The organism is uncultured Paraglaciecola sp. (assembly GCF_963977085.1).
Taxonomy (GTDB): Bacteria; Pseudomonadota; Gammaproteobacteria; order Enterobacterales; family Alteromonadaceae; genus Paraglaciecola.
Map to the genome: position 1 here is coordinate 1 of NZ_CAXBNC010000014.1, position 57,671 is coordinate 57,671.

The window sequence follows — 57,671 nt, forward strand, 5'->3', positions numbered from 1 at the left end:
GGACACCGCCCTTTCACGGCGGTAACAGGGGTTCGAATCCCCTTGGGGACGCCAAATATCAAAGCCGCTTAAGTAATTAAGCGGCTTTTTTATTGCTTTGAAAATACTGATAACCCAAGGGGGAGGCGGTAAAAACACAAGAGTGGAGTAATCTTTATGACTTTCATAACTGCCATCTTTTTGCATAATTGCAATTAATGGCTTATACCAATTACATCAAAGCACGCGGTCAATTAGGCAAAATATTTTTAAAAACAAATGTTTGACGCTGCTATGTTTAGTTGAAGGTTGTATTAATTTTGGTCAAGCTATAATTTATATTGCCGATATTTCTACTTGTTACATTACTGTTGTAAGGGGCTTTATTCGTGACAATTAATGATCTTTCCATCCGCGCTAAATTTGCCATTCCTTTGTTATCTATCACCTTAATGTTAATCCTAGTCAGTATACTGAGTCTTTGGTCTAATAATAAACTGACTCAAAATGTCGATAGATTGTCAGATACCTTCCTTAATTCCATTGAAGACGCGTTAAATGCGGATCGGGATTTATACCAAGCGTTAACTGCTAGCCAAAACTATTTGCTTAAAGTAAGCCTTGGAAATCAAGATGCCAGTGGTGAAATAGACAGTTTTAATGAAAATGCAAAACAAGCGCTTGACCGTATGAATAGTGCCAGAGCACTTTTAAAGGACTACCCAGAAGTTGAGCAGTCTATTGCATCCTTTGAAGCTCACTACAAAGCTTGGCTCTCAGAAGCGCAAAAGGTCTTTACTTTGGCAGATGCAGGTAACATAAAAGAAGCGGTGGAGTACGGCAGTAATCAAGTATTAGAAGATTTTGAATTGCTCAGAACCGATTACGATTTAATGGGCAGCAAAGCTAAAGCTGTCGCCGATAGGTTGACCTTAGAAGCCAAAGAGTCGAGCAGTTTTAAACAAACTATTTTATTGATACTAATTCTGTTTTCTTTGATTGTATGCGTAGTCAGTGTGGTGGTTGGCCCTAGACTCGTGACTACGCGAGTATTCGAACTAAATGATGTTATAAAAACTATAAGTGATGGGGAAGGGGATTTACGCTCGCGATTAAATACTAAAGGTAAAGATGAGTTGGCAACACTTGCACAGACCTTTAATGGACTTATGTCTAATTTACAAACCTTAATTATCGCCATTAAAAAGGATGCTGTGACACTTGATAACGTTGTGGACGATTTAAATGGTTCGACTAAAAAAAATCAAACAATTTCAGAAGACCAGTCTATAAATTTGCATCAAATTTCAGATGCAATGACACAAATGGGGCAAGCTATTCATGAAATTGCCCGCAATGCTCAAGTTGCTCAAAGTGAAACAGAAACAGTGAAACACAACACCGCCATGTCTACAGAAATTGTAGGCGAGACGGCTGTCAATATTAATCGATTATCTGACGCCATACTTTCTGCGAAAGAAGTCATTGGAAAACTCGCTACTGAGTCTAATCAAATCGTTCAAGTACTGGATGTTATTCGTTCTATTGCAGATCAAACAAATCTGTTAGCCCTCAATGCAGCGATAGAAGCTGCAAGAGCGGGAGAATATGGTCGTGGTTTTGCTGTGGTGGCAGATGAAGTTAGAACTTTGGCCAGTCGAACACAAAAATCTACTGAAGATATTCAAAAAATGATTGGTGGCTTGGAGCACGGTGTGGAAGAGGCTGTGAATGCTATTACTACTGGTTCGAGTCAAGTGGAAGATGTAGTAAACATGTCGCAACGACTAAATGACTCACTAAAATTGGTAAACGATTCGGTCACTGAAACTACTGGCATCATTATTCAGATAGCAGCGGCTACCGAAGAGCAAAGTGAAGTAGTCGATGATATTAATCGAACCATTGCATTACTCAATGGACTGTCTAACGAGAGTAATGAAGTCATTGTACAAACTAACACTGTTACCACTAATATTTCTCATTTAGCTAAAGATTTAAATGGCAATGTGGGACGTTTTAAAGTTTAAGCGAGTGCTAAAACATTAATAGCACTCCGTTTACGTAAAAATATGAACTATGTATTGTCACGAAGCGTTTTTGTTTGGCTATGACAATATACAATATCACTCATCGTCATCTGATTGTATTGCTTCAATATTTATAATGTTGGAGCGATTTAGGGTAATTTTAAAGCGTTGGCTTTGTTGTTGATTTTGGTTATCAGTGTGCATTAAAACAAGGTTGATTTGGTAACGACGTTCAACCGCTTGTTTGGTTATTTTACTGTTGTCGAGTGAATATAATCGGCCTTCCCCTTTTTTTAAGAAACGAATAAAGGGGGTTAAATTAAAATAAATAGTTTGTTGAATTTCATCGTAGCCGGGTAAGAAACTTTTAACGTTAACTTTAGTATCGCTACGAAAATGCAGTAATTGTGCTGCTTGCTTGTTTTGTTGTCGTCGAGTTTGCAGCAACTTATCTACTTGTTTGGGTAAATCTTTATTGCGAATGTATTCAAGCCAGATAGTTTGACTTGCGACCCGTGTTTTATTAATGCTATGACTGTAAATTATTTTCCATTTCGGCAGTCCTTTTTGAATCCACCGCCAAATGATACGGGTTATATCGTCCTTAAATATTTCCCTTAATCCGTAAATAACCCCCAACATACCAACCAATGCAATAGTGACTTCTGTAAAGTTAGTACGAGCGTTTAACACTAGCGCCATCACAAAAGTCATAATTAAGGCTGTAACGGTTCCACGCACTGCACGGTTTAAACTGGTATTAAGGTTTTTAAAGTCTTTTTGAAATACCACTCCATATTCAATTAGTCGCTGTAGTAATCGCATTTTATTGGTGATGCGATTTGGGTCCTCTAAGGTGACGTGTGAATTATAATGGTTCTCGTGGCGGTATTCATTTTCGCTACGGCAAAAGGCCAATAGAAAGTTTCTCTCACTGGTAAATTCACTACTTTTTGGGGCTCTCGATAGCAGTTTTAAAAATGATTGTTCTACTTGCCAACTGAGGTAGTTATCGGCATTTTCAAAATATGCCTTTAGCTTTTGATCGGGAGGTGTATACCTTCTAAGCTTTTTTAGTAATCCAGAAATTTGCTCTGCTATCTCTATAGCTTGGGGATAAAAATCCTCACTCTCTTTAAGCTTAAGGGTTTGTTTTATATCGGTATCTAAGGCAATACGAATTTGATAGGAAAACAGATTGAGGTTTAAGCGGTAATCACTTTGTTCTCCTTTTTGTTGGCTAATAAAACGACTTCGTACTAAAGGTAAATGCAGTTGATCTGAATAGTAAGCACTGCGGCTTTGTATACTGCTATGAAAATAGTGTTCTTCTGTTAAGGTTTTAGAGCTAATACCCATTTCATCCGGTAACGAAAAATATAGGTCGAACCTTTGCTGATCACTAGGCAATAACTGGTAACTGACTTTTAAAGAAAGATTTTCATCTTGGGTGAGTTTAATTTTATTCACTAATACTAGGTTCTCCTTGTTAGTTATTTTACTAAGTCTAGGGCGAATAATTATGCCTTAATTTTACCTTACAAAGGCGTTTCATTTAAATAAACCTTGCCTAAAGATAGTAAACTCGATTTAAACGGTTTTGGTCAACAGTATTTTTTGCAGCGAGTCCTAACGTATTTTTTAAAATTGCATGCTATAAAAGAACTTGGCGATCATCTATTCAAAAGCAAAGGGAAGTAACTATGAGTCGAGTCACAGGAATTGGCGGTATTTTTATCAAAGCACAGCATCCAGAAAAATTGCAGCAATGGTATAAGCAACATCTTGGAATAGACGTTCAGGTATGGGGCGGCACGTCATTTCGCTGGGTAGATAGTGCTGGCAACCCCACCGCTGGGACGACAGCTTGGATGATAGGTGATGGAGGCAATTTTGCACCAAGTGAAGCGCCCTTTATGGTCAACTATAGAGTATCCGATTTGTTAGTTCTGTTGGAAACACTGCGCGCTGAGCAATGCGAGGTGCTGGAGAAAACAGAAGAATCAGAATATGGAAAATTTGGTTGGGTTATGGACCCTGAAGGAAACAAGGTTGAATTATGGGAACCCCCTGCTGAAGAATAAAATTTTGGATTACCCTGAGGTCAATTTACTGAGCCAAAGGCGAATAAAACGTTGCTGTAGTCAGGCTATAGAACAAGTATAATTACTTATAGGTATATTTATTGGTTCTTTTTGAGTCTTGATTTACCAATGAAAATATAAGGTTTTACTGAGCTCTTTTGGAATAAATGAAAAACTTCAAAAATTAGTATACAAGACTTTTTGACACTTCTTGTCGCAGCTATAACTAAATAGGATAATGCCAGTATGCAATATCAACGACACGGTTTATCTATCGGAATTGAAAGAACAGGCAGTGAGTTTTTTCTTTCATTAAAAGCCCAAGGCACCTTAACTCACAAAGATTATGAAATTATTACTCCGTTAATTGATTCTGCATTGTCTGAAGTTAAGGAGCCAAAAGTGAAAGCCCTTATTGATGGCACTGAGTTGCAAGGGTGGGACGTCAGGGCAGCCTGGGATGATTTTAAAATAGGCTTAAAGCACGGTAATGAGTTTACAAAAGTGGCCATTTATGGGAATAAAAAGTGGCAAGAGTTGGCTGCGAAGGTCGGTAGTTGGTTTATTTCTGGCGACATTCAATATTTTGATAATGAAGTAGATGCAATTGCTTGGCTCAAAGCATAATTTTATATAAACATGGCATAATCGCCAAAATATAGTCACATCCCCCAGTGCATGCATCAATTAACTTGTGTGTACTACTAATTTAGCCTCTAACCTTAGTCAGGACACAAAACAATAAATGATAGATTATATAGCTGTTTTTATTACTTTTTTTGCTGTTATCGATCCCATAGGCACTATACCTGTGTTCTTAGCGGTAACAGATAAATATGAACCGAAAATAAAACGTCGTGTTGCCTTATTAGCAACAATTGTTTCGGCGTTTATCTTGGTGTTTTTTATTGCCGCTGGCGAGATATTATTGCGGGCTTTATCTATCCCACTTCCTGCATTTCAAATATCTGGAGGCATAGTGTTATTTCTATTTGCACTCAATATGATCTTTGGTGAAAGTAAACCTGAAGAAGAAATAAAATTGCTATCACAATCTCATAAAGAAACGGCAATTTTTCCATTAGCTGTCCCTTCAATTGCAAGCCCTGGGGCAATGTTAGCAGCGGTATTATTGACAAAAAACGCAGTGTTTACTGTGTGGGAGCAAATGCAAACGGGCTTAGTTGTGTTGTCGGTTTTGTTACTGACTTATGTATTGATGTTACTTTCTGGTTTTATCGTGCGTTTTATTGGCAGTAGCGGTGCCAGTGTAATCAGTCGGGTAATGGGGCTGATCCTTACATCTATCGCCACAACCAATATTTTATCTGGGTTTCATGATTATAACGTTTTATTGAAATCTTAAAGGCCTAAACAAACCTAACATTTGTAGGGGCGTTTAGGATGCCTTGGGTAGATGATACAAAATGGGTGTGAAGTATTGAGTAGTGTGATATTTAACTACTCAGTACTTCAGCAACCCAAAGTGAATACCCTCGTTTAACTGTTATAAAAACGACAATAACTCAGGGTCTAGTTGCATCAATGTTTTTGGATCAGCCATCATAGTTTTCGCTAATGATTTGGTTCTTGGCAATAAACGTTCAAAATAAAACTCAGCAGTTTTAATTTTAGCTCGATAGAAGTCGCGGTTTTCAACTTCACCGGCTAATTTTTCGTAAGCAGTTTGTGCCATTTGTGCCCAGAAATAACCCATAATGATATAACCAGAGTACATCAAATAATCCACTGAGGCTGAACCCACAAAATCTCTGTCATTTTTAGCTTTAAGGGCTAAACGCATAGTATATTGCTGCCAGTTGGCAACGTTTTTACTTAATGCCCATACATACTTATTCATTTGACGTTTGTGAGGGTTTTTAGAGATCATACTTTTATCTTTGCAGAAAACTAATATCTCTTTGCTGAACGCTTTTAACGATTTTCCACGGGTTAGTAATACTTTACGGCCCAATAAATCTAGTGCTTGAATCCCTGTTGTGCCTTCATACAAGGTTGATATACGCACATCGCGAACAATCTGCTCCATGCCCCATTCTTTGATGTAACCATGGCCTCCAAACACTTGCATTCCATGACTGGCACTTTCACAACCTAATTCTGTTAAAAAGGCTTTAAGAATGGGAGTGATGAAACCCAATCTATCATCTGCATTTTTACGTGCTTCTTCAGTTTTGGCCATCTCGATTTCATCAGCAATTTTAGCCGTGTAATACACCATGGCACGTCCGCCCTCGGCGATGGCTTTTTGAGTCATCAACATTTTGCGAACATCAGGATGTACAATGATAGGATCTGCAACTTTATCCGGGAATTTTTTACCGCTTAAGGCACGCATAGATAAACGGTCTTTGGCATATAATAGTGAGTTTTGATAAGCCAATTCCGACGCGCAGACACCTTGTAAGGCCGTTCCTACACGAGCAGTGTTCATAAAGGTAAACATACATTCTAAACCTTTATTTTCAGGGCCTATCAACACACCTTTAGCGTTATCAAAGTTTAACACTGCAGTAGATGAGGCTTTGATCCCCATTTTATCTTCAATGGCGCCACAAGTGACATTATTAGGCTCGCCTAAGTTTCCTTGAGCGTCGACTTGGATTTTTGGCACAATAAACAATGAAATACCACGCGTGCCTTCAGGCGCGCCAGGGAGGCGGGCTAAAACGATATGAATGATGTTCTCTGTTAAGTCGTGTTCTCCAGCAGAAATAAATATTTTTGTCCCTACTATGTCGTAAGTTCCATCGTCATTGGCAATGGCTTTGGTTTTTACTTGACCTAAATCTGTTCCACATTGAGGTTCAGTTAAACACATGGTGCCAGTCCATGTACCTTCGGTTAAACGAGTCAGGAATAATTCCTTTTGTTCATCTGTGCCGTGAGTCTGAATGGTGTTCATCGCACCATGACTTAAGCCAGGATACATAGCCCATGACCAGTTTGCTGTGCCCATCATCTCTTGTTTGGCCATGCCTAAAGATGGGGGTAAACCTTGACCACCATGTTCAACGGGATGAGATAGACTTTGCCATCCACCTTCGACATATTTGTTATACGCCTCTTTAAATCCTTTAGGTGTAGTGACAACACCATTGTCAAATTTACAGCCTTCTTTATCGCCACTTTGGTTTAAAGGTAATAGTTCGTTTTCACAAAACTTTGCACACTCTTGCAATATTGCATCTATTAGATCCGGTGTTGCTTCAGCGAATTCAGGGTATTTTTCATAATGAGAGTAATACTTAAATACATCTTCAATTAGAAACTTTATGTCCATAACAGGTGCTTTGTATTGCAACATTTGTCGAACTCCAAAAAAGGTAGGGTGGTAAAAATCTGTTTGCAGTATAACAGAAACTTTACTGGTCTTACCACTAGTGGGAAAATACTTTATTCAGTATTATTCTCCGATTGGTTTGTTGATTTTAGCGCATAGAGTTTGATGACTTCTGTTCGCTATCAGAGTGCTGTAGTCATGGGGGCGAGTCTAAAGTTGATTTACTTTAGGAGTTATAAAGCTGTCTGGCTGATGATTAACTTACAGACAGCTCTGGTTCTTCAACGTATTATGGGTAAACAATAGACTTTGATTTTACGCGATAAAATAGTTCATTATGAGTAACCTTAGCCCCAACGAAATTCAGTCACCTTGTGTCAGAAATTGCTGTTTAGATGACAAAGATATGTGTTTAGGGTGCTTTAGAGTAATAGATGAAATTTTAGTTTGGGGGCAAGCCGATAATAAACAAAAAGGCGAAATATTGGTGCTATGTGAAAGCCGTAAAAAAGAACATAAAAATCGCTACCCTTTTTAGTTTTCTTTTCGATTGAGGTGATTTTTAATTATCTTTTTTTGCTAAAATACTCAGCCTTACTTCCCACTGATATAAAACCCCGCAATGCATATTACTTTAGCCCCGATGGAAGGGGTAGTTGATCACCTAATGCGCGACATGTTGACCCAAATAGGTGGCTTTGACTTGTGCGTGACTGAATTTGTACGAATTGTTGATCAATTAATGCCCAAACGGGTGTTTTTTCGAATATGTCCTGAATTAAACAATCAAGGTTTTACCCCTAACGGTGTGCCAGTCAAAATCCAGTTGTTAGGTCAACATGGAGATTGGTTAGCGGAAAATGCGTTTCGCGCTGTTGAGTTAGGCTCTCACGGTGTGGATCTTAACTTTGGTTGTCCTGCTAAAACAGTTAACAAAAGTAAGGGGGGAGCGGTGTTACTGCGCGAGCCGGAAACGATTTATCAAATTGTCAGTGCGGTGCGTAATGCTGTACCTAAAGATCAGCCGGTGAGTGCCAAAATGCGTTTGGGTTTTGAAGATACTTCGTTGGCGATAGCCAATGCTCAGGCTATTGCTGATGCAGGCGCTGATTCCTTAGTGATTCATGCTCGCACTAAAGTCGATGGTTATAAGCCTCCTGCTTATTGGGAATGGATTGCAAAGATAAAGCAGCATATTGATATTCCTATTGTCGCTAACGGGGAAATCTGGAATGGTCATGATGCACACCATTGCCAACAGCAATCACAGTGTGAAAATGTCATGTTAGGTAGAGGTGCGTTAGCTATGCCTAATCTGGCTCAAGTTATAAAAAACACCGCAGAACCTATGCCATGGGAACAAGTTAAAGCACTACTGGTGCGATATTCAGGTTATGAACTCTTTGGTGATAAAGGTAAATATTACCCTAATCGAGTGAAACAATGGTTAGGTTATTTGAGCCGTCAATACCCACAAGCTGAAGCATTGTTTATGCGTATTCGTGCATTAAAAAGTGCCAACGACATATTGTTACAAATCCAATCCTAGTAAAATTCTTGAATTCTTATTAGGATTAATTACCAAAAACAAAGGTTGCTGTTTAAATACCTCATTGCGGCAGAATATCAGGGAAAAATATGAAACTTTTAGATTATAGGCCTCAGCTAATGTTAATAGCTGTTATTGCAAGTCTATTGGCCTTACAAGGTTGTTCTGACTCTGGAGCAGATAAAGAAAAAGAACCGGCCTTTCAAATTAATACCAATCCTTTTCCAAGCACCTACAAACCCATTGCCAATAACAGTGTTTTAATTATTAATGCGACAGTATTAGATGGAATTGGAGGCATTTTTAAAGACAGTTCCGTATTGATGCAAGATGGAAAAATTGTCGCTGTTGGCAATGATTTGTCCTTATTAGATGAGGGGGTGACTGTTGATGCAAAAGGTAAATGGGTTACCCCAGGCATTATTGATGTGCATAGTCACTTAGGTGTTTATCCTGCCCCAGGTGGCACTGCACATTCTGACGGAAACGAAGCGACTAATCCCGTGACAGCAGAAGTCTGGGCAGAGCATTCAATCTGGCCTCAAGATGCAGGTTTCCAACGGGCCTTAGCTGGTGGTGTCACTGTTATGCAAATTTTACCGGGCTCAGCCAATTTAGTTGGTGGGCGAGGTGTGACAGTCAAAAACTTGCCGGGCTCAACTGTGCAAGATATGAAGTTTCCTGATGCTCCCTATGGTATGAAAATGGCCTGCGGTGAAAACCCTAAAAGGGTATACGGCAAAAAAGGCGGTCCTTCTACACGTATGGGGAATGTGGCCGGTTACAGACAGGCTTGGGCCGATGCCCAACACTATCAGCGTACCTGGGACAAATACTATGCTGACCACGAGGCGGGTAAGAACGACGCTAAGGTACCGAAACGAGATCTCAAACTTGAAACCCTAGCGTTAGCATTAAAAGGAGAAATCCTTGTGCATATGCATTGTTATCGAGCTGATGACATGGCGACTATGCTAGATGTAATGAAAGAGTTTAATTACAAAATAGCGGCATTTCATCATGCAGTTGAGTCTTACAAAATTGCAGATCAACTCGCAGAGTCTGGCGTATGTTCCGCAATGTGGGCAGATTGGTGGGGGTTTAAATTAGAGGCCTATGATGGCATTCAAGAAAATATTCCTATGGTCCATGCCGCTAAAGCTTGTGCAATAGTACATTCTGACAGTGATTTGGGTATTCAAAGGTTAAATCAAGAAGCCGCAAAAGCTTGGGCCAACGGACGCCGAGCAGGAATTGATATTAGACAGGCAGATGCTTGGCAATGGTTATCAGCCAATCCAGCTAAGTCTTTGGGGATATTTGAGCAAACAGGCTCTTTGGAAAAAGGTAAAAATGCTGATGTGGTGATTTGGTCGGCGGATCCATTTTCTACCTATGCTCAAGCGGAGCATGTCTATTTAGACGGAGCACTAATTTATAACCGCAATGATCCTGCAACATGGCCTGTGAGTGATTTTGAATTAGGACAACCAGGTGAAGGAGACAGCAAATGATTAAATTAATTAAATATGTATTGTTTGCATGTACTTTGATGGCACTTGTGGTTGAAGCCAAAGACATTGCTATTGTGGGTGCTAAGGTGCATACCATGGCGTCGCAAGGAACACTCGACAACGCTACTGTTCTGATAAAAGACGGCAAAATTCAAAGTGTAATCAAAGATCAACTAGATCTTTCAGGGTACGAAATTATTAACGCCAATGGCAAAGTGGTAACGCCTGGGTTAATTGGCGCAAGCACGGCTTTGGGTTTAGTTGATGTGGGTTTTTCTGCCGGTACTAATGACAGTCATTCAAGTTTGACCAGTATCTCTAAGACTGGTGCGGCTTTTGATGTGTCTTATGCTATCAACCCTGACTCATCATTAATGGCGATTACGCGGATTGAAGGGGTGACTTCTGCTGCGACTTCTATGGGACGTACTGGACAGTTGTTTAATGGTCAAGGTGCCTTGATTACTTTAGGTGAGAGCAACGCTCCTGTAATGCAATCTCGGGCATTTATCAGCACTAGTGTTGGTAATGGTGGTGCTGACACTGTAGGTGGCTCTCGCAGTGTACTCTGGGTTAGCTTAGAAAAAGTACTGGCTGAAGCCAAGTTTGCTATTGGAAAGCTACTCACCCCCAGTACTGAATGGCACGGTGAATTGAGTCGCGCCGATATCGCTGCATTAATTCCTGTGGTTAAAGGCGAAATCCCACTTCTTGTTGATGCGCGCAGAGCGGCTGATATTCGTCAGGTTATTGCACTTAAACAACGACAACCACAACTCAAAATTGTGATCACCTATGCAACTGAAGGTTGGCGAGTGGCTCAGGAATTAGCAGATAATAATATTCCTGTGATCCTCGATCCTGAAGCTAATCTGCCGTTTGGTTTTGATCAATTGGGTTCAACCTTAAAAAATGCCGGCCGCTTAGCAGAGGCGGGAGTCAAAGTAAGTATTGGCATGGAAACCCACAATATTCGCTTAGCAAGACAACATGCAGGTAATGCCGTTGCTAATGGACTTAGTTGGGAACAAGGTCTTGCGGCCTTAACTATCAATGTGGCTAGGTTATATGGTATCGATGATAAGGTGGGTAGTCTCGAGGCAGGAAAACTAGCTGATGTGGTGATTTGGTCTGGCGATCCTCTTGAAATCACTGAAGCGGCTGAACTGGTACTGATAGCGGGAGCGCCAATTAGTATGCAGTCAAGGCAAAGTAAACTCAGAGATCGTTACTTAAAGCTACAAACAGCTAAACCAATGCAATATGTACGTCCTTAATTCTCAGTTTAAAAAGACAATAAAAAACCGAGCTAATAACTCGGTTTTTTTATCTTTATGAGATTTCACACACTCACATCGACGACTGTACCAACTCGTTGATCTGGACTCGGGGCGTCTGGCTGACTTTCTTGCGGTGCTGATGTTTCTAGCACTGCTTGTTGTTCAGCTCTATTGACCTGCTGCACTGAGCCTGTTTGAGTCGGTGTAATTTGCGCCAATGAACCTGCGCCTGATGAACCAATTTCCATACCGTACTCCTGTTCTTAAAAGAATGAATTTTAAGGGGATACTGAACTGATATTCTAGTTGTTTATTTTTTATTCTGCTAGGGGAGAATAATCTCACCTAAGGTCTTCTGCATGTCTTTGGCTATTATAACTTGTGCCTCCGCGTTTGGATGAATGCCATCTCTTTGCATTAAGCTTTTATCTAACGCAATGTTTTCTAAGAAAAAAGGCAGTAAAGTTACTTCATATTCCGTTGCTAAATCTGAATAGGTATTGGTAAACATACTGGTGTATCGTTTGCCATAATTAGCGGGAATTTGCATTTGCTGCAAAATGACTCTTACAGCACTTTTTTGCGATAATTGAATGATTTTTTCCAGATTTTTGCGCATTTTATTCACTGGATGGCCTTGTAAACCATCATTACCACCGAGCTCAACAAATATATGAGTTGGTTTATGTTGTGCTAATAATCTGGGCAATCTAGCAAGGGCACCATCCGTTGTTTCACCACTAATGGCACCATTAATTACTTTGATATCTTGATCTTGCCACGCATCTTGTAACAAACTTACCCAGCCTTGCTCTTGCTTTAGACCATAGGCAGCACTTAGGCTGTCACCTAGAATAAGTAATTTTGTTTCTTCGGCCCGCAACTGATCTGAAATCAGTAGTAAAGGTATAAAGATAAACAAGGTATAAATTTTATTTCGCAACGAATTGGTATTAAGAAACAACACTATGACTCCAACTACTATGATTAAGACAAACGGTATTAGCAAAACAGTTACTACGACTCAAGGTCAATTACAGATCCTCAAGCCAATTAGCTTCGAAGTCAAGGCGGGTGAGTCGGTTGCCATAGTCGGAGCGTCGGGTTCCGGTAAATCTACCTTACTTAGCTTGTTGGCCGGTTTGGATGAGGTGAGTGAAGGAGAGATATACCTTGATGGACAAGCTATGCAAAACATGGATGAAGAGCAGCGCGCCCAGCTTAGGGGCGCTAAAGTAGGCTTTATTTTTCAAAGCTTTATGCTGGTTCAAAGTTTAACGGCATTGGAAAATATTATGTTACCAGCTGAAATTGCTGGCCACGATGATGCGAAAAAAAGAGCCTTGAATATCTTAGAATTAGTGGGCCTTGAGCATAGAGCAAGTCACTATCCTAATCAGTTATCTGGTGGTGAACAACAACGAGTTGCCATAGCCCGCGCATTTATTTCGCAACCTAAAATTTTGTTTGCGGATGAACCCACAGGTAATTTAGATGCTGCTAACAGTGACAAAATTGAAAAATTATTATTTGAATTAAACCAAAATTCTCATACTACTTTGGTATTGGTGACTCACGACTCAGAGCTGGCAGGTAAATGCCAGCGTCAATTACATATGCAAGCGGGTGAGTTGACTGAGGTTTTTGCAAACTCTGCAACCGAGCAAGTCGCTCAAAAAGTAGGGTAGCGTTATGACCAATCATACTTTGAGTTTAGCTTGGCGACTATTTCGCCATGAAACTAAACGTGGTGAGTTAACGATAATTTTACTGGCCATTATTTTATCAGTTGCGTCAGTATTATCACTCTCCTTGTTCAGTGAACGACTTAAAACCGCATTAACCGAAAAAAGTGCCGAGTTCATTGCTGCCGACAGAGTGCTTGATTCAAACAAGCCAGTAGAGATTGAGTGGATAGAGAAAGCTCAGCAGATGGGTTTAAACACCGCCCACCAAACCTACGCTCGTTCCATGGTATTTGCTAACGATCAAATGGACTTAGTTGACCTAAGAGCGGCCGATAAAGGGTACCCACTTAAAGGTGTTGTCAAAGTTGCTGATGAGCCTTTTTCACAAGGTATTGCCATTGCCCAATTACCGGTATCTGGCGAGGCGTGGATTGAATCGCAGTTATTCCAGACTTTAGCCATTAAAATAGGTGACAGTATTGAAGTCGGAGACAAAATATTTAAAGTCAGCAAAGTATTAACCGAAGTGCCTGATGCAGGATTTAGTGTTTTTGGAGGTGATCCTAAAGTATTGATTTCAAAAGCCGATCTAGCTGCAACTAAGGTTGAAGGCCCTGGTAGTAGAATTAACTATAGCTATTTTTTTACTGGTGAAAGTGGGGTTTTAGATGACTATTATGATTGGCTCGAACCTCAACTCGACAGAGAGCTGCACGATTGGGATTCTATTGAAGATGATGAATCTGGTATTGGCCGAGCTGTGGGTAGGGCAGGACAATACTTTTTGTTGGCCAGTTTATTAGCCATTGTTTTAGCAGCTGTGTCAATTGCGGTGGCTGCGCAGCGCTACAGTATGCGGCATTATGATCCCGTTGCTATTATGAAAACCTTAGGTGCGCCTAAAAAAATGGTGCAGCAAATCTACCTTTTACAGATCCTTTTTATTACTACCCTAGGTCTTTTCATTGGGGTGATTTTGGGTTTTTTGATACAACAATTGGTTGTATCAGCTATTGCCGATAAAGTGGATGTGTCTATAGATGTGTGGCATTGGAGGCCACTAATTATTGCCATCTTTACAGGGACTGTGTGTGCAGTATTGTTTTCTTTATACCCATTAATGAAATTATTTTCAGTCTCTCCTTTGCGGGTTTTACGTCGAGACTTAGGTGCAAACTTAAGTTCGAGATTGATCCAATTTGTGGCGTCGGGCGGCGCGATATTTTTGTTGATGTGGGCCTACAGCCAAAATCTCAAAGTCAGTGCAATTTTGTTTGTCTCTGGGATACTTTTAGTCGTCAGTTTGTTGGGTGTTACTTATGGGTTAATTTGGGTAGGGCGTAAGCTGGGTCAAGGAAAAATGGGGGCATGGCAATTAGCGTGGGCAAGAATTCATCGCCGCGCTATGGACAACAGTGTGCAACTGATCAGTTTTGCGGTCACAATTATGCTGTTGTTGATTGTTTTGGTGATGCGCAACGACATGGTACAACAATGGCAAAACCAGTTGCCACAGGGGACTCCTAACTACTTCTTAGTGAATATTAGCCAAGCGCAACAACCCAATCTTCAGCAGCATTTTGCCAGCAACCAAGTTGTGATAGAGAAGTTTTACCCTGTTGTGCGTGGCAGATTTGTAGCTGTAAACGATGAAAAAGTCCGTACTGCAGTGTCTAAAGAAGACCCAGATGAACAAAACCGTGGCCGCGATGGATTAGGCAGAGAAGCCAATTTAACCTGGAGTAACACCCTGCAACAAGGCACCGAAGTGGTTGAAGGGAAATGGTTAGGTACAAATGATGATAATGACACTGCAGACGAGAGACCCTACGAAGTGTCAATCGAAGAAGGTATTGCAGAGCGCATGGATTTAAGTTTGGGCGATAAGTTAACCTTTAATATTGGCAGTGAAATCGTAGATCTTAAGGTGACCAGCATCAGGAATGTTAACTGGCAATCTATGCAGCCCAATTTTTTCTTTGTCATTGAACCTCGTGCGTTAAAGAGTTTTATTCCCACTTATATTTCGAGCTTTAATTTGCCAACTGAGCGCAAAGCCGACATCACGCAATTAATGAAACCTTTTGCAAATGTCACCTTGATAGATGTGGATGCGCGAATTAATCAACTGCGCAACATCGTTGATCAAGTTTCGTTGGCTGTTGAGTTTATCTTGATATTAGTGTTAGCTGCTGGCGCGCTAGTACTGATTGCACAAGTACAGGCCAGTATGGACGAACGTCAACAAGAACTGGCTATACTGCGTACCCTTGGTGCAAAAGGCAGACTGATAAGAGCGAGCGTGGTCTTTGAGTTTATCATCATTGGGGTGGTGGCAGGTGCAATGGCCGCCGCGGCCACTGAGTTCAGCTTGTATATGTTGCAAACCCAAATATTTCAAATGCCTGCGAGTTGGCATTTAGAGTATTGGGTGATAGCGCCTTTAGCTGGCGCCATAGTGGTAGGCATTCTTGGTGCGTTGGGGTGTTGGCGCTTATTATCACTCAACACCAGCCACCTATTGCGCCAGATGGTGTAGATAGATTTAAAAAGAAAGGAAAAAAGTTGATACCTCAGGGTATCAACTTTTTTAGACTGGCATCTAAAGCATAAAAATTTTATTTTCGAAAACAATCAAAGGCTTGAGCTATATTCGGATAGATAAATTTGTAACCACTTTCTTGTAGGCGTTTGGGTACAACTCTTTGGCCATATAACACTAAATCAGCCATTTCTCCCATCATCATTCTAAGTACAAAGCTAGGCACTCTAAAAAGACAGGGGCGTGACAGCGCCGAGGCAAGTTCACGGCTAAATTCTTGATTGGTAACAGGGTTGGGAGAGGTGAAGTTATATACTCCTTCACAACTTTTATTGGCAATTAAATGGGCGATACCTTGCAGCATATCTTCAAGGTGTATCCATGACATGTATTGCTTTCCATCACCAATTGGCCCGCCCAAGCCTAGTTTAAATGGCAACAGCATTTTCTGTAATGCGCCACCTCTTTTGGTGATCACCACCCCTGTACGTAGGATACACACTCGGGTTTTATCTGATTGAGCCTGCATAGCTAAAAACTCCCAACGCTCACAGAGTTGATGGCTAAATTCATCGTGAGCAGACGAAAAGTTTTCATCAATGATTTGATCTTGTTGGCGGCCATAAAACCCTATAGCAGAACCACTTATTAACAACTTAGGTGGGTTGTCTCCAGCATTAATCAAAGCGACTATTTTTTCAGTGATTGACCAGCGACTGTGTTCAATTTTTTGTTTTTGTTCATCAGTCCATTTTTTGGCGGCAATAGGCTCACCGGCTAAATTAATCACAACATCATAGTCATCGAGGTTGCTCAGGTGTGACAGGGTCGATAAAAAGTGAATTTTATGTCCTAGTATTTGTTCTGCCATGGCTACATTTCGGGTGTATACCGCTATATTACTTGGACGAAGTATGGGGATTAGGTTTGAACCAATTAGGCCTGAACCTCCGGTGATGAGTATTTTCATATGTCCCCTGATTACAACTAGGTTTTACTGCATGATAAACATAAAGAAACTGAGTCTGCGAACCGTAAAGCGTGGGGTTTATCCACTTCTACTTCAGCATAGTTCACTCTGGGATGTTCTGCCGCAATGTTGAGAACATCAGCAGTGAGCTTCTCAAGTAACGAAAATCGATTGTTTTCTACCAGCTTAATAATTCTTTTGGTTATGGTCTTGTAATTGAGGGCATCGTCCATTTCATCGGAGTCTGTTGCCTGATCAGCTTGGTAGTGTATTTTTACGTTTATGACTACATCTTGCATATTGACAATTTCGTCTTCGTTTATTCCAATATAAGTGCGCAAACGTAAATTTTTAATCCTGATGGTGGCTGGGTTGAGCTTCATACTTGTCCTAACGTGATTCTTTTGACTATGCGCTATAAAATACCATACAGATCTGATAGTTTTCTCACAAGATATTCATTTAGATACTTCCTATGCAAATTAAATCTCAAAGGTCCGTTAAGATACTACTGATTATGGCGTCCATCGTTATCATACTAGCAGGAGTCAAAGCTGCCAGTGCCATTGTTGTGCCATTTTTATTGTCTGTGTTTATTGCAATGGCCTGTAGCCCCATTATTACTTGGGCTAATCAACATAAATTGCCCAGAGCCATAGCCGTTGTATTTGTAATACTGATTATAGTGATTTTTGGATTGATTTTGGCTGGGTTAGTTGGGCAGTCGATGAATGAATTTAGTCAAAACCTACCCAAATACAGAGAGCAACTTGTGGGCGAGTTTGCTTGGGTAATTGGGCAACTTGATAACTTTAATATCAGTGTTGATAAACAAGCTTTGTTGTCATATTTAGATCCTGGTGCAGCCATGAATATGGCGACTAATGTCTTGTCTAGTTTAGGTGGCGTATTAACCAATTTTTTACTGATTTTACTGATCGTTGTTTTTATGTTGTTCGAAGCGGAATCAGTGCCACGGAAAATCCATATTGCACTGGATGATCCCAGTATGAAGATACAACAAATCGACAAATTTTTAGTGTCAGTTAAAAATTACTTAGTGATAAAAACATTAGTGAGTTTAGGAACCGGCCTAGTCATCGGAGTGTGGCTATATGTGTTAGGCGTCGACCACTTTTTACTATGGGCAGTATTGGCTTTTTTACTAAACTACATCCCCAATATTGGTTCAATTATTGCCGCTGTTCCAGCTGTTTTGTTAGCCTTCGTGCAACTTGGCCCTGCGACTGCCGGTTTTACTGCTTTGGGTTTTGTTGTATCCAATATGGTAATGGGCAACGTTGTCGAGCCTCGTTATATGGGGCGTGGTTTAGGTTTATCTACTTTGGTCGTATTTCTGTCTTTGATTTTCTGGGGATGGCTGTTAGGCACTGTAGGTATGCTGTTGTCAGTGCCCCTTACTATGATAGTCAAAATAGCATTAGAGTCGAGTCCAGACACTCGTTGGGTGGCTTTACTGCTAGCAAGTGACGATGATGATGCAATGGTAGAAGGTAAAGTTTTACTAGAAGAGCAGAAATAGCAACGCGTTTAACCTTTGATTATGTACCTAACAAACGACCCGATGTTTGCTAGGTACAATTTGCGTTAATCTCTAAACGCTTCACGCCAGTCTTGGTTTTCAGGTCCAACGAGCACTATTTTTTTGAATGTTGCGAGTCCGGTATTGTGGGCACCTCTGCGTATTTTGACTTCCAGTACATAATGGGCACTTCTACTGTTTGCTGAAGGTCGTTGGTTGATTGTATAACTACCACCTATTTCGATACTGCGTACGCTCCATAGTGGGTTTAATCGTTTACCTGCGAATAGGTGAAATCGGGCATAACTATTGATCACTCCTACCTCAGTAATCTCCCAAAAATTACTATTAATTAAAGTACCTAACTGCATGTTGATACCTGCACTATAGCGAGATGTATTGGGTACTTGTTGTAGTCTGTTTTGTTGATTTCGATAATAACTGACTCCCCATACATCATTGCCGTCTTTCCTACCTGTGGCACCTTCTGGATAAAATTCAAAGCCTTGTCTCATGGCCTCTGCCCAAGCCATAATTCCGGGCACCTCAAACTCTATCAATTTGATGTTTTTTGTGGGTAATTTTACAATCGGTTTTTCAATCTTTGTTGGCTGTTCGGTATTGATGGTAATGGGTCTCTGAGGCTTAACTACCGCATTGGCAGTCCCTAAAATGAACAAAATAAGGTAACTAGTCCAAGCAACTTTTAAAGTGTTTCTCATTACATGTCCTCCTGTTGTGAGCTGGTTGCAGGCGCTTCATACTTGAGCCATTGACTCAATGCTAATTTGTTACCTTTTTCGTCAAAGGCCGATATTCGCCATTGGCTAGGTGAGTTCATCATTGACTCGGAGATCCAAGGAGGTGGATCATAATGTGCGTCACGTCCATCAATTAAGGCACTAAAGGTCTGTTGTCCCTGAGTGTTAATTTCTAACTTGTAGGTTTTCGCATGGCTATATTTAAGCCAATTCAAGCGCAGGCTTATTTGACTATTAGGCGCTAGAACAGGTTGAAATAGGGTTATGGATTTATCTAAACCTGCATGTATTCTGGCCTGCAATACGTCATCATCGGTTGCTACATAATAACGCAGTATCGGCATGGCAAAGCCTGATACGCCACCACTGATACTCACTCCCACGCCTGTATCTGAATTACCTTCTGTATCTCTTGTCGCTTCTATCCGTAATAATATTTGGTACGCGCCTATGCCTTGATTAGGGAGCAATTGAGGATCGGGTCCTTTTAACGTCATTTTGCCCGTTGGCGGAAGAAATACATCAAATCGCTGTAACAAGGTATAACGTTTTTGTAAGCCTCGTTGCTCTACAGGTAAGTTGGCTTCAGGGAGTAGATCCATTTCATTGGGTTCAAGGTCGCCTGGCAATACTATTTCCCAACGTCCTTTTAAGCGCCCCGTGCCGTTGAATAAAATGTCTGTCTGAATCGCGGGCATTGTTTGTCCTTGAGCGACTAAATGTACTGAAGGTTTTCCTTGTTCGCTAATAAAATATGGATGTACTTGAGTAAGCGCAAAAGGCACTCGTGCACCTCCATTACTCATGCGGCAAGTAACCGCTATGTACTGTGTTGCACCATTTGATTCGAATTTACGCACATAGAAAAATGACGAGTTATCGCCAGCTCGTGCACTTTGCATGGCTCGCCTAGCAACAGACGCGGGAATGGTCATCACGTCTGTAAAATTTTGCCCCCACAAGTCATTGTTCTCTATATTAGGAAACCCTAAGCTTGGTCTAGCTTGGGTCAGTGCTTTAGGTAGTTGACCAAAAAAAGTGCCCGCCACACAAGGATTGGTTGCAGTAACCGTATTTGCGGCCACATTGATTTGGCCACACCAAAATGCGTCTTGAGATGTTTGCCCTGCGGTGCCTCTAAAGGTTAAAAATACCGAGGTGACGCCTGTAGCATTAACGTTTACGCCACTGGGATTGACAGAATTGACTGCATAAGTTTTATTGACTAGCAGTAACGTTAACAAAATTAAATATTGAGTTTTCATCCTGATACTCCTAAAAAGTTAGACTGATGCCAGAGGTAATATTCCAGTCTTGGGCGAAGGTGTTAAATGCAAAAATATTGTCTTGGGATTCGTTGCGTTGTTTGGCGTATCGTAAATACCATTGGCCTGGGACTTCACGGCCATAAAGGTTGTACGACCATTGGTGATCCAGCCCTATATTTATAGTCAGGGCATTGGAGGTACTTAATCCAAAATTGTCATAGTCTTTATTTAGACTGCTCCCTAGGTTAATTCTCCAATCGGACGACAAACTATAATTCATCACTAGTGCAGCATTATTATTGTAAAAAACGGTATTGTTTTCCTGATCGAAATTACGTGCTCGTCCCAAATCTAAATTGAGCATTAGCGATGCAAACATTTGAAAACTTTGATTAATACTATGATTAACCCTAGATAAGTCTGCTTCTTGCCGACCAATCTGGCGGTTGTCTTGATGAGAATAAGAAAGGTTGTAACCCAAAGTATAAGTATCCAAGGACCAATTTGCCGACAACTCTAATATCTCAGTGACTTGATCTGGCAAATGGCTATCAGCATTAAAATCCGATAATTCTGTCGCAGGCATATTGATTGCCATTTGATGTACTTTTTGCAAATTAACATTGAGACTGGGCAGGTAGTGGTTGAGCTCAAACGTTTCGGATAGAAAGGCATTAGCAAGCTCTATGTTGTAATTCAGGGAATGACTTTTAGTATTTGATGTTAAAATTGAAGGAATACGGTCAATATTGTTTTCGGTTTCAGTAAACGCATATTGCCATTGACCGGATACTAACTCCCCCCTTAATCCAAGGCGCGCAACCTTTTGGTCGGCAGAAGGTCCTGCAGCAATCACTCGATACAAGGCATCCGTTTTATCTAGTCCTACATTTAGGCTTGCGGTGAAAAACCGTGTCCCTTGTTCATTTTGAGTGAGCAAATCGAGTTCTAAATTGACCTGATAAGCTTGGTCTGTTGATTGCTCTACCGCTACTAGTTCAAATTCATCCCCCGATAACAAAGCCTTGTCAATTGGATTGGTAAAACGGCTACTGGCAAATACGCCATCAAAACGAACTCTGCCTTCCCATAATTGACTGATAATACGTAATCCCCAGCCCTGATTTTTTTCTACATCTGACACTTGCCCCACAGCAAAATCATCTATGGCTTGCACTTGAGCATCGACGTAAGACATTTCTATTCTTAATTTACCCGGCTCATTAGGAAACATTTCTGCACCCAAAGTACTGGCAGCAATACGATGTTGACTGTTCTGTTGACCAAAAAAGTTATTCCATCCAACAATGGCACTACCGTTTTGCTGCGTGAAAGCAATGTCGAATATTGAGTTAAATTGATAACCCAAATGAACGCCTCGATTGGATAAATTATCCACCAGTAAAGGATTTGAACCAAAACCAGTATGACCAACACTGAAGCTAGCTTTGCCTTTTTCAACGGACACTAAATAATCACTTAAATCGATTTTGTCAGCTTGCTCACCACGTTCATAAAATCGCAACGCATTTTCTTGTTTAGTTGTGCCGACAATATTGGCTTGGGAGTGAATGCTTAAATCTTTACGAGTGTGCTGTGAATCAACACTTAGCTGCATATTTCCAACATAAAAACGGTTTTGTTCAGGTTTAAAGGCATCTCCCTTATAGTCGGTATCTAGTTGTGCATCCACGGCAACAGAGCCATTTACAGTCCAATTCGCGGTTTCAAATCCAGAGCTTGTTAATACCTTAATTTCTTGATTGTGAATTTCTTGCCACTGGCCAGAATTAACTTTATAAACGATTAAAGTGTTGATACCACTAGGTACATCAAAACCATGGCCTTGATAACTAAATTGGCTAGTCCCAGTTTGTTTAAATCGGCTAGTTACATCGTTGTTATTCAATAAAAAACGAAACTGTTTAGTCGATACACTCGTTTCAATCTTGACTACTAAAGCTTGTTTTGCAGAGTTCCACTCTTGACCAAAACTGGCTGCTGGGTACAAAGCGATAGTCGACGAGATGTAAATAGAAGCTTTTAAATACTTCATAATGACTCTCCCTGTAAATAAGCAGGTTGCTTTTCGTTTGTAAACAACCTGCTTGCTTGGGTATAAATGACTAACGAGTAACTCTTGTACTAGGTGCCTTCGAATCTGCAGGAACGTTTTTGTAACATCGATCAGTACCATTTCTAACTTCTAATCCATATCCTGTAGAGCACGCTAGGGGGACTGAATTGGTATTAGTGACGGGGCCCAATTTGAACGTGCCTACACACTTATCTGCTTTACCTTCATGATCGGTTTTTAAGAAGTGACCAACGGATTTTTTGAGGATAGAGATATAGACACTGGCGCATTTATTAGGCAATTTATAAATTTTGCTCGCGGCTTTAAAACACCTAGCACTGTCATTGCCATTTGTTTCAAATGAATAACCATTTTGACATTTATAAAAGGATGCCGAATGGCTAGGGGGGCTGTAGCTCAATAGAAACATTCCTGTGACTAAAGCGAGTGTAATCAATGATGTGATTTTCATAACTTTCTCCAAAATATTATGTTTGATTGATGTAACTAGCGGGTATTGCCGTTAGCTAATATCAGTATCAATAAAATAGTGTGAGAAGCTTGAGAGAACTTTGAAAGACTTTGAAACTCTTATAAAACAATAGGTTAGATAAGGTTAATTTTCCTTTGTATACAAATTTGCATAATCCTTGATGCTACTTGTTCCTAGGTTTAAGTCTTTTTGAAAGGCATTAATATAAGTTTGGTGTCCTGCGTTCCATTGTTTACCTAAACGTATTTTTAATTTTTCTGCCATATTGACTGCTTGTTGAAAATCACCTGTTGCGTGAGCATAACTTGCAGGGATCATGGCAAAAGCGGGTCTGGGATCAAACCAATCGTATTTGTTGCGTTCATCTATATAGATTTTGGCTTTAGAAAATTGCTGCAAATTCAAATAAGTAATTGCTATATACGCCGACACTATTGAGCGAGGATAAGTAAATTGCTCTACTGATCTCTGGTACACTGCCAATCCAATTTTTTCAGCTTCCGCTAAGTTTTGCTCTTTTAAAGCAGCCAATACTAAATCTGCTTGGGCAATCAACTCACCTTCCGTATCCCCTAGCTCCTGGTAAAGTGTGACTACTTCATTGAGTTCACGTTTGGCAATGGCATAACGTTTACTAGAAATTTTGATACCCGCCGACATGTGTTTTGCATAAACCAAATAGTTTCTAGCGCCCAACTGTCGAAAAATATCTGCCGATTTTTGATAATAGTGGCTCGCCAATTCATAATCTGTATTGCCAACCCAAATAGTATTGCCTAAGTTCAGCAAAGCTTGTGCTTCACGGAGTTTAAATCCATGTTGTTGAAAGGTATCTAAAGCAATTTGTAAATGTCCCAAGGCTTTACTAATGTCGCCTATTGCTTGATAGCTAGTGCCAATATTCATATGGGTTGAACCAAACAAATCTTTATCTTGGGTTTGCTCTACTGCCTCTAAAAAACCATTGGCTATATCGATTGACTGTTCTAGATTGCCTTGACTGTAGGCAATGTTCGATAATACATTCTGTAAAAAAATAGTCTGTCGGATATCTAATGCTTGCTGCATTAATTCTTGGATACCATGTTCGGCCTGTTTTAATTTGCCTTCACGATACAAAATTTCAATCTGGTATATTTTTGCCCAAGTAAATGAGGGTTCACGCTTTATCGCTAAGTCTAGATAATCCTTAGCACTTTGAAATTCACCGTGGTAAACACGACTCACTCCAATTGCGTAATCCTGATTCGCCATGTGGTTATTCGTATAAGTGTGGCTTAGCATCAATCGCTCTGGGCTTTGCGGCATTAACATTTGTAATAAATGCTCAAGTAACATATTTGATGCTTCTAAGATATCTTCACTAATAAAACTAAAATTAGTCCCTTTATTATCTCTATAAATAAGTTGATAACTTAAACTCGGCCGCTTGTCTTGTGACAAGTTTAGATTCATTAACAATAGTTGCTTGCATCCCAATGCGGGGCATACTTGTGCGAATATAGTGTCGGGATCATATTGAAATTGAACGCTTTCTAAGTTACTCAAAGTGGAATTCATATTAGCCACTTTAATTTTTGGAAAACGTTGCAACTCTTCGATAACCATAGTCATCACACCGTATTCAACCCAAGAGTCTTGATCATCGCCCGTTTGCACATGCACGGGTAATACGGTTAATAAATCTGTTGTGGTTACGCTTGGTGCAATAGATTCATCTTTAGATTGTTTTGAAAAGTAGAACCAAAGTACCGAAAAACAAATAATACACAACAAAGTAATGGTGAGAGCTGTAGTTTTTTTTCTAGTTGGGGTTGTCTTAAATGGGGAAGTAACACTAGACGATTTAGTCATTACGGGGATTGTTGGCAATTCAATTTGTTCTATTTTTACATTTGAATTGATTTTAAAGCCTTTACCCCTAAGAGTTTGAATAATTTCTTGGTCCGAAACATGTTGAGCCAACAAATGTCGAGTATCAGACACAAGACGAGACAAAGACCATTCGCTTACTACTAAGTCTTTCCACAATTCATCAAGTAAATGGTATTTTTCGACTACTTGATGATCCGCCAAAATGAGTTTTTCAAGAAATTGGAAAGATTTTTCTGGAAGATCAATAACCAATCCCTGGTAAGACAATACCTGCTTGAGGGGATCAAGTGAAAATCCACAAAATTGGTAAATATAAGGTTTAGTATCCATGCCACCCTCTTAAAAAACTGTTTAAATATTGATGTCTTGCTGGATAAATATCAATCACTAATTAAAAAAGGGCAGTTTTTACAACCGATTTATTATCAGCGAGAAAACTAACTAGCGTATTGGTATCATTTTAAAGGCAGGATAAATTGGGGAGATTTCGTTTTTTTACGAGCCGTTATTTTCTGAAACCGTTTTATGATGACCTATTTTATGTGGCTTTCGAGCGAGGCAAAGTGCGACCTATTAACTTATCAATAGTAGTGCTTATTTAAAGATTGATGATCAGTTATTTTCACTATTTTAGAGTCTTTTGACACAAACCCGATTTACCAAAGACTAACTATTTAGGTTCACAATAAAAATGCCTCAAATAGGCATGAGGCAGTTCATGCAACAAGAATTTGAACAGGTAGTAGCAAATAATCAGGGGCGAATAAAATATATCGCTTCTCGTTATTCCCAGCAACATGATTTTGAAGATTTATATCAAGAAATCTTAATGCAACTGTGGCGCAGCTTTACTACTTTTAAAGGCCACTCATCCCGAGAAACTTGGCTATATCAGGTGGCATTAAATACTGCCTCAAGCTTTGTGACTAAAACCATCAAACACAAAGAACTACAAAAAGTGTTGGCTGAAATTGTGAAACCTGACTCAGCCGCAGTGCAGGAAAATTGTCAGGCAGAAATCCTTAATAAATTTATGCATACCTTATCGGATACCGATTCGAGTATTTTGATGATGTATTTAGATGGCTTAAGTTCTGATCAAATCGCAACAGTGGTTGGTATTAGTGATAATGCCGTGAGACTTAGGATTAAACGTATTAAGGCAACATTTGAGAATGAATTTATAGGTGAAAAGTCATGAAGTTTGATGATCTAAAAACTAATTGGAAAGCCGAGATTGAATCCGATAAGAGTGCTCAAGATTTGACCCTTATGATTAAATTATTGGCAAAAGAAACAAGTAAGGTGGATAAAAGTATTAAGCGTCGAGACACCTTAGAAATTTCAATCGCATTACTTTTAATACCGGTGTGGAGTTGGAAACTTTTTTATGCTGCGAGTTTAGTTCAGAGTTTGGGGTTATGGATTGCGATATTAGCTTGTTTATTTATCCCTTATAAACTGATTAAAGCCAAACGTGTCGATGCGCCAAAAGACAGCAGTGTGATGGCGTTTTGGCAGGTTGAAAAAGTAAAAATCGAGAAGCAGATCAAACTATTAGAGTCAATTGCTGTTTGGTACTTATTCCCTTTAATGTTGGCCATTGTGTTGATCACTGCTGGTGCTTCAGTTGATGAATCTGGCATGCCGAGAATGACCGAACAACTGGCTATTTATTATGGATTTTGCGCGCTATTAAACATCGGAGTATATCTTCTAAATAAAAAAGCCGTCAAAAAACAATTACTCCCCTTACTTGATAAAATTAAGCAAAGGATTAGCGAATTAAACGAATTAAAGGAGATTTAAAATGCAACCATTAGTCAGTAAGTTACTGGTGATTTTTCTAATAATCACCACGCAAAGAGTCGCTCCAGTATTAGCAAATATTGATACCGAGAGCATTCAAGAAATTATTAAACTTAAGTTAGAAAAACAGAAAAGTGCGGTGGGTGTATCGATCGCCATTATTGAAAATGGAAACATTGAATATTTAAGTTTTGGTGTTACTGAACAAGGGAATAAAACCCCAGTTACCGCTGCAACACTCTTTGAAATTGGTTCGATTTCTAAAACTTTTACTTCTATGGCACTCGCCAGCATGGTAACAGAGGGAAGGGTGAAGCTTTCAGATCCAGTACAGCAATATTTACCCAAATCGGTAAAAATGCCAACAAAAAATGGCAAAACAATCACTTTGTTATCACTTGCAAATCATATGTCGGGACTACCTAGGTTACCGGATAATATGCCTTTTGGTGACCCTGCCGATCCCTATGCGGACTACACCTTAGAATTGTTGTACGAGTTTTTAAATAGCTACGAGCTAACCCGAGAAATAGATGCACAGCTTGAGTACTCCAACCTCGCCGTAGGCTTGCTAGGCCATATTCTGGAACTTATTGACAATAAAACTTACCAGCAAGTGATTTACGATAGAGTCTTTAGTCCGTTAGGTTTGGCTAGTAGTTTTGTCGATGTGCCTGAATCACACAAAGCCTTACTGAGTAACGGGCATGATGCAGGTTTAAATGTGGTTAAACATTGGCAATTGCCCGCGCTTGCTGGAGCAGGCGCAATTAAGTCAAACATTAAAGATATGGCCCAGTATTTAAAGGCTAACTTAAACCCAGAATTCGACTTTGTTAAATTAACCCATAAGCAAACCACGGGGGGAGATAATGAAGGCCCAAAGGTAGGCTTAGCATGGTTTACTTCTGAGCATGATAAAGGGTCCTATTTATGGCACAACGGTGGTACAGGAGGTTTTCGGTCTTTTATGGGGGTTGACCAAACAAACAATAAAGGCATTGTGATTTTAGAAAACACAGCCAATGGTTTGGATGCACTCGGCAATGCCTATTTGCAAGGTACGCTTGCTCAATTAAGGTCAGATATCTTAAATGTCAAAATGGTGGATGAAAGGAAGTTAGCTCGGTTAAATGGCGAATACGAATTAGCACCCGGACTTATTATGGCAGTGTCTAATCAAGCTCAACAACTATTCGTACAAGTAACAGGACAAACAATACTTCCAGTCACCGCCAAATCCGACATTGAGTTTGTGCAAACTGCAGTTGGGGCTAAAATTATCTTTGAATTGAATGATAAAGGTGAAGTGCCGTATTTAACGTTAGAGCAAGCAGGTCGTAAAATAAAAGCACTAAAGTTAGATCCAAATAGGCCTAATGAACATGACAATAAAGTCACCCTGACTCAAACTGAGCTAGATAATCTAAACGGTATATATGAACTAAGCTCAAACTTTGCGATTACCATAACCAATGAAAACGCGCAGCTTATCATCCAAGCAACATCTCAGCCCAAAATCCCTTTCGAAACCAAGTCTAAATCAGAATTTAGCAATGCCATGGTACAGGCCAGAATCGTTTTTGAATTAGATGCCGCAGGTAAAGCGACAAGTCTAACTTTATTTCAATCAGGGCAAGCACTTAAAGGACTTAAAAAGTAGATTTTTAACTCTTAGTGGCATTGTAACAATGTATACCAACCATGCTAAGCACGGTTGTTAAACATGGTTTTCATCTGATTGGCGAAGGCGACAAATTTTTCTTTGATGGTGCGTTTAATCTTAATGTCTAGGCCACCAAATAACACTAATCCTTCAATGGTGATTGTCGGCGCTTGGCGTGATGCAATAGAGGGGGCTGAGTTATCAATGCCCCCTAAAATACAAAAGGCTTTTGAAATCACATTGATGTCTTCAGGTACCGAGATGTCGGTTCCGCCAAACAGACACAGTGTTTTTATGGTGACATTAGGAGTGGTAAATATAGCGTCAGTAAAATCAATGTCCGCCCCTCCAAATATTGTAATGATCCTTATCTCACGGGGCACTGCCCATTGACCGCTGCGACAGGACCCACCAAAAACATTGACTATAGTATCGGTCTCTTCTATATCGCTAGCACCATAGTTGACGTTGAATTGTCGTTCTTTTTGTGAGGTAAATTCTGTATCTTTGGTTTTTTCTAAATCGGCCGTTAAATCGAATATTTCTTGATGATTTTGACTCGCCATAGCCTGATCTAGCCTGCGTTCAAATGCTTCACTAGAAATCACACCATGACTGTAGTTGTAAATTAGCGTATCTATTACTTCTTCACGTAGGCTTTCAATAGGTCTGTCTTCGAGTTTAACGGCCATGTAGGTTCCCTAAATTTTAGTAAATTGACATCTTAACGATATTTTTAATTGATAAAGCAGATACTATGCCATTTAAAAATTCAATTAAAATCAATGTGTTAAATTTCTATTGGGTATTTCTCTTTGAGTAATCCGACACTTTTTAGTGATTTTCACACTTTTGTAGGGAAAATCAAAACTAGCTTGGCGCCACCTAAATCACTTTGTTTGATTTCAAGTTGACCTTGGTAGGCACTGACTAAATCTGCCACTACAGCCATGCCAATTCCTTGGCCATCTTTATAGCTATCTAAACGTGTGCCTCTTTCTAACAATTGTTGGCGTTTGTCTTTTGGTATACCGGGACCGTCGTCTTCAATATAGATCAGTAATTTACTCTGGCTAGTTGCTACCGATAACTTGACTTGCTTGGCAGCCGCTTTACAGGCGTTGTCTAATACATTGCCTAATATTTCCATCAAATCAGTGATGTCGCCATGAAAACCTAAGTTCTGATTATGAATATCTTGGTTGAGTGTTAAGTGTTTGTCTGCGTAGACTTTGTGCATAGCGTTAAATAATTTATCCACTACAGGTTTAATTGGAATAGCTTGTTCAAAAGTGCTTGTGGTACCTGCGACGGCACGTTTGAGCTGTCGTTGTATTTGTAGATTAATTTGATTAATAGGCTCTTTGGCTTGTTCTGGCAAATTTGCTGTACCAGACAATACTGCTAGGGGGGTTTTAAGACTATGGGCTAAATCGCTTAAGCTATTTTTGTAGCGACTGCGCTGTTGTTGTTCGGTATCTAATAAGTGGTTAATACTGCTTTTAAGTTTTTCTAGTTCTGGGGGATAACGTTGATCTATACGTTTTAAATGGCCACTTTCTGCTTGGCGTATTTGTTTATTAAGTCTGCTTATTGGTAATAATGCAGCGTTTAAACTAACCAATAATAAAATTAGCAATAACAGGGCAATCAGGCCTAACCAATTCCAAAGGGTATTGGCGAATTTGCTTTTTTCAGTATTAAACACCTGTTTATCTTGAAGTATATAAAAGCTAATCGGCTGATATCCTTGGTCGGTTTCAAATTCTGCAGTATAGGCATATAAAAAATAACTATTTTGCATCAAGAAATCTTCGATAAAGGCTTCAGAGCCTGTATCTGGTGGTATAAATTCAGGTTGTTGTTGCCAGTTTAAAGTAGACAGTGATTGCCACAACACACCCTCATGGGATTGGATAAAAGCGTAAAGCCCTGAGCCTGGAATATTAAATTGATCATTATACAGTTGTTCAGGCATTACTGCTTGATTGTCAGTATTCTCCAATTCAAATTCAGAAATTAAGGTTAAGCTTTGCACCCGCAGTTGTTGCAGCATTGATTGACTCAAACTGCTATTGAAAGCCTGCTCTAAGGTGACCGCAGTAAGAGGAATGAATATCAGCAACGCTAGAAGAGCGGCGGCAAAACTCCTTAGTCTAAGGGAAAGGTTATGCACTAGCTTTTCTAATCAAGTTAGAGCTCACGATTAATTCGATAACCTCGACCGCGAAGTGTTTCTATGGGATTAACACTGCCATCGGGATCGATCTTTTTACGCAAGCGCCCCACAAAAACTTCAATTACGTTACTGTCTAAGTCAAAGTCTTGATCATAGATATGTTCAGTCAGTTCGGTCTTAGATACCACTTTTTGTGGATTTAACAGTAGATATTCCAGTACTTTATATTCGTAGGCAGTGAGTTCAATGTACTGGCCATTAACCTTCACTTCTTCGCTCAGTGTATCAAGGGTGATAGGCCCTTTTTCGATTGTAGGGTGTGCTTTACCCGCCGCTCGACGAATTAATGCATTGATGCGCGCCAATAACTCTTCGTTATGAAAAGGTTTGGTTAGGTAATCATCTGCGCCTGCATCTAATCCTTCGACTTTTTCTTGCCATCTATCCCGAGCGGTAAGAATCAAGATTGGGCAACTCACATCATTTTTACGGGCTTTTTGGATCACTTCAAAACCATCCACTACGGGTAACCCTATATCGATGATGGCTAAGTCATAAGTATGTTCTTGCAATAAAAATAACGCTTTTGCACCGTCATCTGCCAAGTCCACGCTATAACCATTTTTTTGCAATAATATGTCAAGCTGGGTCAGTAAACGGCTGTCATCTTCTACTATCAATATGCGCATTTAGAGCCTATTTGTCCTTTGAAATTACATCTGCTGGAGGTGATTTTTGTTTCCAGCGCTACGAAATCAAACTAATCCTTTTTCTTCTTCTGGCTCACTTCACCAGACTTTTTGTCGACATCTACTGATATCACACGTCCAGATTTTTGGAGTACTTTGACCCTGTATCTATTTTTATTTTGGACAACCTTTAAAACCCGGCCATTGACTTTTTGCTGAGCCTTTTTGGCTGCATCAGATTTGGTTTTAGGGGCTGTTTGAGTTTCTTGAGCAGAAATAGGTGTGCCGCTTAACGATATCGCCGTTAAGCAAACAAGTATGAATCTAATGTAAGAGTTCTGCTTCAAGGTTTCTCTCTTATTGGTTGCTGTTTAATCCTTAGTTTACCCCAATCACCATTTGACTGAAAAGCAATTGCTATTGTTATTATGAGATTAGGGTATGAATGGCACAGTCAGTTTAGCTAGTTATATATACGGACATACTTAGCAGGCTTCTCTTGCGTAAAGGTCTGGTATACTTTTCCCTGAGAGCGATAAGTGACATTGTATCCGTCTATTACACGTACTTTCTGGGCTTTTGTATGTGTAGTCACACAGTTTTGTGGTTTTACCTTGTAGGTTTGTATGTCAGCACTATTAAGCTTATGCACTAATGTACTGCCAAGCACGGCTCCCGCTACAGTACCTAAACCTTTGTGTTTGTTGTCGCTTGCAGCATGTCCAATAATCCCTCCTACAATGCCACCCACTATTGTTGCCCCTTTATCATGGGAAATGCGTGTTATTGTTTGTGTCTTTGCAGGTTCGCAGTATGTGTGAGGTTGACCGACTGATACATACTTGTAGACAGGTGTTGAATCAATCACTCTTGCTTTAAATTCGCCTCGGCTATGTTTACTCTCGTTGTGATAACTGGATTCATGTTTAGCCGAAGCTAAAGGGGAAAAGGTCAAAACGAGTAATGCGCTTGTTATTAATAATTTCATGTAATCACTCCTGTTTAAGTGGTTACAAGATTAATAGTATTAGGCTGAATTTTAGCTGAACTAAGGTTAAATGAACTATCCCTCAAAGTTCGCTAGGCGTGGATGTAAATCCGTTTTGAAAAAATGCTCCTAGCCCGCCATAAGAGGATTTTTACAATCTACATACAGACTATGCTTTTGTTTATGGGTGTAGATATGGATACTCAAAGGAGTGCCACCTATTTCATCCCACATTTTGGAGTGTGCAGATGACGGGCATATGGCTGTTCTTAGGTAGGATTTTTGAACTTCTTTACTCATTTCTAGTGGAGCTGGAATTTGTATATAAGCATTGATCTTACCACCAAGGTTTCGGGCTCCTTTGTAGCGCCACTCTCCTAACACAAAAGTTTGGTAAAAGGCTGCGTTAACCACTTTCAAAGTATTATCTGTAATGCGCTTTTGGGGCGGAGTTGACATGGCCACGTCATTCTCTGTGGTTGCCGCGTTACTTTGTATACAACCACTTAAACTGATCCAAACTAGCATCAGCGACAGACCATAAATAGCTTTATTCATTTTATTCTTTGGGGAATTTTTCATATACACCTCTCACTAATCTCAATTAGTTATCGGCAAATAGTAAAATTACTCAACTATTGTGAAAATGATTTAATAATCAATTGGCTTTATAGGGGATCTTTACTGAATTTAAGGCAATGTAGGATTGCCTAAAAATCGACTTTTTTTCTTAAGGCCTTAGTTCTACCAGATTTTACTTTGCTATCGACACGTTTGATTTGTGAGTTTCTGCTAGGTTTTGTTGGTCGTCGCGCCTTTTGTAGTTTACCAGCCTCTACCAGTATTTCGGAAAGTCTCTCTAAGGCGTCCTGTTTATTCATTTCTTGAGTGCGATGACTCTGGGCTTTGATAATTAGAATACCTTCTTGGGTGACCCGTTTATCTTTGCCAGACAGCAGTTTTTGTTTGACGTATTCTGGGATAGCTGCAAGATTAATGTCAAACCTTAGATGAATGGCACTAGACACTTTATTGACATTTTGTCCGCCAGCACCTTGCGCACGCATGGCACTTAATTCGACGGCAGGCATCAGTGATTCAATATTTGGTGTATAACTCATCTAAGGCTTGTTCACAATTTAAGGTAAGACCTTTATATAGGGTTTAACAGTGACCTTTTCAAAGACGCCTGCAAGTGTATAAGGATCGGCATCGGCCCATTGTTGGGCATCTTGTAAACTATCAAACTCGCCGATAACCAAAGAACCAGTAAATCCCGCTTCGCCTGGATCTTGGCTATCAATTGCAGGGCAGGGACCAGCGACTAAAATTCTGCCTTGGTCGACTAGAAGCTGAATACGCTCAAGGTGTGCTGCTCTGGTTTGTTTACGCAGGGGTAAACTGTTTTCAACGTCTTCGCAATAAATGCTATACCACATGGATTTATCCTATTTAATTTCCAAACGTTAAGCCGCTACTTGTGAGTAGCCGCTTTCATTTCTGTCACAAAACTTTTTAGTTTTTCTAGCATAACCTCAGGCTTGTCTAGGTTTTCAGCAATAATATTGACTGTTGCTGAGCCAGAAATGGCACCTGCGGCACCAGACTGGATGGCGTCTTTTACTTGTACTGGAGTGGATATGCCAAAACCAAGCAGTGGTGGTGCCACTTTATATTGGGTCAGTTTATCAATCAGTTCACTGGCCGGAATAGACACAGCAGTTTCAGCTCCTGTTACACCAGCGCGTCCAAGCAGGTAGGTATAACCCTGTGATTTTGTGCCAATTTCTGCGAAAGTTTCATCACTGGCATTAGGTGGTGCAATTAAAATTTGTTTAATACCGGTTTGCTCGGCAATAGCAATAAAGCGGTCTGCTTCACGAAGAGGTACATCGGCAATTAAAATTGAATCTACACCTGCGGCTAGTGCATCTTGATAAAACTTTTCGATACCACGTTTTAGCACTAAGTTACTGTACAACAACAATCCGATTGGAATTTCTGGATAAGCCTCACGTACTTGGTGAATGATTTCAAAACAGTCATCGGTTTTGATCTTATTCGAGAGGGCGCGAATGCTGGCCTTTTGAATAGTGGGGCCATCGGCAATAGGATCAGAGTAAGGAAAACCTAATTCTAGTGCGTCCGCTCCTCCTTCTATTAAGGCCTTAATGATATTCACTGAGGTTGATGTGTCAGGGTCGCCGACCATCACAAATGGTACAAATGCTCCTTGGTTTTTAGATTCGAGTTGTTCGAACATATTTGCATAGCGATCAGCAGTATTAGTCATGGTTTTGATCTCCTAAAATGCTATGGACATGGGCTAAATCTTTGTCGCCTCGTCCAGATAGATTCACCACTATGATAGTGCCATCTTCTGCTTCATCAGCCATATTTAGCCCGTGAGCTAAGGCATGTGAGGATTCCAGTGCTGGGATGATGCCTTCTTTACGGGATAAAAGTTGAAACGCATTCAGCGCTTCTTCATCGGTGACAGATACGTATTCTGCGCGGCCAATATCATAAAGATGCGCATGTTGAGGACCCACAGCAGGATAATCAAGGCCTGCTGATACCGAATACGACTCTTCAATCTGACCATCGTCATCTTGCATAATATAGCTAAATGCACCGTGTAAAATACCTGTTGTACCTTTGCCTATGGCCGCGCCGTGCTCTTTGGTATGCACGCCTTTTCCTGCGGGCTCCACACCAATTAATCTCACACTTGGCTCATCGATAAAATCAGCAAACATACCAATGGCGTTTGAACCGCCGCCCACACACGCCACCACTGCATCAGGCAAACGGCCTTCTTTTTCCATAATTTGTGCACGGGTTTCTTCACCTATCATGCGGTGAAATTCACGCACTATAGTCGGGAAAGGGTGGGGGCCTGCTGCGGTGCCTAATAAATAATGGGCTTTGTCGTAGTTTGCTGACCAGTCGCGCATTGCTTCATTTACTGCATCTTTTAAGGTGCCAGAACCTGAGTTCACCGGAATAACGGTAGCGCCCATTAAGCGCATTCTGAATACGTTGGGAGCTTGGCGCTCCATGTCTTTAGCGCCCATATAAATGCGCGCTTTTAGACCCATTAATGCACAGGCTAATGCAGTGGCCACACCATGTTGGCCTGCACCTGTTTCGGCGATGACTTCTGTTTTTCCCATACGTTTAGTTAACAAAGCTTGACCCAAAACTTGATTGGTTTTGTGGGCGCCGCCGTGTAATAAATCTTCACGCTTGAGGTAAAGTTTTACCTTTGGGTTGCTGACTAAGTTTCTAGTTAAGGTCATGGCTGTTGGGCGACCTGCATAATCTTTTAATAAACCCATAAATTCCGCTTGGAATTCAGGATCCTTTTGGGCATCAACAAAAACCTGCTCGAGTTGGTCAAGTGCAGGGATCAACAACTCGGGTACATACATACCGCCATAGTTGCCAAATTTACTGTCTAATTGATTCATCTATTACTCACTTTTTAAAACGGTTTTAGCTTCGAGTTACGAGCTAACAGCTCGATGCTGGTAACTGCTCTTAGTACTCTCTAAGCTGGCTAAAAGCCTGATTAATTTTGTCTTGCTGCTTAATGCCCGGTGCGCTTTCCACACCTGAATTTAAGTCGAGCATAGCAACCTGCAAATTCGCTGCTTGTTTAACATTGCTTGGGGTGATGCCACCTGCAAGCACAATGTTGGACTTGTCGGTTAGTTCATCTAACAATTGCCAACTAAATGCTTGGCCTGTGCCACCCGTTTGTTCGCCTACTTGGCAATCTAATAAAAAGTAATCTACGCCACTTTCATCTAAAGTAGGTAAGGTTTGTTGCACCCCTTTCGCTAACCAAATCTGACATGAGCTAGGTAAGTGTTTACGTAGATCGTCGATAAAAGTTTGGTTTTCATCACCATGTAACTGTACTGCCACTAAGTTCAGTTCTTTTGTATACTTGGCGACGCGTTCAATAGGGGCGTTAACGAACACGCCTACATAGTTATTTGGTACAGCATAAGTAATTTGTTTAGCTTGCTCTAAGGTAACAAAACGTTTGGATTTTTCTGCGAAGATCAAACCAGCAAAACTTGCTGGACTGTCTTTGACCAATTTGGCGCCGGTTAAGCTGGTGGTGCCACAGATTTTGATTGTTCCATACAGCAATTGTTTTGCAGCAAGCTCAATGTCTTTTTCGCCCATTAAAGAGCTGCCAACCAAAAATCCTTCAACTAGAGGCGCAAGTCTGCGCACGTCTTGATGGGTGTATATACCCGATTCTGAGATGATCACATGGTCATGTGTGGCATGTTGCTTAATTAATGGCACCAAACGTTCAGTGGTGGCTAAGTCTGTACTAAGGTCACGTAAGTCACGGTTGTTAATGCCGATGATTTTAGCCTTTAACGCACAGGCCCTTAGCACTTCTTGTTCGTTACTGACTTCAGTGAGTACATCGAGTTGGTAATGCTCAGCAAGGTTTGCCAACTCGGTATATTGAGCATCATCTAATACCGACAACATCAGTAATACCGCATCGGCGCGATGATAACGGGCTAAATGAATTTGATAAGGATCAACAAAAAAATCTTTATTAATCACCGGTTGAGTCACGCGGTCCCGCACATACTCTAGGTATTCAAATTTACCTTGGAAATACTTCTCATCAGTCAATACAGAAATACAGGCAGCATAAGGACTGTAAGCTTGGATGATTTCGTCTAAATCAAAATGTTCACGAATTAACCCTTTAGAAGGAGACGCTTTTTTACATTCTAAAACAAAACCTGCATTGGGCAGCGCTAAAGCCGCATAAAAACTGCGGTCTGATGGTGTAAGTTCATCGATAAAATCGGCCAAGGGAAAATTAATTTTCAGTTGCGCGATTTCTTGCTTTTTATCTAGGACGATTTTTTCTAATACATTGGCCATTTTTGTTCACTGCGTCCTTTATTGATTTTGGCTGATTGCAGCCGATAATTTAATAGTGGCAAGAGGCAATTGTTGCGCCATGGCTTTAACGGCCATTTCTGCGCCCTGAGCATAAGTCTGTGCTTTGCCACATAGTTTTAGCAATGCGCCTGTATTCATGGCTACCGCCGCTTGATGTGCAGCTTGACCTTTGCCTGATAACACATTTTCTATCAAGGTTTTATTTTCTTCTGGCTCGCCACCTTTAATGGCGTCTAAGGGATACTTTTCAAGTCCAAAGTCGGCGGGTGATACCCTGCTTTGGGTTAATTCAGCACCATTGACTTCAACCACTTGGGTTTCGCCGTGTAAGGCAAATTCATCCAAACCACTGCCATGGACCACTAAGGCTTTTTGATAACCTAATAGTTGTAAGGTTTTTGCAAAAGGCAGTAGTAATTCTGGGGCGTAGACGCCAATAATAATATGGCTAGGACGCGCAGGATTGACCAAAGGACCTAATAAGTTAAACAAGGTGCGGGTTTTTAATGTGGTGCGCACTGGCATCGCGTGGCGAATACCCGAGTGGTAATTAGGGGCAAACAAAAAACACAGGTTTGATTCATCAAGACACTGCTTAGCGATGTCTGCATCCATAGTGAGTTCTAAACCAAAAGCCTTGAATAAGTCAGCCGAACCAGATTTGCTGGATACACTACGATTACCATGCTTGGCTACTTTTAAGCCACAACTTGCGGCCACTATGGCAGAGGCAGAAGAGATATTAATAGTATTATGGCCGTCTCCACCTGTGCCTACTATGTCGGCAAAGTCATAATCTGGGCGCGGAAACGCCCCCGCGTTAGCAATTAACGCTGCAGCGGCACCGGCAATTTCTTCAGGTTGTTCACCTTTGACTTTTAAAGCCGTAAGCAATGACGATAAAACAATGTCATCCACTTGACCTGTTACCACCTGTGAGAATACTTCGGTGACATCATTTTGTTGTAAGTCTTGGCCTAAATAAAGTTGTTCAAGAATATTGTGGATCATAGGGCCGGCACCTTATCTTGGGTTAAAAATTCAATACTTTGCATCAGTAGCTGGCTGCCATGGGAAGTTAAAATGGATTCAGGATGAAATTGAAACCCCAGCATTTTGTCTTGCAAATGTGCCACTGCCATAGGTATGTCAAAAAAATTGGCTAATACAGTTAATGCTTCTGGCATATTGCTGGCCATTAAGGAGTGATACCTAGCGACAGGCAAGGGCTGTGGCATATTGGCGAACATTTTATCTGCGCAGTGTTCAATTAAGGATGACTTACCATGCATCACTTTATCCGCGCGAATAATTGTGCCTCCATAGGATTCAACTATGGCTTGATGCCCTAAACAAATTCCTAGTACTGGAAATTGACCTTTTACTAGATTTAACAATTCTAACATTGAGCCAGCCTGCGAAGGGTTACCCGGGCCGGGTGATAACATCAACATCACTTGTTTAGTTTGCCCGTTTTCGTCTGTCTGCTGTGCTTTGTGAAGCATTTTTTGCAATATTAAATCGGCGGGCACATTATTGCGATACACAATCAATTCAAGGCCTAGGGTTCTCAGTTCATCCACTAGGTTGTAGGTAAATGAATCAAAATTATCTAACAAAAATACACATATTAAATTTTTAGATTGAGCTGCTGATGAGGTCATTATGCTACTCCTTGTTCTAGTGATTGCGAACTGGAAATAATGGCACTGATAACCGCTTGGGCTTTGCCGCGGGTTTCATCTGCTTCTGATTGTGGATCAGAATCGAAGACCACACCGGCACCTGCCTGAATATAAGCCGTATCGTTTTTCACAAATGCCGAGCGAATAACAATACAAGTGTCCATATCACCTTGGCTGTTGATATAACCCACTGCACCGCCATAACTGCCACGGCGCTGTTTTTCCACTTGGCGAATCAAGGTGGCGGCACTGACTTTAGGCGCGCCCACTAAAGTGCCCATATTCATACAAGCTTGGTAGGCATTCAGTGCGTCCAAATCCTCTCGCAATTGCCCCACTACTCGAGACACCAGATGCATCACATGTGAATAACGGTCTACTTTGAGTAAGTCGGTTACATAACGGCTACCGGGTTTAGAGACTTTAGCGACATCATTACGGGCTAAATCCACTAACATGATATGTTCGGCACGCTCTTTTTGATCTTCTTGTAAGTTCAGTTCTAAGCGGCAATCTAAGTCTAAGTCGATGCTTCCGTCGGCTCGTTTACCTCTAGGGCGAGTGCCTGCTATGGGATAAATCTCTACTTGGTTGCTTTGTTTAGTGTATTTTAATGCCGACTCAGGGGAGGCACCAAACATACAAAAATCGTCGTCTTGTAGGAAAAACATATAAGGACTAGGGTTTTGTTGTTTTAAAGCACGGTAAGCATCGTGCGGATGGGGGCAAGGCAAACTAAATGTACGAGATGGTACCACTTGGAAAATATCACCTGATAAGATGTTTTCTTTCAGTTTAACCACGTCATCTATGTACTCTTGATCAGATTTGTTGACCGCTAAATCTTGATGACTGATAGCTGTTTTTTGGGTTTCAGCTAAAGGTTTAATTGTACTTAGTTTGTGTTTCACTTGTTCTAAGCGTTGGCTCACTGCAAAATAATTATTGGCAACATTTTTACCGCTAAACACACTACCTATTATTTCACTTTGCCGAGTCTGATGATCGATGATGACTAAGGTTTCGGCTAGATAAAATACAAAGTCTGGACAAGTATTCGCGCTATCTTCCACTTCTGGGAGTTTTTCAAAACTAGCCAATAAATCATAGGCTAATGCACCTCCTAAAAATACACCTTGGGGATGTTGGCGAATAGCGATGATTTTATTGGTGATAAGGCGTAATGCATCAAATACCGCTGGCGCTTTTAAGCGACTGTCTTCATCAAGTTCAGCATCAGGCATTGGAAAAGTAAGGGTCACTAAACCTTGAGTTGCATCATAATCATGGGTCACACCAACTGGGCAATACTCATCAAACATTGGTAACACGGCATGGCCATTGTCTGATAATGCACGGCAAAAGACTTGTTGGCCGTGACATTCTAATTTGATGGCGGCATCCACTAATAACAAACTTTTAAGGTTGTCTTTACTATCGATTTCGGCAGATTCTAAAAGCAAATTATTGCTACGACCTTGGCATAGGTATTGGTACGCATGTAGAGGGTCGGCGACGTAATCCGCTTGCACTACTAAGGTTTCTACTTTGCCAAACTGCTCTGTTAACTGGGCTAAACTCATTTCTTTGATTCTCTAATACATTTTATCTTGAAGAGCAGGCGTAAAAAAGCCCGCATTATACGGGCTTTTTTGGAAATTTATTTGCGAATTTAAAATTCAAACACAAACACTCACAGCCCGTTAGTTCAGGTTGTGCCACCACCAAATGTTGTGTGTTTGAATGTTTTTCATTATTTATCGTACTCGTAATCAGTTTAAATCTGTTATTTGGCTGCTATTCACACGGGGATCGGTATAATAGCGTCAAGCAACAGCAGTTTTTGTGCCTATAGAAGAAAACAAAATTCGCTCTATGTCAACACTCAAATTAATCTTAGCCAGAAATAAAAATAATTAATACACTAATAAGAAAAAGCATTACTGAATGAAAATCGACCTGCACAGCCATACACATTATTCCGATGGGCACCTATCACCCAAAGAGTTGATTGATCGCGCCCACAATATGCAAGTCAATGTTTTAGCCATTACCGATCACGATACTGTTGCTGGCATTCAACAAGCGATAGATTATCAGGCAGAACAAAAGCGCTCGATGCAAATCCTATCAGGTGTAGAAATATCTACTTCTTGGCATAATTTTGATATTCATATTTTGGGTTTGAATGTTGACCATAACAACGCACAATTTTTAGCGCGCTTAGACGAACAAAGCAAAGAGCGTGACAGACGTGCTCAGCAAATGTCAGATAAATTAGCCAAAGTGGGTATTGAAAACGTATTTGAAGAAGCCAAAGAGTTAGCCGGTGTAGGGCAAATCACTCGCGCTCACTTCGCCCGTGTATTAGTGCAACGTCAAGTAGTCCGAGACTTCGATGCAGTCTTTAAAAAGTATCTAGGCAAAGGCAAAAAAGCCCATGTTAAACCCCAGTGGATTGAGATAGAACAAGCCGTCACTTGGATACATGAGGCTGGCGGTAAAGCCGTATTAGCTCATCCTGGGCATTATGATATGACCGCCAAGTGGCTAAAACGTTTAGTGGCCGAATTCGCCAGTGTGGGCGGCGACGGAATGGAAGTGATTCATTCACATCTGACGCCCGAGCGAAAAAAATTATTGGCTGATATCGCCGCAGAGCACAATTTACAGGCCTCCAGTGGTTCTGATTTTCATTATCCTAACCGTTGGACCGAATTAGGTAAAAACCTTACGCTTCCCGAACAACTTGTGCCAATATGGCATGACTGGGCCCTTGTTGGTTAAAAAGAGGGTTGGGTTAATAGAAAATTGGATAAATGAAAGTTACTTAAACCAAGGTTGCGTAACTAAAGTTTGGGTAACACTAGGTCGGATAACCGATAACAAATACTCTACAAGCAATACTGCTGTGATAGTAGAATAGGAACAATTTATGAGTCAGTTTTTTTATATCCACCCCGACAACCCACAAGCGCGTTTGATCAAACAAGCTAGTGAGTTAATTCATCAAGGTGCAGTGGTCGTATACCCCACAGATTCGGGTTATTCCATTGGTTGTCATATGAATGACAAAGCTGCCTTAGAACAACTTTGCCGCATTCGACAAATAGGCAAAGACCATAATTTCACACTGATGTGCCGCGATATGTCTGAACTGTCTGAATATGCCAGAGTCGACAATACCGCCTTTAGAATGATCAAAAATAATACCCCTGGCCCTTATACCTTTATTCTTAAGGCCACCAAAGAAGTACCCAAAAGATTACAAAACCCTAAACGACGAACCATAGGTATCAGAGTACCTGATAACAAAATTGCTTTGGCACTATTAGAAGAATTAGGCGAGCCGCTTATGTCTACTACCCTTATTTTGCCAGGCGCACTGGTGGCCGAGTCTAACCCTGACGACATTCGAGATGAATTAGAAAAACAAGTGGGCTTGATTATTCATGGTGGTTTTTTAGGTGAACAACCTACCACTGTGATTGATATGTCTGAGGGTGAAAATACTATCATCAGAGAAGGCAGTGGCGACACTAGCCCTTTCATTTAGTTTAGCTAGCCATTTTTCATGTCTGCAGATAATTCGTCTTTTTCAGCCTCATCTCTGGCTAACGAACCCGTACAGCAACCTTTACCGTTGGCGTTTGTTAATGGTGAAGCGCTGCTAGAGAAACCTGAAGATTTATATATTCCCCCCGATGCATTGGAACTTATTCTAGAGGCGTTTGAAGGGCCTCTGGATTTGTTGTTGTATTTAATCCGCAAACAAAAGTTCGATATCGTTAACTTACCTGTGTATCAAGTGACTCAGCAGTACATGGAATATGTTGAGCTGATGAAAGACATTAAACTTGAACTGGCGGGCGAATATTTATTGATGGCGGCGATTTTAGCCGAAGTGAAATCTCGGTTGTTGTTACCCAAAAGACCTGATGCAGAAGAAGACGAAGAGGATCCTCGGGCCGAACTTATTCGCCGCTTAAAAGAATACGAACGCATCAAAAATGCCGCCCAAGAGTTGGACAATATTCCCAGACAAGAAAGGGATCTCTTTAGCGTCAATGTGCAAACGGCGGACTCGGTTGAGCCGATACGCATTTTGCCTGTAGTCAGTTTGCAAGAACTGGTTTTAGGGTTTCAAACCGCGATGAACCGAGCGCAGGCCTTCGAACATCACCACATTGAAAAAGAGACCTTGTCTACTCGCGAGCGCATGAGTTTGATTTTAGAACAAATTTCGTCGGAACACTTTACCGGTTTTGATGAATTGTTCCATGCCAGCGAAGGTAAGGCTGGCGTAGTGGTAACCTTCTTGGCCATTTTAGAGTTAGCCAAAGAAAGTTTAATTGAGTTAGTACAAGCGCAGCCCTATGCCAACATTCACATCAAAATGAGTGGACCGGTAAAATATAGTGAGGCCGAACTCGATGGCTAAAATATCCAGAGTGCAACTTAAACAGCTAGTCGAAGCCGCTATTTTTGTGGCTGACGAACCTATTGCTGCCGAGCAACTGCAACTAACAGTGCTCGAAGGGCTTGAGGTAAGTAAAACTATGCTCAAAGATACGCTGAAAGAATTGCAGTTAGATTATCAAGCCAGAGGTATTCAGTTAGTTGAAGTGGCATCTGGTTATCGTTTTCAGTCTGTGGATAGCTTGAGTCCATGGTTAGGTAAACTGTGGCAAGAAAATGCGCCCCGTTATTCGAGGGCGATGTTAGAAACCTTATCATTAGTGGCTTACAGACAGCCCATTACCCGTGGCGAAATAGAAGATGTGCGGGGCGTGTCGGTGAGCAGTCAAATAATGAAAACCTTAAGTGAAAGAGGCTGGATTAAAGTCATAGGTCACAAAGAAGTGCCAGGGCGGCCTTCGTTGTATGCCACAACTAAAGTGTTTCTTGATTATTTTGGGTTAAAAAGCTTGAGCGAATTACCCAGTAGCGACGATTTTATAACGTCTGAAGAAGCAGCCGAACCACTAAACATTCTTTTAAGCGATGCAACGCAAGATGTCGCAACAAAAGGTCAACCAACAGAGTCTGTAGCAGGGGAGGCGACTTTGCCCACTCCTCCAGACGAACCAGAGCAATTACATTAATGAGTGACAAATTACAAAAAGTACTGGCTAACGCCGGAGTAGGTTCGCGCCGCGAAATGGAAAGATGGATAGAGGCAGGACGTATTTCTGTTAACGGTAAATTGGCAACCTTAGGTGACAGGGTTGAAACCGCAGATAAGATTCGCGTCGACGGTAACCCCTTAAGCACCTCTAATGATACACCAGTTTGCCGCGTACTCATGTACAACAAACCAGAAGGTGAGCTGTGCAGCCGCAAAGATCCTGAAGGCCGACCGACTGTATTTGATCGACTGCCGGCCATCAAAAATGGCCGCTGGATCGCAGTGGGCCGACTTGATATTAATACCAGTGGATTATTGTTATTCACCAACGATGGTGAACTGGCTAACCGCCTGATGCATCCCAAACACGAAGTGGAACGCGAGTATTCAGTTCGAGTGTTTGGTGAAGTAGAAGACAAGATGCTCAAGCGTCTTACGGACGGGGTAAAACTTGAAGACGGCGAAGCTAAATTTAACGAGATTGTCAAAAAGCCCGGTGACGATGAAGGTCAAAATAGATGGTATAACGTGAGTTTATCTGAAGGCAGAAACCGCGAAGTCAGGCGCTTGTGGGAATCTCAAGGGCTACAAGTAAGCCGTTTGATCCGCGTACGTTATGGTGCCTTAGAGTTGCAAAAACGTTTGCCACAAGGTGGTTGGGTTGAATTGGGATTACCTGATTTGAATACCCTGCGTAAGAGTGTGCAGTTGCCTGCTGAGACTGAGACCTTGATTAAGATTGATCCCGGTAAGTTGGATCATGTGAAGATTAGTAGAATGAGGCGGTCGGTTAAGAAACATCGAGTGCGTCAGGCTAATAAGAAGCGGGATTAGTTTGCGCTTCGCTTTGTTGAGTTAGGTAACACCTTTTAGGTGTTACCTTTTTTTATGCCCTAGCGGGTTTTGTCTCGAATCCCTTCAAGACAAAAAACATCAGGGAGAATGGCGCGAAGAGTGCTTTTAGTTATATTGACACTGACCCTAATTATTACTAATTATTATAGTTCGAAGAGGTCGACTTCTTTAAATAGGCTGCTTAGGTTTTTGAAGCCGTAATTTCTGCAGTCGAATGATGTTCTGTTTGATATGTTTGAGCCAACTGGGCCGAGGGCTGCCCAGCCTTCGTCGTCTTCGGTGGCTTCTATTGCTTGGCGTAGTAAGTTAATGAGTTTGGCGTCGGATTTTAGGTTTTTGGGTTTGGGTTCTTTTTCGGCTTCTTCTGTTTCTGGGGCGTCGAGGTAGAGGAATTTGGAACAGGCATTGACGAAGGGAGAGGGCGTTTTTCGTTCTCCAAATCCTAGTACTACTTTGCCTTCAGCTAGCGCCCTTGTAACCATTGGAGTGAAGTCGCTGTCGGATGAAATAAAGCACATTACATCGATTTCTTTGGTGTACATGATGTCCATGGCGTCAATCACCATAGCAATATCCGAGGCATTTTTGCCTTTGGTTAGGTCATATTGTTGGATAGGTTGGATAGCATATTCGTGGAGTAATTCTTCCCATCCTTTAAGTGTGGGAGATTTCCAGTTGCCGTAGGCTTTGCGGATTGTGACTAAGCCGTACTTCGCTACTTCACTCAGCACCTTTTCAAACTTACTAGCGGGGGCATTGTCCGCATCGATAAACAGCGCTATTTTTTGTTTTATTTCATCCATTTTAAATCAGTACTCCCTCTAATTCGAAATATAACATTGCCATCTGGATTAAAAAGTTACCGTACATTGAGTTGATAAATATGTACAGAATTTAAATTTAACCAATGTTATTCACTTTATTACTTAAATTTGCAGTGTTTCCATGTCCATTTTTAAGCCAAAAAACGATTAAATTAGTCGGCTAAATCACCCGTAAAATATTATTCTGAAATCACTTTCTTATTTTAAAAAGTGGAGTACTATCCGCGAATTCACTAGCTGTTAGTTTATTTTTGATGATCATTGGTTTTCATGAACAAAAGGAAAAACGTTTATTAACCCTGTCTTTTTATGTTGCGGGGTTATTTGTGTTTGTTGCTTTGGGGTTTGCATTTATTACCCATTCGGGGGCTATCTTATTTGACGGTATCTACTCGCTGATTTCTTTTTTTATGGCGTTGTTAACCTTAAAAGTGGCTAACCTTGTACAAAAGCCCGACGACGACAGGTTTCACTTTGGCTATACCGCCATTGAGCCTACGCTTAACTTGTTTAAATCTATCATTATCATTGCCACATGTTTGTACGCAATTGTTGGGTCGATAAATAGCTTGATGACAGGGGGGAATTCTGCTGAATTTGGGCTGGCGATTATTTATGGTGCTATAGCTACTATTGGTTGTTTTGCCGTATCCTTTTATATGAAACACCAAGGTAAGCAATTGCGTTCTGATTTAGTGGGGGTAGATGCGCATACTTGGTTTGTGGATGGAGTGTTAAGTGCATCCATATTGTTGGGTTTTGCGCTGGCTTACTTTATTGAGCAAACTAGCTTTGCAGTCTACGCACCATTGATCGACCCACTACTGCTTATTTTATTGGGCACAGCCATTTTACCTATACCTGGAAGAATCATGCTCGATAGCCTCAACGAAGTGATCAACAAGGCACCACCTGAGGCTGTGACTGTAGTGATTGAGAAAAAACTCAAGCAAACACTGGTAGCTGTACCTTACGAACATGTTGAAGTGCGTATTAGCAAATGCGGTAGAGATATTTATTTACTAGTACATATCATAGTGGATGAGTCGTTCTCAGTGGCCACCATTAGTGAACTGGATGACATTCGTATCAGTTGCGAAACAGCCATGCGTGAATGGAACCCATCTATTCTAATGGATATCTTGTTTATTCAAGATCCGAAGTTAGCTGGGTAGGCTGGATCAAGTTAAAATCAGGAAATTAAAGAGCTTATAAAAGGTATCACAGATATCAATAAGTCATCGGCAATTTTGGGTTCTAAAAAACAACGGCTCTGACACTTTTGATTTTTTCTCAAATCACAAAGCATTCAAAATAAGCTTTGCGCTTTCTTCAGGTGCATCAAGCCAGGGAAGGTGACTGGCATTTTTAATAATCTTTAGAGAAGCATTGTTCATGTTCGATACCAAATATTCGGCATTTTCCATTGTGTCCCAAGGATCTTTATCGCCAACAATAAAGGTAACCTTATGGGGCAAATTAAATAGCGTATCTTGGATTAGGAATTCTTCTTTAAATCCACCCAAGCCTACGCAATTTTCGAGCAATGAATTAAATGTCCGAGCATTACCTGGGATAAGCTGGGCATTCAGGTCATTGTACCAATATAGATCGGACAATTGTTGCGGTTGATGCACCAGCATCATGCCATGAAAATCCTTACTACCTGCGACTGTTGGCTCGCCAATCAGCTTTAACAGTATTTTATTGGCTCCGGGTAAACCCATCATCATCACCGGTGGGGGAATATCGGTGTTGCTGCCTGCTGGGTGGCCAATCAACACCAGGTTTTTTACTCGTTGAGGATAAAGATCAGCAAAATTCACACTAAAAAGCCCACCCATAGAATGCCCAACCATGTGTGCACTGTCTAGATTTACTGCATCCATAAATGAACGGACAAATTCGGCACCATGGCTAGTCAAATCTACGCCAGCATAGTTAAAGTTGTCGGTTAAGCCGCTACCGGGGCGATCGACTACAAACAAATGATAGGAGTTAGCCAGCTGTTGCAAAATAGTAAACCACTGAGAAGCATAGCCGCCACCACCATGGATCAACACTAAAGGTTCGCCTTCACCCATTTCGTAATAATGAATACGTTTAACCGGCCCATCTGCCTGCACAAATTTGGACTGAGGTGTAATGCCTACTTGTTCGAACAAAGCGGCACTACTTTTGATGTAAGCAGCATTGCTGGTTTCAGTAAATTCTTTATCCGAGATGACTACCCAAGCAACAACAATGGCTAAGGCGCCAAACAAGCCCAAAAGTACTTTAATCCATAGTTTCATATTAAATCCTTGTCATTTAGAGAAACCCTATCTGTTGTAGATTAGCAAGAATAGGCCAGCTCTTAGTGCTGTGCAACTGGGCTAGTTTTTTGAACTTGGCAGCGGCTGACTTATAGGGAACTTTGAATCCTAATAGAAAATAATGGGTTAATGAACTAGATTAATTTGTAAGTCCCCAGCATATGATGAAAAAAATAATGAACAATCTTTTATCTATAAAAATAGCTTTGTTATGGTTTTTTCTGCTCTGGCAGACAGCCTTGTTAGCTAAATTGCCATCATATACAGGGCCAATCATCGATACTCATATTCATGCTAGTCCTGAAGTAAGTGAAACCATCTTGACCGCCAAATCACAGATACTAGCGCAAATGGATAGGCAAAATGTGGTGATGTCTGTGGTGTCGATCCCTGTAGCATCGTTTCTAAGTGACTGGCAACCTACAGCAAAACACAAACTATTAGTTGGGCCATCTTTTCCCTGTACAGATGGTAAATACCCTCGTATGAATCCATGTTTTGCAGCAAACAACGGATGGCCGGATTTACAGTGGTTAGAAGATGAAATTAAGCAAGGCAGGGTCACAGTATTTGGCGAGTTACTCTATGTTTATTATGGCATTTCGCCTGCTGATGAACGCTTGTTGCCTTATTATCAACTAGCGGAAAAATATTCAATTCCTATTGCTGTGCATGCCGCTCATGGTCCACCCAAAAGAGGCCGTGTAGAAGGTTGCTGCCCTGATTTTAACCAAGCAATGGGCAATCCCTTGTTGCTCAAACCTGTGTTACTCAAATTTCCCAAATTGAAAATTTGGCTATTGCACGGTGGAGAGATTGATTTTCATCAACAAGCAATAGAATTAATGCTGAAGTTCGAGACGGTTTACGCCGAGATGTCAATTGTAAATAGTATAATGCCCCAGGCGCTGCACCAAAAAATGTTAAAAGGGTTTCTTGATTCAGGTTTAGAAGATCGCATTATGTTTGGATCTGACAACATGCCAATAGACAGGATATTGGAAAGAATGGACGAGATTAATATTTTAACTGCAAAACAGCGTCAAAAAATATTATACGACAATGCCGTCAAATTTTTTGAGCTTAATTGAAGGCTTATTAAGATTCTGGCGAATACTCCTTTATCGCCAGAAACGTTACCTTAGAGCAATCTAAATTAACGCTGATTCTTTGTTTCACTCCAAGCAAAAAACGAACACCTCCGGTGCCTTCGGAAAAATAAAGTGCCTTTGATGTGCGTTTTATTACTTCATCTACTTTATCTTTTTTGTACTACGCGAGGCCAGTAGGGGCTCTCACACGTCAGATGGTGTTATATTTAAAAGGCAAGTTTGTGTGAATTAAATAATTTTAACTGAAATATAAAGGTATTAATTGGGGTCTAGTTCGCTGGGTAGTTTATAGGAAAATTGTTAATGCGCATTGACAATGAAAATATTGCAAGACGTGCAAGGTATTTGTATTTTTTTATCGTGACTGTTGGTTTGTTATTGTCAGCCTTGGTCTATTTTATGGCAACTGCAGTTAAACATTCCACTACAGAGTTGGTGGTACAACGGCTTCCAGCATTGAGTAATATAAATCACGTGGCAACACTGACAAGTGAGCAAGAGCGTATTTTATACGAATATTATGCGACGACCAACGTCACACCTTACCAGGAATATTACTCAAAAAATCATACTGTGTTATCCGATCTGTTGCTTTCATTACAAGGAGGACTTCAGGATAGTAGTACCTCTTCTTTACTAAAGGAACAACTCGAAAAGACGGCTATCCTTGCGAATCACTTAGACCAAAATCTGTCTTCGCCTACTATTGATTGGGATTTGGCTCGTGAACAGTTAAAAAACATTAGCAATATTCGTAGGGAATTATTACCTGTATTGGAGGCTATGGGGCAGCAAGTTATTCTCTCTGTCGATACTGCATATGATAATACAATATATCAGCTTAACAGCACGGTCTGGTTAGTTGCATTATTTACTATGGGTCTCATTGCCTTTACTTTCTATCTGGGTAGATATGCAATGCAATATATAAAGTTAAGTGCTGAAAATGGGCGTTTGGCCTTATTTCCTTTACGAAATCCTAATCCGATTTTAAGCGTCGATGAAAACCTAAATATTCGATATTCCAATCCTGCTACAGAAAAGTTACTTCATTCCTTTAGTCACAAAACCCAAAATCCACTGTCTATGTTTTCAACTGATTTAAAACAACAGCTGCATGAGACTCGTGTAAGTGAGTCCAATGTTAGATGTTTTTTAAATAGGGTAAATGAAACCTATCTTAGCTATGAGATACATTGGTTAAAGGACGTTGATGCTTTTGATATTCATGTTCAGGATGTAAGCGAACAGCATATTGCGCGTAATAAACTAGAATATATTGCCTATCACAATCAAACTACCAAGCTGAAAAACCAATCCTCTCTTGAAGTTGATTCGCAAGCGTTGATAGCGTCGGCTATCCCTTTTAGTTTGTTGCTCTTTGAGGTCGTTCAATATAAACAGCTTGTCGGTAGTTATGGACTGACTGGGGCCTCAGAATGCATCGAATCGTTTTCAGCGGCATTGAAGTTAAAATTTGAACAACTGACGAAAAATTTGAATCTGAGTCATAGCAGTTATATTTACCACATTGCGGATGCTAATTTTGTGATTGTTGTTCCAGTTCTGAACCAAACTAAGGTATTGGATAATTTAGTCACTAGATTAATTGGACATTTTGCAGACACTATCACTACACCATTTGGGACCATGAGTATGAGTGCATGCATTGGCGCCAGTGAGTATCCCCGATGTAGCTCAAACCTCAAAGAACTTTTGCTGCATGCCAATATTGCACTTGATGAGGCGACGAAAAGAGACGAGTTGTTCAGTTGTTTTGATCACGAAAGTGGTAGTCGTCATGAGCGCCATGTTTTTTTGATGAAACGTTTAGAACAAGCAATTTCAGGTCAGGAATTTGAACTCTATTTTCAACCTAAAATGGATGTTTTGACAAAGGAATACGATAGTTGCGAATGCCTTATTAGGTGGTTTACTGACGATGGTGGCACTGTCTCACCTGCTGAGTTCATTCCCTTGGCTGAGAAAAGTGGTTTGATTTTGCCCTTAGGTGAATGGATTTTGGACAATGCTTTTTTACACGCTAAACGGTGGCATGAAAAGGGCATGGACATGTGTGTGGCAATAAATATTTCTGCTCGGCAATTTTCACAAGTAGATTTTGTTAAAGGCATATCAAAGCGCCTTAAGGATCATCAATTACCGGCTAAGTACATAGAGTTGGAAATTACAGAAACTGTGGTTATGAATGATGAGACTTTAGCAATAAAAACCCTTAATAACCTAAAAGCCTTGGGTGTTAAGCTATCCATTGATGACTTTGGAACAGGATTTTCGTCGCTAGCCTATCTAAAGAGTTTTCCAGTAGATAAGCTGAAGATTGACCAATCTTTTATACGTAATATGGTTAAAGATAATCGAGATCAGGCAATTGTGTTGAGCCTGTGTCAATTGTCAAAAAATCTCGATTTATCCGTCATTGCTGAAGGAGTAGAAGAGCAAGCCCAACTAGATATGTTACGGGATTTTCATTGTAGTCACGCCCAAGGGTATCTGCTGAGTCGGCCATTACCAGTGGATGTTTTTGAACAATTTATAAAATCTGTGAACTTAGCAAAAAGGCATGTTGAACTAAATAGGTGACTACTTAGCAGGCGGATTATGAGCCAACTAATTGGCTAAACCAACTGAAAAAGCCAGATGGCTTTTTCTGTGAAGCATGCTTCGATTCCCAGCGTTTACTCACTTCCTTACGTTTTGCCTTCCTCTCATCGGCACGGTTAGCCACTTCAGCAAAGCGTTTGCGTTTATCTGGATCCATAACTTCATAGAGGCCTTTTACTCTAACTTTTGGGCGCGAAGAACCGCTACTTTTTGGTGAGCTACACATACATTTACCTACTTTAAGAATGCCGTATTAGAGTAGACCTTGTAATAATAAAATAAATTGCAACGTCAGTGGAGCATACAAATTAATAGGGCGGTGCGGATTGATTAAATTTTCCTTTGGTTTAATTATTGTTCCCGCAATTATTGGGTGAAAGTGATTTGACCCCGCAGATGATAAAGCGCAAAACAGCAGTATTGTATCCCTATTAAGAAGCATATATTGTAGTGAATTAGACTTGTCTAACTTAGGGTGTGAGTATGGAAATTTCAAGTATTGTGATAGTCGCTATATGTGTTTTACTTGCTTTTTATGTGGTTTCAATTTTCAACAAATTAGTGGCCCTTAAAAATCAGTTTAAAAATGGTTTTGCTCAAATTGAGGTGCAACTAAAGCGTCGTTATGATCTCATTCCCAATTTAGTTGAAACTGCTAAAGCTTATATGAGTCATGAAAAAGAAACCCTAGAGAATGTTATTGCGGCACGTAATCAAGCTTCTCAAGGTTTATCCAATGCCGCAAGCGCACCTGGTGATGCTGCAGCTATGCAACAACTAATTGGTGCAGAAGCCATGCTTGGCAGCGCAATGGGAAAATTAAATGTGGTTATGGAAGCCTATCCTGATTTGAAGGCCAACCAAAATATGATGCAAGTGTCAGAAGAGCTTACATCAACTGAAAACAAAGTCAGCTTTGCTCGACAAGCCTATAACGACCAAGTATTAGCATACAATACCTATAAGCAGAGTTTTCCTCAGACCTTGTTTGCTAGTATGTTCGGACACACCCAGGACGCCTCGTTGCTAGAGTTTGCAGACAGCCCTCAGATTCAAGATGCCCCTAAAGTTTCCTTCTAAGGATAGGGGCTTTTAATGAACTTCTTCCAATCACAAGCTAGAGCACGCAACCAAACCAAGACGCTTGTGCTGTTATTTGTGCTCGCGGTATTCAGCTTAATTTTGCTGACCAATCTTTTGGTGATGGGATTGTTTGGATACTTCAGCTTAGAAGGTCAGGCTATTTCGCTCGATTACATCAAGCATCAATTTGATTGGCAAAGATTTTTAATTATCAGTGCTGTGGTTATCATTTTTGTTGCTATAGGTAGTGTCTATAAGCTAATGAGCCTTCGCCAAGGTGGACGTGTGGTTGCTGAAGCTTTAGGTGGCACCTTAATCAACCAGAATACCGACAACTTGCAATACCGCGTTTTACTTAATGTGGTCGAAGAAATGGCCATTGCATCAGGTACACCGGTTCCTTTGGTGTTTGTGCTCAAGGATGAATCAGCTATTAATGCTTTCGCAGCTGGTTTTTCAATTAAAGATGCCGTTATTGGCGTTACCCAAGGTGCACTAGATTGTTTCAGTCGTGATGAGTTGCAAGGGGTTATTGCTCATGAATTTAGTCATATCGTAAATGGTGATATGCGAATTAATTTGCGTCTCATGGGAATTTTGCACGGTATTATGCTGTTAGGTTTGCTTGGCTATTATATTATGCGAGTGTCCGGTAGCAGTAGCCGCTCTAAAGACAGCGGAAAATTGGTTTTTTTAGGCTTAGGTTTAGTGGTGATTGGCTATGGCGGTATGTTTTTTGGTAATGCTATAAAAGCGTCGGTGTCGCGTCAGCGAGAATATTTGGCCGATGCTAGCGCTGTGCAATTTACCCGTGACAATCAAGGTATTGCCAATGCCCTGAAAAAAATTGGCGGCTACAACAAAGGATCTAAACTCGAAAGCCCAGAAGCACAAAGCATCAGCCATGCTTTTTTCTCCAATGCACTTACCAATAAATTCACTTCACTATTCGCTACTCACCCGCCTTTACCTAAACGGATTAAACAAATAGAACCGAATTGGTCGGGCAAATTCGAAACAGTAAAGGTCACCAATCGACCGCTTTTGCTAGAGGGCGAAGCATCGGGTGTTAGCCATTTTAGTGAGAGTAATGCTGAGTTAGACATGTCGCCATCGACGCATAACCTTTTAGAGGGGGTTGGGCAAGTATCCATCTCGAATGTGACTTTAGCTAAAAACCATTTAGCCGCCATTCCTAAAAGTATTAGAGACCTTGTTCACAATAACCAAGGGGCAGAGGCCTTTGTTTATGCTTTACTGCTTACCGACAACTCAAGTGACAAAACCTTTGTAGAAAAGCAACGGTTGTACTTACAAAAGCGCTTACCGAATCCTTTGTTTGAGCTGATTGAAGAACATTTTCAAGGCGTCGCTGAGCTTCGCATAGAGCATAGATTACCTTTGCTAGAAATGGCTTTGCCACAATTAAGAGGCATGCCTGAAAGCCGTTATGAAGCCATGCTCGAACAAATGCGTTATTTGGTGTTTACCGACAATACACAAAGTATTTTTGAGTGGGCCATAAGCAACATAGTCGCCAGTTATCTGCAAACTGAATTTGAGCATGCCGACCAAAGGCAAGTTAAATACAAGAGTACAGCTGTTGTGCAACAACACATTGAAGTTTGTTTAAGTATGCTTTTATACGAATTTTGCGATACAGGCGAACATGCCATTATCATTCAAAAAGCCAATGAGATGCTGGGGTTACGAACCTTAAGTTTACTACCCTTAGATAAATTAAATATTGAAGACTTCTCAAAGGCGCTACAAGCTTTAAGTAAACTGGCACCAGAGCCTAAAGAAAAAGTGCTGCAAACATGTATTTTTGCGGTTACCCAAGACCATCATTATAGCCCTCAAGAACATGAAACTATTCGTGCAATGGCTGATTGCTTAGATTGTCCAATGCCTATTAGAGTCTAGATAAATAGGGAAATACGAGATTAGTTTGTTGAAATTCCAGTTAACAAAAAAGCCCCGCTGCTAGCTAATTCCTTTGGAAAGTAGACTAAAGTCTAATAGTAACGCTAGTACATTGAGGTGATAGTGCTAAGTTGATTCGGTAGTACTAGTTAGGCGATTATATTGTTCTTATTTCAACGGACTAAATTCCGAATGCTTGTGTATATTTTGCTTTTTAGTGTCAGTTTTTCTTTGCAAGCGAACAATAAAATAGTCTTATGTATTGAAAATCAGGATGAAACAAATCTTTATGAAAGCTTGCTTAGTACAGTATTACGATCTGCCCAGCAAGTTGGATTAACAGTACAACTTGTGCGACTTCCTTGGTTACGTTGCCAATTATTAGTTAAAAGTGGAGAGCTTCATGGCCTGCTACTAATGATTAAAACACCTGAGCGACAATTAGAGTTTGCCTTTCCAAATGAATCCAACTTTATACTTCAATTTGAGTACCCCATTATTGTTAAAAAGAATGGGGTCTTTGATACAGAGTCACTAAAAAATCAAAGCATGTTTCATAAAGACCAATCTCTCAATATTGAGGTTTATCGAGCCATGAAAAAGGTGGGGTTAAGTGCCCCCTTTGGTTATATAAGCTATCAATTTTTAGAGCAACAAAACTTGTTAAGTCCATTTAATACAGACTTAGATACCGCATTAAAATTGATTGAAAATGAACGATTAGATGGTTTTGTGATAGCTAGAGATATCGCTAGGGAGTTATTGCAAGTTGGTGACAATGCAGACAAATTACGGATAACCTCTGGTTCTATTATGAAGAAAAGTTTATATGCGCCAATGAATTTAGACTATTACCAACAGAATGAAGAACAAGTTTCCTCGTTTTGGCGGGCATTACATAAAAATCGCCCCAATCAATAATTAACATAAACTTATTTATATGTTTCTTTTTGCTTATTAAAGAGGGGCCGTTAGTGCTTTGATATAGGAAATAAAGCGCTTGTTATTTAAGGCCCATTTTTATATGTTGAATAGGGGAGTCTCTCTGTCATTTGCCGCAGAACCGATTATAAAGAAGTCTCGCTAGTATTCAGGTGAGAACTAGTCTTGAGATGTGTGATTGCGCTCGCCTACAACAACTCGATCACGGCCGTTATTTTTGGCTTGGTATAGGGCATTATCTGCTAATAATATAAAGTCTTCTAAACTGTCATTTTTTTCAAATTGAGCGATTCCGACAGATAGTGTCACCTTGGTCTCAGGGATCCCTGCCTTCTTGCTGATCTCTGACATTTTTTTACGCAGACTATCTAATACGTTAAAGGCATCTTTGCTAGTCGTATGGCTGAGGATCAATAAAAATTCTTCACCACCAATACGTCCTATTACATCTGATTCACGCAGGTTTCTTTTACCTAAATTGGCAAATTCCCGCAACACTTTATCACCAGCCACGTGACCATAAGAATCATTAATTTCTTTGAAAAAATCTAGATCTAACATGGCAATACACAGGTTAGTGCCATACCTTTTGGCAAGTGATATCTGCTGTTCTAATAAAGTTAAAGCGTGGCGACGATTATACAATCCGGTTAATTCGTCTCGGGTGGCTAGTTTTATTAGGTTGCGTTTATGCACCTTATTTCGAAATACAATAATACCCAGTAGAGCGCAGATTATAGTGGCAAAGGCGGTGCTCATGACTAGCTGCCTATTGAGTGTTTTTTTATTGCTTAGCTGTAATTGTTGTAAGGCATTTTCTTGTGACAATACCTGATTTTCATGCTGTGCTAATTGTATTTCAAAACGTGACCTAAGCTGATGTAGTTGCCCTGTACTTTCAGCATTTTGTTCTTCCTTGTGGTTTTCAAAGGCTTGTTTTAGATCGTCATAAGCCGCCTTATAATGGCCTTGCTCATACAGCAACTTCGCCTCAAGAACATCAAAGGCGACATTATGAATAGCCATAGCATCGCGATTTAGTAGGTTTTTGGCGTGCTGTAAATAACGTTCCGCTTTTTCAGTTTCGTTGGTCTCAAGTGCCAGTTCTGTTAATAACATCATAAAGATAAAGTTCATTTGCGGATTGTCTGCTTGTGCAAAAATTTTAGCCGCCTTGGTTAGTTTTATTTCGGCTTCCACATACTCTTTTGCAAGCATATCTATCACGGCTAACTCTTTAAGAGCATAACCCACCCCTTGGATGTCATCGATTTTTTCAGCCAGGTCTGCCGATTCTTGCAATTGTGCTTTACCGAGCTCAATCTTGCCGATATTGCGATTAGCCTTACCTAAGCCAAACAAGGCAATACTGAGATTTAAATCAGCACTGTGTAAACGATGTGCCGCTACAGCCTCTTCATAAAAGGGAATAGCTAAACTGTATTCGCGCCGATATTCGTAAACTTGTGCCAACATTGCGGCAACATGGGCCTTGCTCAGCTCTTCAGGGTTAGTACTGGCGAGAGAATAAGCTTGTTGAAAGTCGTTAAGTGCAGCCACGTAATCAGGTAAACTGGTCAGAATGGTGGCTCTAGAATACAAGGCTTGCAGATGCATTTTTGGCTGCTGATTGTGCTTAGCCCAGGTTAACGCGGCATTGACTCCTGCCATTGCCTGCATGGGTTTTCCTATGAGTTCAAGTGCGTCAGATTCGACAATTTTACAATTGTGGTACAGCCAAGCTTGCTCTTTTTCGGTTATATAACCTAAAGCAGATTGTGCATGATTCAATGACTTTTGCGGGTACGCTAGGTTGTAGTGCGCCCTAGCCAGAATAAAATGGTATTGAGCTTGAACAAGATCGGATTGGTCTGTGTTTGGCGTCTTATTTGTTAACGTATCGACTATTTCTTGAGGCTGATTAACCAAGGTTTTTGC

General features: G+C 40.7%; 55 protein-coding genes (1 of these 55 running past the window's edge). 25 read left to right on the forward strand and 30 right to left on the reverse strand.

All coding sequences use genetic code 11. The annotated features are described in order from the left end of the window. Window positions 1–186: hypothetical protein (locus AAC000_RS15375; protein WP_339723802.1), on the reverse strand; the 186-nt coding region annotated here is incomplete at its 3' end. Window positions 187–368: 182 nt separating this feature from the next. On the opposite strand from AAC000_RS15375, the gene AAC000_RS15380 reads away from it, so the two are divergent. Then, window positions 369–2,009 carry a methyl-accepting chemotaxis protein gene (locus AAC000_RS15380; protein WP_339723803.1) on the forward strand — a complete coding sequence of 547 codons (1,641 nt, stop codon included), beginning with the start codon at window positions 369–371 and terminating at the stop codon, window positions 2,007–2,009. 96 nt (window positions 2,010–2,105) lie between these two features. Here the strand turns inward: AAC000_RS15380 and AAC000_RS15385 are convergent, their stop codons facing one another. Further along, entirely contained in the window at window positions 2,106–3,479 is a 1,374-nt protein-coding gene (locus tag AAC000_RS15385; protein WP_339723805.1) for a hypothetical protein, read from the reverse strand. Between the two features lie 233 nt (window positions 3,480–3,712). On the opposite strand from AAC000_RS15385, the gene AAC000_RS15390 reads away from it, so the two are divergent. From AAC000_RS15390 to AAC000_RS15400, 3 genes are all read left to right on the forward strand, one after another. Beyond that, window positions 3,713–4,093 (forward strand): VOC family protein, encoded by a 381-nt coding sequence (locus tag AAC000_RS15390; RefSeq protein ID WP_339723807.1) that lies wholly within the window; start codon window positions 3,713–3,715, stop codon window positions 4,091–4,093. Between the two features lie 246 nt (window positions 4,094–4,339). Then, window positions 4,340–4,720, forward strand: coding sequence for an STAS/SEC14 domain-containing protein (locus AAC000_RS15395; protein ID WP_339723808.1), 381 nt, complete (start codon window positions 4,340–4,342; stop codon window positions 4,718–4,720). Between the two features lie 118 nt (window positions 4,721–4,838). Continuing rightward, window positions 4,839–5,459: a MarC family protein gene (locus AAC000_RS15400; protein ID WP_339723809.1), complete on the forward strand. Its 621-nt coding sequence runs from the start codon at window positions 4,839–4,841 to the stop codon at window positions 5,457–5,459. Between the two features lie 141 nt (window positions 5,460–5,600). Here AAC000_RS15400 and AAC000_RS15405 read toward each other — a convergent pair whose 3' ends face one another. Next, window positions 5,601–7,421 carry an acyl-CoA dehydrogenase C-terminal domain-containing protein gene (locus AAC000_RS15405; protein WP_339723811.1) on the reverse strand — a complete coding sequence of 607 codons (1,821 nt, stop codon included), beginning with the start codon at window positions 7,419–7,421 and terminating at the stop codon, window positions 5,601–5,603. Between the two features lie 313 nt (window positions 7,422–7,734). Between AAC000_RS15405 and AAC000_RS15410 the strand changes: the two genes are divergently transcribed. The 4 genes from AAC000_RS15410 to AAC000_RS15425 all read left to right on the forward strand — a co-directional run bounded on the left by AAC000_RS15410 (window position 7,735) and on the right by AAC000_RS15425 (window position 11,737). Then, complete coding sequence (locus AAC000_RS15410) at window positions 7,735–7,935, forward strand: DUF1289 domain-containing protein (RefSeq protein WP_339723812.1); 201 nt, start codon at window positions 7,735–7,737, stop codon at window positions 7,933–7,935. Between the two features lie 84 nt (window positions 7,936–8,019). Then, the gene (locus tag AAC000_RS15415) at window positions 8,020–8,946 is read left to right on the forward strand and encodes a tRNA-dihydrouridine synthase (RefSeq protein WP_339723814.1); all 927 of its coding nucleotides are present in this window, start codon (window positions 8,020–8,022) and stop codon (window positions 8,944–8,946) included. Between the two features lie 89 nt (window positions 8,947–9,035). Further along, complete coding sequence (locus tag AAC000_RS15420) at window positions 9,036–10,460, forward strand: amidohydrolase (protein ID WP_339723815.1); 1,425 nt, start codon at window positions 9,036–9,038, stop codon at window positions 10,458–10,460. Continuing rightward, window positions 10,457–11,737, forward strand: a complete 1,281-nt coding sequence (locus AAC000_RS15425) for an amidohydrolase family protein (RefSeq protein WP_339723816.1) — start codon at window positions 10,457–10,459, stop codon at window positions 11,735–11,737. Before AAC000_RS15420 ends, AAC000_RS15425 begins: the two co-directional genes overlap by 4 nt. 65 nt (window positions 11,738–11,802) lie before the next feature. Here AAC000_RS15425 and AAC000_RS15430 read toward each other — a convergent pair whose 3' ends face one another. Both AAC000_RS15430 and AAC000_RS15435 read right to left on the reverse strand, forming a co-directional pair. After that, complete coding sequence (locus AAC000_RS15430; RefSeq protein WP_339723817.1) at window positions 11,803–11,988, reverse strand: hypothetical protein; 186 nt, start codon at window positions 11,986–11,988, stop codon at window positions 11,803–11,805. Between the two features lie 77 nt (window positions 11,989–12,065). Continuing rightward, complete coding sequence (locus tag AAC000_RS15435) at window positions 12,066–12,707, reverse strand: arylesterase (protein WP_339723819.1); 642 nt, start codon at window positions 12,705–12,707, stop codon at window positions 12,066–12,068. A gap of 16 nt (window positions 12,708–12,723) precedes the next feature. On the opposite strand from AAC000_RS15435, the gene AAC000_RS15440 reads away from it, so the two are divergent. Together AAC000_RS15440 and AAC000_RS15445 are read left to right on the forward strand one after the other, a co-directional pair. Then, the gene (locus AAC000_RS15440; RefSeq protein ID WP_339723972.1) at window positions 12,724–13,428 is read left to right on the forward strand and encodes an ABC transporter ATP-binding protein; all 705 of its coding nucleotides are present in this window, start codon (window positions 12,724–12,726) and stop codon (window positions 13,426–13,428) included. Window positions 13,429–13,432: 4 nt separating this feature from the next. Further along, window positions 13,433–15,967 (forward strand): FtsX-like permease family protein, encoded by a 2,535-nt coding sequence (locus AAC000_RS15445; protein ID WP_339723821.1) that lies wholly within the window; start codon window positions 13,433–13,435, stop codon window positions 15,965–15,967. 79 nt (window positions 15,968–16,046) lie between these two features. Here AAC000_RS15445 and AAC000_RS15450 read toward each other — a convergent pair whose 3' ends face one another. Together AAC000_RS15450 and folX are read right to left on the reverse strand one after the other, a co-directional pair. After that, window positions 16,047–16,940 carry a TIGR01777 family oxidoreductase gene (locus AAC000_RS15450; protein ID WP_339723823.1) on the reverse strand — a complete coding sequence of 298 codons (894 nt, stop codon included), beginning with the start codon at window positions 16,938–16,940 and terminating at the stop codon, window positions 16,047–16,049. Between the two features lie 17 nt (window positions 16,941–16,957). Continuing rightward, entirely contained in the window at window positions 16,958–17,323 is a 366-nt protein-coding gene (gene folX, locus AAC000_RS15455) for a dihydroneopterin triphosphate 2'-epimerase (RefSeq protein ID WP_339723825.1), read from the reverse strand. Window positions 17,324–17,415: 92 nt separating this feature from the next. On the opposite strand from folX, the gene AAC000_RS15460 reads away from it, so the two are divergent. Further along, entirely contained in the window at window positions 17,416–18,483 is a 1,068-nt protein-coding gene (locus tag AAC000_RS15460; protein ID WP_339723826.1) for an AI-2E family transporter, read from the forward strand. A gap of 65 nt (window positions 18,484–18,548) precedes the next feature. Here AAC000_RS15460 and AAC000_RS15465 read toward each other — a convergent pair whose 3' ends face one another. From AAC000_RS15465 to AAC000_RS15485, 5 genes are all read right to left on the reverse strand, one after another. Next, window positions 18,549–19,205, reverse strand: a complete 657-nt coding sequence (locus tag AAC000_RS15465; RefSeq protein WP_339723828.1) for a hypothetical protein — start codon at window positions 19,203–19,205, stop codon at window positions 18,549–18,551. Next, complete coding sequence (locus AAC000_RS15470; RefSeq protein ID WP_339723829.1) at window positions 19,205–20,509, reverse strand: hypothetical protein; 1,305 nt, start codon at window positions 20,507–20,509, stop codon at window positions 19,205–19,207. The genes AAC000_RS15465 and AAC000_RS15470 overlap by 1 nt, the downstream gene beginning before the upstream one ends. Window positions 20,510–20,519: 10 nt before the next feature. Further along, the gene (locus AAC000_RS15475) at window positions 20,520–22,568 is read right to left on the reverse strand and encodes a hypothetical protein (RefSeq protein WP_339723831.1); all 2,049 of its coding nucleotides are present in this window, start codon (window positions 22,566–22,568) and stop codon (window positions 20,520–20,522) included. 70 nt (window positions 22,569–22,638) lie between these two features. Further along, window positions 22,639–23,061: a hypothetical protein gene (locus AAC000_RS15480; protein WP_339723833.1), complete on the reverse strand. Its 423-nt coding sequence runs from the start codon at window positions 23,059–23,061 to the stop codon at window positions 22,639–22,641. Window positions 23,062–23,205: 144 nt separating this feature from the next. After that, complete coding sequence (locus AAC000_RS15485) at window positions 23,206–25,287, reverse strand: winged helix-turn-helix domain-containing protein (RefSeq protein WP_339723834.1); 2,082 nt, start codon at window positions 25,285–25,287, stop codon at window positions 23,206–23,208. 388 nt (window positions 25,288–25,675) lie between these two features. Between AAC000_RS15485 and AAC000_RS15490 the strand changes: the two genes are divergently transcribed. Genes AAC000_RS15490 through AAC000_RS15500 form a run of 3 tightly spaced genes read left to right on the forward strand, consistent with a single transcriptional unit; the run spans window position 25,676 to window position 28,429 of the window. After that, window positions 25,676–26,158 (forward strand): sigma-70 family RNA polymerase sigma factor, encoded by a 483-nt coding sequence (locus AAC000_RS15490; protein ID WP_339723836.1) that lies wholly within the window; start codon window positions 25,676–25,678, stop codon window positions 26,156–26,158. Continuing rightward, complete coding sequence (locus tag AAC000_RS15495) at window positions 26,155–26,766, forward strand: hypothetical protein (RefSeq protein ID WP_339723837.1); 612 nt, start codon at window positions 26,155–26,157, stop codon at window positions 26,764–26,766. The genes AAC000_RS15490 and AAC000_RS15495 overlap by 4 nt, the downstream gene beginning before the upstream one ends. Before the next feature lies 1 nt (window position 26,767). After that, window positions 26,768–28,429 carry a serine hydrolase gene (locus AAC000_RS15500; RefSeq protein WP_339723838.1) on the forward strand — a complete coding sequence of 554 codons (1,662 nt, stop codon included), beginning with the start codon at window positions 26,768–26,770 and terminating at the stop codon, window positions 28,427–28,429. Window positions 28,430–28,473: 44 nt separating this feature from the next. On the opposite strand, the gene AAC000_RS15505 is transcribed toward AAC000_RS15500, so the two are convergent. The 14 genes from AAC000_RS15505 to AAC000_RS15570 all read right to left on the reverse strand — a co-directional run bounded on the left by AAC000_RS15505 (window position 28,474) and on the right by AAC000_RS15570 (window position 40,506). Beyond that, entirely contained in the window at window positions 28,474–29,124 is a 651-nt protein-coding gene (locus AAC000_RS15505) for a LiaF domain-containing protein (protein ID WP_339723839.1), read from the reverse strand. Window positions 29,125–29,276: 152 nt separating this feature from the next. Then, window positions 29,277–30,608, reverse strand: a complete 1,332-nt coding sequence (locus tag AAC000_RS15510) for an ATP-binding protein (protein ID WP_339723840.1) — start codon at window positions 30,606–30,608, stop codon at window positions 29,277–29,279. Window positions 30,609–30,625: 17 nt separating this feature from the next. Next, entirely contained in the window at window positions 30,626–31,300 is a 675-nt protein-coding gene (locus AAC000_RS15515; protein ID WP_339723841.1) for a response regulator transcription factor, read from the reverse strand. 71 nt (window positions 31,301–31,371) lie between these two features. Further along, window positions 31,372–31,647 carry a PepSY domain-containing protein gene (locus AAC000_RS15520; RefSeq protein WP_339723842.1) on the reverse strand — a complete coding sequence of 92 codons (276 nt, stop codon included), beginning with the start codon at window positions 31,645–31,647 and terminating at the stop codon, window positions 31,372–31,374. A gap of 116 nt (window positions 31,648–31,763) precedes the next feature. After that, window positions 31,764–32,288, reverse strand: a complete 525-nt coding sequence (locus AAC000_RS15525) for a glycine zipper 2TM domain-containing protein (protein ID WP_339723844.1) — start codon at window positions 32,286–32,288, stop codon at window positions 31,764–31,766. Between the two features lie 129 nt (window positions 32,289–32,417). Continuing rightward, entirely contained in the window at window positions 32,418–32,870 is a 453-nt protein-coding gene (locus tag AAC000_RS15530) for a hypothetical protein (RefSeq protein WP_339723846.1), read from the reverse strand. 128 nt (window positions 32,871–32,998) lie between these two features. Continuing rightward, window positions 32,999–33,409 (reverse strand): alternative ribosome rescue aminoacyl-tRNA hydrolase ArfB, encoded by a 411-nt coding sequence (gene arfB, locus AAC000_RS15535; RefSeq protein ID WP_339723847.1) that lies wholly within the window; start codon window positions 33,407–33,409, stop codon window positions 32,999–33,001. Between the two features lie 18 nt (window positions 33,410–33,427). Then, window positions 33,428–33,727 (reverse strand): YciI family protein, encoded by a 300-nt coding sequence (locus AAC000_RS15540; protein ID WP_339723848.1) that lies wholly within the window; start codon window positions 33,725–33,727, stop codon window positions 33,428–33,430. Window positions 33,728–33,762: 35 nt separating this feature from the next. Then, window positions 33,763–34,581, reverse strand: a complete 819-nt coding sequence (gene trpA / locus AAC000_RS15545) for a tryptophan synthase subunit alpha (protein WP_339723850.1) — start codon at window positions 34,579–34,581, stop codon at window positions 33,763–33,765. Next, window positions 34,574–35,761: a tryptophan synthase subunit beta gene (gene trpB, locus AAC000_RS15550; RefSeq protein ID WP_339723851.1), complete on the reverse strand. Its 1,188-nt coding sequence runs from the start codon at window positions 35,759–35,761 to the stop codon at window positions 34,574–34,576. The genes trpA and trpB overlap by 8 nt, the downstream gene beginning before the upstream one ends. A 70-nt stretch (window positions 35,762–35,831) precedes the next feature. Beyond that, the gene (gene trpCF, locus AAC000_RS15555) at window positions 35,832–37,217 is read right to left on the reverse strand and encodes a bifunctional indole-3-glycerol-phosphate synthase TrpC/phosphoribosylanthranilate isomerase TrpF (protein ID WP_339723852.1); all 1,386 of its coding nucleotides are present in this window, start codon (window positions 37,215–37,217) and stop codon (window positions 35,832–35,834) included. 18 nt (window positions 37,218–37,235) lie between these two features. Continuing rightward, window positions 37,236–38,249 (reverse strand): anthranilate phosphoribosyltransferase, encoded by a 1,014-nt coding sequence (gene trpD, locus AAC000_RS15560; protein ID WP_339723854.1) that lies wholly within the window; start codon window positions 38,247–38,249, stop codon window positions 37,236–37,238. Then, the gene (locus AAC000_RS15565; RefSeq protein ID WP_339723856.1) at window positions 38,246–38,902 is read right to left on the reverse strand and encodes an aminodeoxychorismate/anthranilate synthase component II; all 657 of its coding nucleotides are present in this window, start codon (window positions 38,900–38,902) and stop codon (window positions 38,246–38,248) included. The genes trpD and AAC000_RS15565 overlap by 4 nt, the downstream gene beginning before the upstream one ends. After that, window positions 38,902–40,506, reverse strand: a complete 1,605-nt coding sequence (locus AAC000_RS15570; protein ID WP_339723858.1) for an anthranilate synthase component 1 — start codon at window positions 40,504–40,506, stop codon at window positions 38,902–38,904. Before AAC000_RS15570 ends, AAC000_RS15565 begins: the two co-directional genes overlap by 1 nt. A 364-nt stretch (window positions 40,507–40,870) precedes the next feature. Between AAC000_RS15570 and AAC000_RS15575 the strand changes: the two genes are divergently transcribed. From AAC000_RS15575 to rluB, 5 genes are all read left to right on the forward strand, one after another. Continuing rightward, window positions 40,871–41,710: a PHP domain-containing protein gene (locus tag AAC000_RS15575; protein ID WP_339723860.1), complete on the forward strand. Its 840-nt coding sequence runs from the start codon at window positions 40,871–40,873 to the stop codon at window positions 41,708–41,710. Between the two features lie 148 nt (window positions 41,711–41,858). Continuing rightward, the gene (locus tag AAC000_RS15580; RefSeq protein ID WP_339723862.1) at window positions 41,859–42,479 is read left to right on the forward strand and encodes an L-threonylcarbamoyladenylate synthase; all 621 of its coding nucleotides are present in this window, start codon (window positions 41,859–41,861) and stop codon (window positions 42,477–42,479) included. 18 nt (window positions 42,480–42,497) lie between these two features. Beyond that, window positions 42,498–43,364 carry a segregation/condensation protein A gene (locus AAC000_RS15585; RefSeq protein ID WP_339723863.1) on the forward strand — a complete coding sequence of 289 codons (867 nt, stop codon included), beginning with the start codon at window positions 42,498–42,500 and terminating at the stop codon, window positions 43,362–43,364. Beyond that, window positions 43,357–44,028, forward strand: coding sequence for an SMC-Scp complex subunit ScpB (gene scpB, locus AAC000_RS15590; protein WP_339723865.1), 672 nt, complete (start codon window positions 43,357–43,359; stop codon window positions 44,026–44,028). Before AAC000_RS15585 ends, scpB begins: the two co-directional genes overlap by 8 nt. After that, window positions 44,028–44,885 carry a 23S rRNA pseudouridine(2605) synthase RluB gene (rluB, locus tag AAC000_RS15595; RefSeq protein ID WP_339723866.1) on the forward strand — a complete coding sequence of 286 codons (858 nt, stop codon included), beginning with the start codon at window positions 44,028–44,030 and terminating at the stop codon, window positions 44,883–44,885. The genes scpB and rluB overlap by 1 nt, the downstream gene beginning before the upstream one ends. Before the next feature lie 164 nt (window positions 44,886–45,049). Here rluB and AAC000_RS15600 read toward each other — a convergent pair whose 3' ends face one another. Then, window positions 45,050–45,709: an NYN domain-containing protein gene (locus AAC000_RS15600; RefSeq protein WP_339723867.1), complete on the reverse strand. Its 660-nt coding sequence runs from the start codon at window positions 45,707–45,709 to the stop codon at window positions 45,050–45,052. Between the two features lie 275 nt (window positions 45,710–45,984). Here AAC000_RS15600 and AAC000_RS15605 point away from each other — a divergent pair, with 275 nt between their 5' ends. Next, window positions 45,985–46,905, forward strand: coding sequence for a cation diffusion facilitator family transporter (locus AAC000_RS15605; RefSeq protein WP_339723868.1), 921 nt, complete (start codon window positions 45,985–45,987; stop codon window positions 46,903–46,905). A gap of 123 nt (window positions 46,906–47,028) precedes the next feature. Here the strand turns inward: AAC000_RS15605 and AAC000_RS15610 are convergent, their stop codons facing one another. Beyond that, on the reverse strand, window positions 47,029–48,024 hold the full coding sequence (locus AAC000_RS15610) for an alpha/beta hydrolase (protein ID WP_339723870.1): 996 nt from the start codon (window positions 48,022–48,024) through the stop codon (window positions 47,029–47,031). A gap of 197 nt (window positions 48,025–48,221) precedes the next feature. On the opposite strand from AAC000_RS15610, the gene AAC000_RS15615 reads away from it, so the two are divergent. Then, window positions 48,222–49,136 carry an amidohydrolase family protein gene (locus AAC000_RS15615; RefSeq protein WP_339723872.1) on the forward strand — a complete coding sequence of 305 codons (915 nt, stop codon included), beginning with the start codon at window positions 48,222–48,224 and terminating at the stop codon, window positions 49,134–49,136. A 324-nt stretch (window positions 49,137–49,460) separates the two neighbouring features. Then, window positions 49,461–51,761: an EAL domain-containing protein gene (locus AAC000_RS15620; protein ID WP_339723874.1), complete on the forward strand. Its 2,301-nt coding sequence runs from the start codon at window positions 49,461–49,463 to the stop codon at window positions 51,759–51,761. Between the two features lie 16 nt (window positions 51,762–51,777). On the opposite strand, the gene AAC000_RS15625 is transcribed toward AAC000_RS15620, so the two are convergent. Continuing rightward, on the reverse strand, window positions 51,778–52,008 hold the full coding sequence (locus AAC000_RS15625) for a hypothetical protein (protein ID WP_339723876.1): 231 nt from the start codon (window positions 52,006–52,008) through the stop codon (window positions 51,778–51,780). A gap of 257 nt (window positions 52,009–52,265) precedes the next feature. Here AAC000_RS15625 and AAC000_RS15630 point away from each other — a divergent pair, with 257 nt between their 5' ends. The 3 genes from AAC000_RS15630 to AAC000_RS15640 all read left to right on the forward strand — a co-directional run bounded on the left by AAC000_RS15630 (window position 52,266) and on the right by AAC000_RS15640 (window position 55,712). Then, window positions 52,266–52,862 (forward strand): LemA family protein, encoded by a 597-nt coding sequence (locus tag AAC000_RS15630; protein WP_339723877.1) that lies wholly within the window; start codon window positions 52,266–52,268, stop codon window positions 52,860–52,862. Between the two features lie 15 nt (window positions 52,863–52,877). After that, entirely contained in the window at window positions 52,878–54,791 is a 1,914-nt protein-coding gene (locus AAC000_RS15635; protein ID WP_339723878.1) for a M48 family metallopeptidase, read from the forward strand. A gap of 192 nt (window positions 54,792–54,983) precedes the next feature. Further along, entirely contained in the window at window positions 54,984–55,712 is a 729-nt protein-coding gene (locus AAC000_RS15640) for a hypothetical protein (RefSeq protein ID WP_339723879.1), read from the forward strand. A 180-nt stretch (window positions 55,713–55,892) separates the two neighbouring features. Here the strand turns inward: AAC000_RS15640 and AAC000_RS15645 are convergent, their stop codons facing one another. Then, window positions 55,893–57,671 carry the 3' portion of a diguanylate cyclase gene (locus AAC000_RS15645; protein ID WP_339723880.1) on the reverse strand. Its footprint extends 99 nt past the window's final position, so 1,779 of the gene's 1,878 nt are visible here — the last part of the coding sequence; the start codon falls outside the window, past its right edge; the stop codon is at window positions 55,893–55,895.

Excerpts from the sequence above, each read along its gene's own strand:
- AAC000_RS15390 (WP_339723807.1), top strand. The coding sequence starts at position 3,713 with ATGAGTCGAGTCACAGGAATTGGCGGTATTTTTATCAAAGCACAGCAT.
- AAC000_RS15395 (WP_339723808.1), top strand. The coding sequence starts at position 4,340 with ATGCAATATCAACGACACGGTTTATCTATCGGAATTGAAAGAACAGGC.
- AAC000_RS15400 (WP_339723809.1), top strand. The coding sequence starts at position 4,839 with ATGATAGATTATATAGCTGTTTTTATTACTTTTTTTGCTGTTATCGAT.
- AAC000_RS15405 (WP_339723811.1), bottom strand. The coding sequence starts at position 7,421 with ATGTTGCAATACAAAGCACCTGTTATGGACATAAAGTTTCTAATTGAA.
- AAC000_RS15410 (WP_339723812.1), top strand. The coding sequence starts at position 7,735 with ATGAGTAACCTTAGCCCCAACGAAATTCAGTCACCTTGTGTCAGAAAT.
- AAC000_RS15415 (WP_339723814.1), top strand. The coding sequence starts at position 8,020 with ATGCATATTACTTTAGCCCCGATGGAAGGGGTAGTTGATCACCTAATG.
- AAC000_RS15420 (WP_339723815.1), top strand. The coding sequence starts at position 9,036 with ATGAAACTTTTAGATTATAGGCCTCAGCTAATGTTAATAGCTGTTATT.
- AAC000_RS15425 (WP_339723816.1), top strand. The coding sequence starts at position 10,457 with ATGATTAAATTAATTAAATATGTATTGTTTGCATGTACTTTGATGGCA.
- AAC000_RS15430 (WP_339723817.1), bottom strand. The coding sequence starts at position 11,988 with ATGGAAATTGGTTCATCAGGCGCAGGTTCATTGGCGCAAATTACACCG.
- AAC000_RS15440 (WP_339723972.1), top strand. The coding sequence starts at position 12,724 with ATGATTAAGACAAACGGTATTAGCAAAACAGTTACTACGACTCAAGGT.
- AAC000_RS15445 (WP_339723821.1), top strand. The coding sequence starts at position 13,433 with ATGACCAATCATACTTTGAGTTTAGCTTGGCGACTATTTCGCCATGAA.
- AAC000_RS15450 (WP_339723823.1), bottom strand. The coding sequence starts at position 16,940 with ATGAAAATACTCATCACCGGAGGTTCAGGCCTAATTGGTTCAAACCTA.
- folX (WP_339723825.1), bottom strand. The coding sequence starts at position 17,323 with ATGAAGCTCAACCCAGCCACCATCAGGATTAAAAATTTACGTTTGCGC.
- AAC000_RS15460 (WP_339723826.1), top strand. The coding sequence starts at position 17,416 with ATGCAAATTAAATCTCAAAGGTCCGTTAAGATACTACTGATTATGGCG.
- AAC000_RS15465 (WP_339723828.1), bottom strand. The coding sequence starts at position 19,205 with ATGAGAAACACTTTAAAAGTTGCTTGGACTAGTTACCTTATTTTGTTC.
- AAC000_RS15470 (WP_339723829.1), bottom strand. The coding sequence starts at position 20,509 with ATGAAAACTCAATATTTAATTTTGTTAACGTTACTGCTAGTCAATAAA.
- AAC000_RS15475 (WP_339723831.1), bottom strand. The coding sequence starts at position 22,568 with ATGAAGTATTTAAAAGCTTCTATTTACATCTCGTCGACTATCGCTTTG.
- AAC000_RS15480 (WP_339723833.1), bottom strand. The coding sequence starts at position 23,061 with ATGAAAATCACATCATTGATTACACTCGCTTTAGTCACAGGAATGTTT.
- AAC000_RS15485 (WP_339723834.1), bottom strand. The coding sequence starts at position 25,287 with ATGGATACTAAACCTTATATTTACCAATTTTGTGGATTTTCACTTGAT.
- AAC000_RS15490 (WP_339723836.1), top strand. The coding sequence starts at position 25,676 with ATGCAACAAGAATTTGAACAGGTAGTAGCAAATAATCAGGGGCGAATA.
- AAC000_RS15495 (WP_339723837.1), top strand. The coding sequence starts at position 26,155 with ATGAAGTTTGATGATCTAAAAACTAATTGGAAAGCCGAGATTGAATCC.
- AAC000_RS15500 (WP_339723838.1), top strand. The coding sequence starts at position 26,768 with ATGCAACCATTAGTCAGTAAGTTACTGGTGATTTTTCTAATAATCACC.
- AAC000_RS15505 (WP_339723839.1), bottom strand. The coding sequence starts at position 29,124 with ATGGCCGTTAAACTCGAAGACAGACCTATTGAAAGCCTACGTGAAGAA.
- AAC000_RS15515 (WP_339723841.1), bottom strand. The coding sequence starts at position 31,300 with ATGCGCATATTGATAGTAGAAGATGACAGCCGTTTACTGACCCAGCTT.
- AAC000_RS15525 (WP_339723844.1), bottom strand. The coding sequence starts at position 32,288 with ATGAAATTATTAATAACAAGCGCATTACTCGTTTTGACCTTTTCCCCT.
- AAC000_RS15530 (WP_339723846.1), bottom strand. The coding sequence starts at position 32,870 with ATGAAAAATTCCCCAAAGAATAAAATGAATAAAGCTATTTATGGTCTG.
- arfB (WP_339723847.1), bottom strand. The coding sequence starts at position 33,409 with ATGAGTTATACACCAAATATTGAATCACTGATGCCTGCCGTCGAATTA.
- AAC000_RS15540 (WP_339723848.1), bottom strand. The coding sequence starts at position 33,727 with ATGTGGTATAGCATTTATTGCGAAGACGTTGAAAACAGTTTACCCCTG.
- trpA (WP_339723850.1), bottom strand. The coding sequence starts at position 34,581 with ATGACTAATACTGCTGATCGCTATGCAAATATGTTCGAACAACTCGAA.
- trpB (WP_339723851.1), bottom strand. The coding sequence starts at position 35,761 with ATGAATCAATTAGACAGTAAATTTGGCAACTATGGCGGTATGTATGTA.
- trpCF (WP_339723852.1), bottom strand. The coding sequence starts at position 37,217 with ATGGCCAATGTATTAGAAAAAATCGTCCTAGATAAAAAGCAAGAAATC.
- trpD (WP_339723854.1), bottom strand. The coding sequence starts at position 38,249 with ATGATCCACAATATTCTTGAACAACTTTATTTAGGCCAAGACTTACAA.
- AAC000_RS15565 (WP_339723856.1), bottom strand. The coding sequence starts at position 38,902 with ATGACCTCATCAGCAGCTCAATCTAAAAATTTAATATGTGTATTTTTG.
- AAC000_RS15570 (WP_339723858.1), bottom strand. The coding sequence starts at position 40,506 with ATGAGTTTAGCCCAGTTAACAGAGCAGTTTGGCAAAGTAGAAACCTTA.
- AAC000_RS15575 (WP_339723860.1), top strand. The coding sequence starts at position 40,871 with ATGAAAATCGACCTGCACAGCCATACACATTATTCCGATGGGCACCTA.
- AAC000_RS15580 (WP_339723862.1), top strand. The coding sequence starts at position 41,859 with ATGAGTCAGTTTTTTTATATCCACCCCGACAACCCACAAGCGCGTTTG.
- AAC000_RS15585 (WP_339723863.1), top strand. The coding sequence starts at position 42,498 with ATGTCTGCAGATAATTCGTCTTTTTCAGCCTCATCTCTGGCTAACGAA.
- scpB (WP_339723865.1), top strand. The coding sequence starts at position 43,357 with ATGGCTAAAATATCCAGAGTGCAACTTAAACAGCTAGTCGAAGCCGCT.
- rluB (WP_339723866.1), top strand. The coding sequence starts at position 44,028 with ATGAGTGACAAATTACAAAAAGTACTGGCTAACGCCGGAGTAGGTTCG.
- AAC000_RS15600 (WP_339723867.1), bottom strand. The coding sequence starts at position 45,709 with ATGGATGAAATAAAACAAAAAATAGCGCTGTTTATCGATGCGGACAAT.
- AAC000_RS15605 (WP_339723868.1), top strand. The coding sequence starts at position 45,985 with ATGATCATTGGTTTTCATGAACAAAAGGAAAAACGTTTATTAACCCTG.
- AAC000_RS15610 (WP_339723870.1), bottom strand. The coding sequence starts at position 48,024 with ATGAAACTATGGATTAAAGTACTTTTGGGCTTGTTTGGCGCCTTAGCC.
- AAC000_RS15615 (WP_339723872.1), top strand. The coding sequence starts at position 48,222 with ATGAACAATCTTTTATCTATAAAAATAGCTTTGTTATGGTTTTTTCTG.
- AAC000_RS15620 (WP_339723874.1), top strand. The coding sequence starts at position 49,461 with ATGCGCATTGACAATGAAAATATTGCAAGACGTGCAAGGTATTTGTAT.
- AAC000_RS15625 (WP_339723876.1), bottom strand. The coding sequence starts at position 52,008 with ATGTGTAGCTCACCAAAAAGTAGCGGTTCTTCGCGCCCAAAAGTTAGA.
- AAC000_RS15630 (WP_339723877.1), top strand. The coding sequence starts at position 52,266 with ATGGAAATTTCAAGTATTGTGATAGTCGCTATATGTGTTTTACTTGCT.
- AAC000_RS15635 (WP_339723878.1), top strand. The coding sequence starts at position 52,878 with ATGAACTTCTTCCAATCACAAGCTAGAGCACGCAACCAAACCAAGACG.
- AAC000_RS15640 (WP_339723879.1), top strand. The coding sequence starts at position 54,984 with ATGCTTGTGTATATTTTGCTTTTTAGTGTCAGTTTTTCTTTGCAAGCG.